Annotated in this window: 49 protein-coding genes, 1 pseudogene and 1 riboswitch (1 of these 51 running past the window's edge); of the genes and pseudogenes, 20 read left to right on the top strand and 30 right to left on the bottom strand. The window is 71.6% G+C overall.

From position 1 onward, the window contains the following. Positions 1-56, bottom strand: partial view of a DNA polymerase III subunit alpha gene (gene dnaE, locus ACF088_RS37995; protein ID WP_392380533.1) — the 5' end (the start) only. It extends 3,496 nt beyond the left edge of the window; the window shows 56 of its 3,552 coding nt (coding positions 1-56); the start codon lies at positions 54-56; the stop codon falls past the left edge of the window. Between the two features lie 233 nt (positions 57-289). Between dnaE and ACF088_RS37990 the strand changes: the two genes are divergently transcribed. The 6 genes from ACF088_RS37990 to ACF088_RS37965 all read left to right on the top strand — a co-directional run bounded on the left by ACF088_RS37990 (position 290) and on the right by ACF088_RS37965 (position 6,926). Further along, positions 290-1,648 carry a DUF2252 domain-containing protein gene (locus ACF088_RS37990; protein ID WP_392380532.1) on the top strand — a complete coding sequence of 453 codons (1,359 nt, stop codon included), beginning with the start codon at positions 290-292 and terminating at the stop codon, positions 1,646-1,648. Between the two features lie 114 nt (positions 1,649-1,762). Further along, on the top strand, positions 1,763-2,422 hold the full coding sequence (locus tag ACF088_RS37985) for a hypothetical protein (RefSeq protein ID WP_392380531.1): 660 nt from the start codon (positions 1,763-1,765) through the stop codon (positions 2,420-2,422). A 99-nt stretch (positions 2,423-2,521) separates the two neighbouring features. After that, positions 2,522-3,373, top strand: a complete 852-nt coding sequence (locus ACF088_RS37980) for a thioredoxin domain-containing protein (protein WP_392380530.1) — start codon at positions 2,522-2,524, stop codon at positions 3,371-3,373. Positions 3,374-3,494: 121 nt separating this feature from the next. Further along, complete coding sequence (locus ACF088_RS37975; RefSeq protein WP_392380529.1) at positions 3,495-4,208, top strand: hypothetical protein; 714 nt, start codon at positions 3,495-3,497, stop codon at positions 4,206-4,208. 46 nt (positions 4,209-4,254) lie between these two features. After that, positions 4,255-5,193: a thioredoxin domain-containing protein gene (locus ACF088_RS37970; RefSeq protein ID WP_392380528.1), complete on the top strand. Its 939-nt coding sequence runs from the start codon at positions 4,255-4,257 to the stop codon at positions 5,191-5,193. 89 nt (positions 5,194-5,282) lie between these two features. Continuing rightward, positions 5,283-6,926, top strand: coding sequence for an alkaline phosphatase D family protein (locus tag ACF088_RS37965; RefSeq protein WP_392380527.1), 1,644 nt, complete (start codon positions 5,283-5,285; stop codon positions 6,924-6,926). Between the two features lie 34 nt (positions 6,927-6,960). Here ACF088_RS37965 and ACF088_RS37960 read toward each other — a convergent pair whose 3' ends face one another. After that, complete coding sequence (locus tag ACF088_RS37960) at positions 6,961-7,572, bottom strand: dienelactone hydrolase family protein (protein ID WP_392380526.1); 612 nt, start codon at positions 7,570-7,572, stop codon at positions 6,961-6,963. A gap of 129 nt (positions 7,573-7,701) precedes the next feature. On the opposite strand from ACF088_RS37960, the gene ACF088_RS37955 reads away from it, so the two are divergent. Next, a complete protein-coding gene (locus ACF088_RS37955; protein ID WP_392380582.1) occupies positions 7,702-8,793 on the top strand; it encodes a mechanosensitive ion channel family protein in 1,092 nt (363 codons plus the stop codon). Between the two features lie 41 nt (positions 8,794-8,834). On the opposite strand, the gene ACF088_RS37950 is transcribed toward ACF088_RS37955, so the two are convergent. From ACF088_RS37950 to ACF088_RS37935, 4 genes are all read right to left on the bottom strand, one after another. Further along, the gene (locus tag ACF088_RS37950; protein ID WP_392380581.1) at positions 8,835-10,412 is read right to left on the bottom strand and encodes a Na+/H+ antiporter; all 1,578 of its coding nucleotides are present in this window, start codon (positions 10,410-10,412) and stop codon (positions 8,835-8,837) included. A 120-nt stretch (positions 10,413-10,532) separates the two neighbouring features. Continuing rightward, on the bottom strand, positions 10,533-11,474 hold the full coding sequence (locus ACF088_RS37945) for an RluA family pseudouridine synthase (RefSeq protein WP_392380525.1): 942 nt from the start codon (positions 11,472-11,474) through the stop codon (positions 10,533-10,535). A gap of 141 nt (positions 11,475-11,615) precedes the next feature. After that, a complete protein-coding gene (gene lspA, locus ACF088_RS37940) occupies positions 11,616-12,218 on the bottom strand; it encodes a signal peptidase II (RefSeq protein ID WP_392380524.1) in 603 nt (200 codons plus the stop codon). Positions 12,219-12,338: 120 nt separating this feature from the next. Further along, on the bottom strand, positions 12,339-13,112 hold the full coding sequence (locus ACF088_RS37935; RefSeq protein WP_392380523.1) for a TraR/DksA family transcriptional regulator: 774 nt from the start codon (positions 13,110-13,112) through the stop codon (positions 12,339-12,341). Between the two features lie 630 nt (positions 13,113-13,742). On the opposite strand from ACF088_RS37935, the gene ileS reads away from it, so the two are divergent. Then, the gene (gene ileS, locus ACF088_RS37930) at positions 13,743-16,880 is read left to right on the top strand and encodes an isoleucine--tRNA ligase (protein WP_392380522.1); all 3,138 of its coding nucleotides are present in this window, start codon (positions 13,743-13,745) and stop codon (positions 16,878-16,880) included. A gap of 179 nt (positions 16,881-17,059) precedes the next feature. Here the strand turns inward: ileS and ACF088_RS37925 are convergent, their stop codons facing one another. The 16 genes from ACF088_RS37925 to rsmH all read right to left on the bottom strand — a co-directional run bounded on the left by ACF088_RS37925 (position 17,060) and on the right by rsmH (position 35,158). Continuing rightward, entirely contained in the window at positions 17,060-18,178 is a 1,119-nt protein-coding gene (locus tag ACF088_RS37925) for a DivIVA domain-containing protein (protein ID WP_129296869.1), read from the bottom strand. A gap of 49 nt (positions 18,179-18,227) precedes the next feature. Then, positions 18,228-18,521, bottom strand: coding sequence for a YggT family protein (locus tag ACF088_RS37920; RefSeq protein ID WP_042162056.1), 294 nt, complete (start codon positions 18,519-18,521; stop codon positions 18,228-18,230). Between the two features lie 72 nt (positions 18,522-18,593). Continuing rightward, on the bottom strand, positions 18,594-19,214 hold the full coding sequence (locus ACF088_RS37915) for a cell division protein SepF (protein WP_392380521.1): 621 nt from the start codon (positions 19,212-19,214) through the stop codon (positions 18,594-18,596). 123 nt (positions 19,215-19,337) lie between these two features. Continuing rightward, a complete protein-coding gene (locus ACF088_RS37910) occupies positions 19,338-20,105 on the bottom strand; it encodes a YggS family pyridoxal phosphate-dependent enzyme (RefSeq protein ID WP_392380520.1) in 768 nt (255 codons plus the stop codon). Next, the gene (gene pgeF / locus ACF088_RS37905; protein ID WP_392380519.1) at positions 20,057-20,821 is read right to left on the bottom strand and encodes a peptidoglycan editing factor PgeF; all 765 of its coding nucleotides are present in this window, start codon (positions 20,819-20,821) and stop codon (positions 20,057-20,059) included. Before pgeF ends, ACF088_RS37910 begins: the two co-directional genes overlap by 49 nt. 14 nt (positions 20,822-20,835) lie before the next feature. Next, positions 20,836-22,065: a cell division protein FtsZ gene (gene ftsZ, locus ACF088_RS37900; protein ID WP_392380518.1), complete on the bottom strand. Its 1,230-nt coding sequence runs from the start codon at positions 22,063-22,065 to the stop codon at positions 20,836-20,838. Positions 22,066-22,347: 282 nt separating this feature from the next. Beyond that, complete coding sequence (locus tag ACF088_RS37895) at positions 22,348-23,163, bottom strand: cell division protein FtsQ/DivIB (RefSeq protein ID WP_392380517.1); 816 nt, start codon at positions 23,161-23,163, stop codon at positions 22,348-22,350. A gap of 22 nt (positions 23,164-23,185) precedes the next feature. After that, entirely contained in the window at positions 23,186-24,277 is a 1,092-nt protein-coding gene (gene murG / locus ACF088_RS37890) for an undecaprenyldiphospho-muramoylpentapeptide beta-N-acetylglucosaminyltransferase (protein WP_392380516.1), read from the bottom strand. A 6-nt stretch (positions 24,278-24,283) separates the two neighbouring features. Continuing rightward, positions 24,284-25,630, bottom strand: coding sequence for a putative lipid II flippase FtsW (gene ftsW / locus ACF088_RS37885; protein WP_392380515.1), 1,347 nt, complete (start codon positions 25,628-25,630; stop codon positions 24,284-24,286). Positions 25,631-25,690: 60 nt separating this feature from the next. Continuing rightward, on the bottom strand, positions 25,691-27,127 hold the full coding sequence (murD, locus tag ACF088_RS37880) for a UDP-N-acetylmuramoyl-L-alanine--D-glutamate ligase (protein ID WP_392380580.1): 1,437 nt from the start codon (positions 27,125-27,127) through the stop codon (positions 25,691-25,693). 2 nt (positions 27,128-27,129) lie between these two features. Next, on the bottom strand, positions 27,130-28,194 hold the full coding sequence (mraY, locus tag ACF088_RS37875; protein ID WP_030085860.1) for a phospho-N-acetylmuramoyl-pentapeptide-transferase: 1,065 nt from the start codon (positions 28,192-28,194) through the stop codon (positions 27,130-27,132). Between the two features lie 5 nt (positions 28,195-28,199). Then, positions 28,200-29,651 (bottom strand): UDP-N-acetylmuramoyl-tripeptide--D-alanyl-D-alanine ligase, encoded by a 1,452-nt coding sequence (gene murF, locus ACF088_RS37870; protein ID WP_392380514.1) that lies wholly within the window; start codon positions 29,649-29,651, stop codon positions 28,200-28,202. A 62-nt stretch (positions 29,652-29,713) separates the two neighbouring features. Beyond that, positions 29,714-31,477, bottom strand: a complete 1,764-nt coding sequence (locus tag ACF088_RS37865; protein WP_392380513.1) for a UDP-N-acetylmuramoyl-L-alanyl-D-glutamate--2,6-diaminopimelate ligase — start codon at positions 31,475-31,477, stop codon at positions 29,714-29,716. An 18-nt stretch (positions 31,478-31,495) separates the two neighbouring features. Further along, on the bottom strand, positions 31,496-33,514 hold the full coding sequence (locus tag ACF088_RS37860; RefSeq protein ID WP_392380512.1) for a peptidoglycan D,D-transpeptidase FtsI family protein: 2,019 nt from the start codon (positions 33,512-33,514) through the stop codon (positions 31,496-31,498). 7 nt (positions 33,515-33,521) lie between these two features. Continuing rightward, entirely contained in the window at positions 33,522-34,193 is a 672-nt protein-coding gene (locus ACF088_RS37855) for a septum formation initiator family protein (RefSeq protein WP_392380511.1), read from the bottom strand. Further along, positions 34,190-35,158 carry a 16S rRNA (cytosine(1402)-N(4))-methyltransferase RsmH gene (rsmH, locus tag ACF088_RS37850; RefSeq protein ID WP_392380510.1) on the bottom strand — a complete coding sequence of 323 codons (969 nt, stop codon included), beginning with the start codon at positions 35,156-35,158 and terminating at the stop codon, positions 34,190-34,192. The genes ACF088_RS37855 and rsmH overlap by 4 nt, the downstream gene beginning before the upstream one ends. Before the next feature lie 506 nt (positions 35,159-35,664). On the opposite strand from rsmH, the gene ACF088_RS37845 reads away from it, so the two are divergent. The 4 genes from ACF088_RS37845 (at position 35,665) to ACF088_RS37830 (ending at position 41,482) form a co-directional block, all read left to right on the top strand. Further along, positions 35,665-36,225: a beta-class carbonic anhydrase gene (locus tag ACF088_RS37845; protein WP_392380509.1), complete on the top strand. Its 561-nt coding sequence runs from the start codon at positions 35,665-35,667 to the stop codon at positions 36,223-36,225. A 232-nt stretch (positions 36,226-36,457) separates the two neighbouring features. After that, positions 36,458-37,513, top strand: coding sequence for an AAA family ATPase (locus ACF088_RS37840; RefSeq protein ID WP_392380508.1), 1,056 nt, complete (start codon positions 36,458-36,460; stop codon positions 37,511-37,513). Next, positions 37,513-38,895: a DUF58 domain-containing protein gene (locus ACF088_RS37835; protein ID WP_392380507.1), complete on the top strand. Its 1,383-nt coding sequence runs from the start codon at positions 37,513-37,515 to the stop codon at positions 38,893-38,895. The genes ACF088_RS37840 and ACF088_RS37835 overlap by 1 nt, the downstream gene beginning before the upstream one ends. A gap of 142 nt (positions 38,896-39,037) precedes the next feature. Next, a complete protein-coding gene (locus tag ACF088_RS37830) occupies positions 39,038-41,482 on the top strand; it encodes a transglutaminaseTgpA domain-containing protein (protein ID WP_392380506.1) in 2,445 nt (814 codons plus the stop codon). Between the two features lie 395 nt (positions 41,483-41,877). Here ACF088_RS37830 and ACF088_RS37825 read toward each other — a convergent pair whose 3' ends face one another. The 3 genes from ACF088_RS37825 to ACF088_RS37815 form a co-directional block, all read right to left on the bottom strand. After that, complete coding sequence (locus ACF088_RS37825; RefSeq protein WP_311623295.1) at positions 41,878-42,285, bottom strand: DUF3040 domain-containing protein; 408 nt, start codon at positions 42,283-42,285, stop codon at positions 41,878-41,880. A gap of 259 nt (positions 42,286-42,544) precedes the next feature. Then, positions 42,545-43,300 (bottom strand): methyltransferase, encoded by a 756-nt coding sequence (locus ACF088_RS37820; protein ID WP_392380505.1) that lies wholly within the window; start codon positions 43,298-43,300, stop codon positions 42,545-42,547. Between the two features lie 315 nt (positions 43,301-43,615). After that, entirely contained in the window at positions 43,616-44,101 is a 486-nt protein-coding gene (locus ACF088_RS37815) for an SAV_6107 family HEPN domain-containing protein (RefSeq protein WP_392380504.1), read from the bottom strand. Between the two features lie 250 nt (positions 44,102-44,351). Between ACF088_RS37815 and ACF088_RS37810 the strand changes: the two are divergent. From ACF088_RS37810 to ACF088_RS37790, 5 genes and pseudogenes are all read left to right on the top strand, one after another. Further along, positions 44,352-44,771 (top strand): annotated as a pseudogene (locus tag ACF088_RS37810) (ATP-binding cassette domain-containing protein); the annotation flags it as partial. Between the two features lie 16 nt (positions 44,772-44,787). Beyond that, positions 44,788-46,533, top strand: coding sequence for a YhgE/Pip family protein (locus tag ACF088_RS37805; RefSeq protein WP_392380503.1), 1,746 nt, complete (start codon positions 44,788-44,790; stop codon positions 46,531-46,533). Positions 46,534-46,694: 161 nt separating this feature from the next. Then, positions 46,695-47,309 (top strand): TetR/AcrR family transcriptional regulator, encoded by a 615-nt coding sequence (locus ACF088_RS37800; RefSeq protein WP_392380502.1) that lies wholly within the window; start codon positions 46,695-46,697, stop codon positions 47,307-47,309. A 371-nt stretch (positions 47,310-47,680) separates the two neighbouring features. After that, entirely contained in the window at positions 47,681-48,301 is a 621-nt protein-coding gene (locus ACF088_RS37795; RefSeq protein WP_392380501.1) for a DUF4126 domain-containing protein, read from the top strand. A gap of 91 nt (positions 48,302-48,392) precedes the next feature. Next, positions 48,393-49,910: a phytoene desaturase family protein gene (locus ACF088_RS37790; RefSeq protein WP_392380500.1), complete on the top strand. Its 1,518-nt coding sequence runs from the start codon at positions 48,393-48,395 to the stop codon at positions 49,908-49,910. A 72-nt stretch (positions 49,911-49,982) separates the two neighbouring features. Here the strand turns inward: ACF088_RS37790 and ACF088_RS37785 are convergent, their stop codons facing one another. From ACF088_RS37785 to ACF088_RS37765, 5 genes are all read right to left on the bottom strand, one after another. Then, on the bottom strand, positions 49,983-51,212 hold the full coding sequence (locus tag ACF088_RS37785) for a hypothetical protein (RefSeq protein WP_392380499.1): 1,230 nt from the start codon (positions 51,210-51,212) through the stop codon (positions 49,983-49,985). Positions 51,213-51,248: 36 nt separating this feature from the next. Further along, on the bottom strand, positions 51,249-52,166 hold the full coding sequence (gene metF / locus ACF088_RS37780; protein WP_392380498.1) for a methylenetetrahydrofolate reductase [NAD(P)H]: 918 nt from the start codon (positions 52,164-52,166) through the stop codon (positions 51,249-51,251). A gap of 150 nt (positions 52,167-52,316) precedes the next feature. Beyond that, positions 52,317-53,009 carry a thiamine phosphate synthase gene (gene thiE / locus ACF088_RS37775; RefSeq protein ID WP_392380497.1) on the bottom strand — a complete coding sequence of 231 codons (693 nt, stop codon included), beginning with the start codon at positions 53,007-53,009 and terminating at the stop codon, positions 52,317-52,319. 118 nt (positions 53,010-53,127) lie between these two features. Next, entirely contained in the window at positions 53,128-53,493 is a 366-nt protein-coding gene (locus ACF088_RS37770; protein ID WP_129296845.1) for an Rv2175c family DNA-binding protein, read from the bottom strand. A 156-nt stretch (positions 53,494-53,649) separates the two neighbouring features. Beyond that, positions 53,650-54,891: an NAD(P)/FAD-dependent oxidoreductase gene (locus tag ACF088_RS37765; RefSeq protein WP_392380496.1), complete on the bottom strand. Its 1,242-nt coding sequence runs from the start codon at positions 54,889-54,891 to the stop codon at positions 53,650-53,652. A gap of 156 nt (positions 54,892-55,047) precedes the next feature. Further along, positions 55,048-55,160: riboswitch (TPP riboswitch) on the top strand. Here ACF088_RS37765 and thiO point away from each other — a divergent pair. From thiO to ACF088_RS37750, 3 genes are all read left to right on the top strand, one after another. Continuing rightward, complete coding sequence (thiO, locus tag ACF088_RS37760) at positions 55,158-56,411, top strand: glycine oxidase ThiO (RefSeq protein ID WP_392380495.1); 1,254 nt, start codon at positions 55,158-55,160, stop codon at positions 56,409-56,411. It overlaps the preceding riboswitch by 3 nt. Further along, the gene (gene thiS, locus ACF088_RS37755; RefSeq protein ID WP_392380494.1) at positions 56,408-56,629 is read left to right on the top strand and encodes a sulfur carrier protein ThiS; all 222 of its coding nucleotides are present in this window, start codon (positions 56,408-56,410) and stop codon (positions 56,627-56,629) included. The genes thiO and thiS overlap by 4 nt, the downstream gene beginning before the upstream one ends. Before the next feature lie 9 nt (positions 56,630-56,638). Next, positions 56,639-57,487 (top strand): thiazole synthase, encoded by an 849-nt coding sequence (locus ACF088_RS37750; protein WP_392380493.1) that lies wholly within the window; start codon positions 56,639-56,641, stop codon positions 57,485-57,487. Positions 57,488-57,671 lie beyond the last annotated feature (184 nt).

Below are 57,671 nucleotides of genomic sequence, written 5' to 3'. Positions count from 1 at the left end.
GAGTACTGGGTGTGGACATGCAGATGCGTGAAGGGGGGCCTGGACGAGGCTGCCACGGCGGGGGACCTCCAAAAGTACGAAACGGCGCAGAGCGCCTCGGCGGGGGACGGCGGTCGGACGGCCGGTGCACGGTCGGCGACGGATGGGTGAGACGGTCTCGAAGTCTACGACTCCCCACTGACAATCGGCGGGCACCGACGAGTAGCCTCGCGCGTTGTCAGTGGCAGATCCGCGACGGGCTCCGCCACGGCTCTCCGTACCCCTTCCGCACCTCAGGAGGCACCCAGCGATGCCGTCCCAGCACGCCCCGGCGCAGGACGCCGAGCAGCGCGGCGAGGAAATCCTCGCCGTCTTCGACACCGCCTTCGGGGAGCTGCTCGCCGCCGACCCCGCGGCCTTCCGTGTGAAATTCCGGAAGATGGCCGCCTCCGCCTTCGCCTTCTACCGGGGCACGGCCTGCCTGTTCTACCGGGATCTGGAAGCCGCGCAGGACGACGGCGGCAAGGACAGCGGCCCGTATCTGGACGAGCAGACCGGCCGGGTGTGGGTCCACGGCGATCTGCACGCCGAGAACTTCGGCACGTACATGGACTCCACGGGCCGGCTGATCTTCAACGTCAACGACTTCGACGAGGCGTACGTCGGGCCGTTCACCTGGGACCTCAAGCGGTTCGCCGCCTCGGTCGCACTGATCGGCTACGCCAAGGCGCTCGGCGACAAGCAGATCACCGACCTGGTGCGCACCTACGCCGCCGCCTACCGGGAGCGCATCCACGCGCTGGCCTCGGGGACGAAGAGCTCCGACCGGGACGAACTGCCGCCCTTCACCCTGGACACCGCCGAGGGCCCGCTGCTGGACGCGCTGCGCGACGCCCGCTCGCTGACCCGCTTCGGACTGCTGGACTCGATGACGGAGATCCGCGACTTCGAGCGCCGCTTCGCGCCGGGCGGCGGCAGCGTCGAGCTGGACGCGGCCACCCGCTACAAGGTCCTTGCCGCCTTCGACGGCTATCTGGAGACGCTGCCGGAGTCGAGCCTGGACCGCCCGGACTCCTACCGCGTCAAAGACGTCGTGGGCCGGCGCGGCATCGGCATCGGCTCGGCCGGTCTGCCGTCGTACAACATCCTGCTCGAGGGCAACAGCGACGCCCTGGAGAACGATGTGGTGATCTACATGAAGCAGGCGCAGACCCCGGCCGTCTCCCGGCACATCACCGACCCCGCGGTCCGCGGCTACTTCCAGCACGAGGGCCACCGCACGGTGATCTCGCAGCGCGCCCTGCAGGACCACGCCGACCCGTGGCTGGGCTGGACCGAACTGGACGGCGCGGGCCAGCTGGTCGCCGAGATCTCGCCGTACGCGGTCGACCTGGACTGGTCGGACATCGACGATCCGGAGGAGATCGCGGCGGTGGTGGCCGACCTGGGCCGGGCCACCGCGACCATGCACGCCGCCGCGGACGACGAGAGCGGCCACTCGCTGGTGCCGTTCTCGACGGAGCGGGCCATCGACGCGGCCATCGCCGCCGACGAGGACGGCTTCGCGTCGCTGCTGGTCGACTTCGCGCACTCCTACGGCGCCCGCGCCCGCCGTGACCACCAGATCTTCGTGGACCTCTTCCGCAACGGGCAGATCCCGGGCCTGTAGGACCGGGAGGACCGGGAGGACCGGAGCATGCCGTCCGCACCGTATGCACCGGTGCGTACGGCTTCGGACCCCCTTAGCCGCCGCTTACCCCGGGCCATGGCACACTCGGCTGCCATGGACATCTCGGCGGCACACCTGCGGGCACTGCGCGCAGCGCTTTTCACGGCGCTGTGCGTGACGCTCTCCTCGGGGTCGCATGTCCTGCTGTCCCGTATGCCGCTGCCGCTGACCACCGTCGCCGCGCTCTGCGCCGCCGTGTTCGTCCTCGCCTATGCGCTGGCCGGCCGGGAGCGCGGCTTCTGGCGGATCGCGTCGCTGCTGGTCCCCCTGGAGCTGGCCGCCGATCTGGTCTTCAGCCTGGGGCAGCACACCTGTTACGGAGAGGCCGGCGGCCCGGTCGCCGGCCCGCTGCGCTCGCTGGGCGTGGATCTGCTGTGCGGTGGCGACCCCGTCGGTGGACCGCTGGCACGGCTGTCCCAGGAGGACGCCGCGCCGGTGGTCACCTGGCTCGTCCTGCTCGCGGCGCATGTGTGCACGGGGCTGCTGGCGGCGGGCTGGCTGCGCCGCGGCGAGAGCGCGCTGCACCAGCTGTTGGGCGCGGTGGCGGGCTTCGCCTTCCGCCCGCTGCTGATCGCCGTCGCGGTCGTCGTCTCCGGCGCCGCGCCGGGCCGCCCGCTGCCCGCCCCCGTACGGCCCGGGCGCCCCGCCCGCGCCGTCCCCCTGCTCGTGCACTGTGTCGTGCGCCGTGGACCGCCCTGCGCACTGGCTGCGTAGGCCTTTGGCCGCGCGGCCCGCGTACGCCCGCGCCGCGCGCGTACGCCTTTGACCGCACGTATCTCCCGTCTCACGGATCTCCACAGAGCAGGAACAGTCATGAGCAACCGCAACAACCAGGTCAACAAGCAGGCAGCCCGCGAGCGGCTGCGCGCCGAGCGTGAGCGGCAGGCGAAGAAGGACAAGATCCGCCGGCAACTGATCGTCGGCGGTGCGATCGTCGGCGTCCTGGCGATCGCCGGCGGTATCGGGGTGGCGGTCTCCTCCATAGGCGGCGGCGACAGCTCGGCCGGCAGCGGGGACAGCACCGACTGGGCGAAGGCCGCGAAGGCCCCGCTGACCAAGCCCGCCAACACCAGCGGCAAGAACGGCACCACGGTCGTCGTCGGCAAGAAGGACGCCAAGAACACCCTGAACCTCTTCGAGGACCCGCGCTGCCCCGGCTGCGCGGGGTTCGAGCAGACCGTCGGGGCCACCGTCGAGAAGGACGTCAAGGACGGCAAGTACAAGGCGTCCTACCACCTGGGCACCTTCCTCGACGCCAACCTCAAGGGCACCGGCTCCAAGAACGCGCTGAGCGCACTGGGCGCCGCCCTCGACGTCGGCCCGGACGCCTTCTTGAAGTACAAGTACGCGCTGTACTCGAAGGAGTTCCACCCGGACGAGACCGGCCCGGACAAGTTCGCCGACGACAGCTACCTGATCAAGGTCGCCGACACCGTCCCGGCGCTCAAGGGCGACGCGGCCTTCCAGAAGGCCGTCAAGTCGGGCACGTACGACCGGTGGGCGCTGGAGATGTCCGACGCCTTCAGCAAGGTCAAGGACGTCACCAGCACCCCGACGATCAAGCTCAACGACACGGTGCTGGGCACGGACAGCCCGCAGGGCAAGGTGGCACCGTCCAGTGTGGCCGCCTTCAACTCCATGGTGGACAAAGCACTGAAGAAGTGACGCGAGCGGCCCGCCCCCGGCCGGGCCGCGTCCCGCGCCTCTCGGCCGGCGTGCTCCGTGCGCGCCGGCCGATGCCAAATCTTGACCCGGGCTCGTGCCGTGCACATGGCAGACTCCCGTCATGCAGGCGACGGGAATACGCCCCGGGGCCCGGCCGGCGGCCGCGCCGGGAGTTCAGCTCAGGGCGCTGCGGGCGGCACTGTTCACCGCGCTGTGCACCGCCCTGTCCGCGGGCTCCCATGTGCTGCTCTCACAGCACCCGTTACCGCCCGCTCCGGTCGTTGCGATCTGCGCCGGTGTCTTCGCCGTGGCCTATGCGCTGACCGGCCGGGAGCGCGGATTCGGCGCCGTCGCCGCGCTCCTGGTGCCGCTGGAGCTGGCCGCCGACACCGTCTTCACCACCGGGCAGCACACCTGTTACGGGCCGGCCGGCGGCCCGGTCACCGGCCCGCTGCGCTCGGTCGGCGTCGAACTGCTCTGCCGGGGCGGCGAATGGGGCACACCGCTGGCCCGGGCGGCCGCCCATCCGGGCGCGCCGCTGCCGCCGGCCGTTCCGGCGGCGGCCCCCTGGCTGCTGCTCGCCGCCCATGTCGCGGTCGGCCTGCTCGCCGCGGCCTGGCTGCAGCGCGGTGATGCCGCCCTGGACGCCCTGCTGCGCGCCGCCGCGACCGGCGCCTTCCGCCCGCTGCGCACCGCGGTCGCGGTGCGCACCGCCGCCCCCGCCCCGCCCCGCCGGAGGATCCGGCCGCTGCACCCGCTGCCGCCGGCCCGCCCGCTCCCCCTCCTCGTGCACTGCGTACGGCGCCGCGGCCCACCCCGCCCGGCCACCGCCTGACCAGCACACAGAAACCGGCACGACCCTCGAGGGGACCACACCACCCATGAGCAACCGCAACAACCTGGCCAACAAGACCGCGGCCCGCGAACGCATCCGGGCCGAGCGGGACCGCCAGAAGAAGAAGGAGAAGCTGCGCCGCCAACTGACCGCGGCGGGCGCGGTGATCGGCGTCGTGGCCGTGGCCGGCGGCATCGGCTACGCCGTGATGAAGGCCAACGAGCCCACGGGCTGGGAGGCCGCCAAGGAGGCCAAGCTCGTCACGCCCGCGCACACCCAGGGCAAGAACGGCACCGAGATCCTGATAGGCGACAAGAACGCCAAGCAGACCCTGGAGGTCTTCGAGGACGTCCGCTGCCCGTCGTGTGCGTCCTTCGAGCAGAGCAGCGGCAAGGCCCTGGCCAAGGACATCGAGGACGGCCGGTACCGGGTCCGCTTCACCATGTACACCTTCATCGACGGTATGGGCGGCGGTGAGGGCTCGAAGAACGCGCTGAGCGCGCTCGGAGCGGCGCTGAACGTCGGCCCGGACGCCTTCTTGAAGTACAAGTCGGCGCTGTACTCGGCCAAGTACCACCCCGACGAGCGCGAGGACCTCTACGCCAAGGACTCCGAGCTGCTCAAGGTCGCCGGCGAGGTGCCGGAGCTGAAGAACGACAAGGCGTTCGCCACGGCGGTCGAGAAGGGCACGTACGACCGCTGGGCGATGGAGATGACCGCGCTGTTCGGCCGCAAGGGCGTCAAGGGCACGCCCACGTTCATGCACGGCGACAAAAAGCTGGTGATGCCGCAGGTCCCGCAGCAGCAGATGACGCAGGCGCAGTACAACCAGCTCGCAGAGACCAACTTCAAGAAGATGATCGACAAGGAGTTCGGCCCGGCGAAGGGGGCGTCAGGCGGGGACGGGGGCAAGGGCGGCAGCACGGGCGAAGGTGGCGCGAAGGGCATCCGCGAGGGCGAAAAGGACCCCTCGGGCGCGCACTGAGTGCCTTTCGGACAACGGGTGGGCGAATTCTCGGGGTTATCGGAATTCGCCCTCCCGGTGCCGCTTACCGGCCAGTAAGGTGATCGGCCGTGACCGATCATGACCAGATCTCGCGCCGCACTGCCGTCACGGCCGTAGCCGCCACCGCAGCCCTTCTGCCGTTCGCCGGCGCCGCCACCGCGCACGCCCAAGGAGCCCCGGAACAGGGCTCGTTCTTCCAGCACGGAGTCGCCTCCGGGGACCCGCTCCCCGACGGCGTCCTGCTGTGGACCCGGGTGACACCGACCCCGGCGGCGACCCCCGGCTCCGGCCGCGGACCGGCCACCAAGGTGAGCTGGCAGGTGGCGAGCGACAAGAACTTCGCGTCCGTTGTCGCACGGGGGACCCTGACCACCTCCACCGCCAGTGACCACACCGTCAAGGCGGACGTCCGCGGCCTGCACCCGGCCACCCACTACTACTACCGCTTCACCGTCGACGGACAGCACTCCCCCGTCGGCCGGACCCGTACCGCCCCCGCCCACGACACCGCGGCCGGCAACATCCGCTTCGGCGTGGTCTCCTGCGCCAACTGGGAGTCCGGCTACTTCTCCCCCTACCGGCACCTGGCCGCCCGCACCGAACTGGACGCGGTGCTCCATGTCGGCGACTACCTCTACGAGTACAAGTCCGGCGAGTACCCGGAGTTCAAGTACGTCGTCCGCCCGCACTCCCCCGCCCACGAGCTGCTGACGCTCGCCGACTACCGCATCCGGCACGGCGTCCACAAGACCGACCCGGACGCACTGGCCATGCACGCCACCCACCCGGTCATCGCCATCTGGGACGACCACGAGTTCGCCGACAACGCCTGGAAGGGCGGCGCGGTGAACCACACCCCGGACACCGAGGGCCCCTGGTCCGCGCGGATGGCCGCCGCGAAGCAGGCCTACTTCGAGTGGATGCCGGTGCGCCCCTCGATCGCCGGCACCACCTACCGCAGGCTGCGCTTCGGCACCCTCGCCGATCTGCACCTGCTGGATCTGCGGTCGTTCCGCGACGCCCAGGCCAAGCCGGGCAGCGGTGAGGTCGACGACCCGAGCCGTACGATCACCGGGCGGGCCCAACTGGACTGGCTCAAGTCCGGACTCGAACGCTCGGACACCGCCTGGCGACTCGTCGGCACCTCGGTGATGATCTCGCAGGTCGCCTTCGGCGCCGTCCCCGCGAAGCTGCTCGGCCCGCTCGCCGAAATCCTCGGGATACCCAAGGAGGGCCTGGCGATCAACACCGACCAGTGGGACGGCTACACCGACGACCGGCGCGAGCTGCTCGGCCACCTCAGCGACCGCGGCATCGACAACACCGTGTTCCTGACCGGCGACATCCACATGGCCTGGGCCAACGAGGTGCCGCGCCAGGCGGCGACCTACCCCGCCGACCGCGCGGTGGCGACGGAGTTCGTGGTCACCTCCGTCACCTCCGACAACGTGGACGACTTCCTGCACGTCGCCCCGCACACGGTCTCCCTGGCCGGGGTCGCCGCCATCAAGGCCGCCAACCGGCATGTGAAGTGGCTGGACATGGACTCGCACGGCTACGGGGTCCTGGACGTCAACGCCGAGCGGACACAGATGGACTACTTCGGCATCTCCGACAAAACCGATCCGAACGCCACCAGCACCCTGCTGCGCTCGTACCGGACCCGGTCCGGCACCCAGCAGGTGGAACGCGCCGACCAGCCGCTCGTCTAGGGCATACCCGCCCGTTCCCGGCCGGCCGCCCGGCTCACAGCTCGGCGAGGAAGCCCAGCGCCACCTTCCAGGCGCTCTCCGCGGCCTCCTCGTCGTAGTCGGGCAGATCGGGATCGGTGAAGAGATGGCCGGCGCCGGCGTAGCGGAAGACCTCTACGTCCGCGCCGGCCCGGCGCATCTGGAGATACCAGGCGTTCAGCCAGTCGTGCGGCTCGTACGGGTCCGGGTCGGCGACATGCAGCTGCACCGGCAGGTCGTCGGCGACGGTGCCCTCCGCGATGTCCGAGGTTCCGTGCAGCAGAAGCAGCCCGCGGGCCCGCTCGTCGCCGAGTGCGAGGTTCTGGGCGACCGAGCCGCCGAAGGAGAAGCCGGCGTAGACCAGTCCGCGGTCGGAGTAGGGCGCAACGGCCGTGATGGCGCGCTTGAGCAGCTCCTCCTTGCCGATCTCGTCCTTGATGAGGATGCCGTCCGGGACGGAGTCGGCGGTCCGGCCGTCGAACAGATCGGGGACGATCACCTCGTGCCCCGCGGCGCGCAGCCGGTCCGCCGCCGCGTGCACCGCGGGACGCAGCCCGCACACCGAATGAATCAGGACAATCGTCGACAGTTGGCTGGTCGAGGACTCGGTGGAGGCCGGCACTGACATCACTTCCCTGGGGTTGGATCGATCTCCCCCCATCGTGCCAGTTACGGTCACGGGGACCGGGTACCAGCACACCACAGCCCCTCGCACCTCCCAGCCCCTCGCACCCCCTGGAGGAGGAATCTCGTGTCCTTGGAGGACGTACTGCGACCGGTCGTCGTCATCGGCGGCGCGGTCCTGCTCGCGCTCATCCTGGTCTGGCTCGCCGACCGGGCACTGCGCCGGATCGATGCCGCCCGCCCGGAGACCCCCCTGTGGGGGCTGCTGCGCCGCTGCCGGATACCGCTGCAAGTGGCGCTCTGCGCAGCCCTGTTGCGCGGCTCGTTCGCCCATACGGGGCTGAAGCCCGCCAAAGAGCATGCGGCGGGCATCGGACAGGCGCTCGGCCTGGTCCTGATCGCGGCCACCGCCTGGCTGGCCGTCCGGGCCGCGGCGGCCATCGTCGAGTCGTCGTACTCGCGCTATGCGGCGGGCGCCCGGGACGCGGCGCGGGTGCGGCGGGTGCGGACCCAGGTGACGCTGATCCAGCGGGTGGTGACGGCCGTGGTGATCGTCGTCGCGGCCGCCTCGATGCTGCTGACGTTCCCGGCGATGCGGGCGGTCGGCACCTCCATGCTGGCGTCGGCCGGGCTGCTGGGCATCGTCGCCGGTATCGCCGCCCAGTCCACCCTCGGCAATCTCTTCGCGGGGCTGCAGATCGCGTTCGGCGACATGGTGCGGATCGGGGACACCGTCGTCGTGGACGGCGAGTGGGGCACCGTCGAGGAGATCACGCTGACCTTTCTGACCGTACGGACCTGGGACGAGCGCCGGATCACCATGCCGGTGTCGTATTTCACCGGCAAGCCGTTCGAGAACTGGTCGCGCGGCGGTGCGCAGATGACCGGCACGGTCCTCCTCCACCTCGACCACAGCGCGCCGGTGGAGAAGATGCGCCAGCGGCTGCTGGAAGTCCTCCAGGAGTGCCCGGAGTGGGACGGCAGGTCCTGGAGTCTGGTGGTCACCGACACCACCCCGTCCACGATCGTGGTGCGTGCGCTGGTGACCGCCCGGGACTCGGACACCCTGTGGACGGTGCGCTGCGAGGTCCGTGAGCGGCTGCTGGAGTGGCTGCAGGCCGAACACGCCTACGCGCTGCCGCGGATCACCACGGCGGCGGCGCCGCCGGACGACCCCGCGCTCGACCGGGGCGAGGAGCCGGGCGCGCGGTCCGCGCAGGGCTGAGCCCCGGCCCCGCCTGCCCGTCACGGCCTGCGTGTGGCGCCCTACGGCGCGCCCCGCAGGCTGCGCATGTCCAGATGCCGCAGCACCCGGTCGACGATCTCCGGGTCCGCGCCCGGTTCGCTGCGCGCCGCCAGTACCTCGTGCCGGGCGGCCGAGAGCATCTCGCCCTGGATGCGGTGCACCTTCTTCAGCCGGGTGATCCGCTTGTCGAAGAGCTCGCGCCGCTCGTCGTCGACGATGTCCGGCGCGATCCGGGCACCGATGTCGTGCGCGCGGCGTGCCAGTTGCTCGCTGACCTCGTCGGGCAGCTCCTCGACCTCCAGGATCTCCTTCAGCCGCCGCTTGGACGCCTTGATCACCCGGATCGCCAGCTCCCGCTCCAGCGCGTCGACGACATCGGTGTCGGCCCGCACCCGCAGCCGGCGCACCAGCCAGGGCAGGGTGAGGCCCTGGATGAGGAGAGTGCTGAGCACCACCGCGAAGGCGATGAAGAGGATGTCGTCGCGGACCGGGAAATCGCCGCCGCCGTCGACGCTGTACGGAATGGCCAGCGCCAGCGCCACCGAGGCCACCCCGCGCATCCCCGCCCACCACATGATGAGCGTCTCCCGCCAGCTCATCGGGATCTCCTCGTCGTAGTCGCGGCGCTTGTGCATCCGCTTGGCCAGCCAGCCGGCGGGCAGCAGCCACAACAGGCGGACGCCGACGACCACCCCGACGACGGCGGCACCGGCCCCGAGCAGCTGGCCCCACCGGTGGGAAGCCGCCCCGAAGATGTTGTGCAGCTCCAGGCCGATCAGCCCGAAGGCGACCCCGGTGACAAGGGTGTCCACGACCTCCCAGAAGGTGTAGCCGGCGAGCCGGCCCATCACATCGTCCGGGTCGACCGCGTACTCGGCCAGGAACAGCGCGCAGGTCAGCACCGCGAGCACACCGGATCCGCGGAAATTCTCGGCCAGGACGTACGCGACGAACGGCACCAGCAGCGTCAGACCGATCTGCAGCGTCGGGTCACCGAGCATCCCCATCAGCTTGTTGGTGACCCAGCCGAGCCCCAGGCCGACCGCTATGGCGACCACCGCGGAGAGCACCAGCGAGCCGACCGCGGCGGGCACCGAGAAGGTTCCGCTGACCGCCGCGGCGAGCGCGACGTGGTACAGCACGATGGCGGTGACATCGTTGAACAGCCCCTCGCCCTCCAGGATCGAGACCAGCCGGCGGGGCAGCCCCAGCTTGCCCGCGACGGCCGTCGCGGCCACCGGGTCGGGCGGGGCGACCAGCGCGCCGAGCACCACCGCGGCGGCCACCGGCATCCCGGGCACCACCGCCTGGGCGACGGCGGCGACCGCGGCGGTGGTGGCGAAGACCAGCGCCACGGCGAGCAGGAAGATCGGCCGGAGGTTGGCGGTGAACTGCCGCCAGGAGGTGCGCTGCACGGCCGCGTAGAGCAGCGGCGGCAGCACCACCGGCAGGATGAACTCGGGCGGTACCTCGACATTGGGCACGAACGGCAGCAGTGCCAGCACGGCGCCGACGAGGGTCATCAGCACCGGCGACGGGAGTCCCAGCCGGTCGCCGACGGGAACCATGACCACGGCTCCGAGCAGCAGGACGAACATCAGAGCCAGCTGGTCCACGGTGGCTACGCTCCGGGGTCGGATTCGATCATTTTCCGACCCCAGCGTGCCATGACACCGGCTCTTGCCCGCCGTGTCGGCGCCCGCCCGATGTCCTCCGTGTCAGCTGCTCTCGTCCCGGACGGTGTCCAGGGCGCGCTGCAGATCATCCGGGTAGGCGCTCTCGAACTCGACCCAGCGGCCGTCGGAGGGGTGCTCGAAGCCCAGCCGCATGGCGTGCAGCCACTGCCGGGTGACACCGAGGCGCTTGGCGAGGGTGGGGTCGGCGCCGTAGGTCAGGTCGCCGACGCAGGGGTGGCGGTGCGCGGACATGTGCACCCGGATCTGATGGGTGCGGCCGGTCTCCAGCTTGATGTCGAGCAGGCTGGCCGCGCGGAACGCCTCGATCAGGTCGTAGTGCGTGACGGACGCCTTGCCCTCGGCCGTCACCGCCCACTTGTAGTCGTGCTGCGGGTGCCGGCCGATGGGGGCGTCGATGGTGCCGCTCATCGGGTCCGGGTGGCCCTGGACCAGGGCGTGGTAGCGCTTGTCGACCGTGCGCTCACGGAACTGCTGCTTGAGCAGGGTGTAGGCGCGCTCGGACTTGGCGACCACCATCAGGCCGGAGGTGCCGACGTCGAGACGGTGCACGATGCCCTGGCGCTCGGCGGCACCGGAGGTGGAGATGCGGTAGCCGGCCGCGGCCAGACCGCCGATGACGGTCGTTCCCGTCCAGCCGGGGCTGGGGTGCGCGGCCACGCCGACCGGCTTGACGATCACGATGATGTCGTCGTCGTCGTGCACGATCTCCATGCCCTCGACGGGCTCGGCGACGATCTCCACGGGCGCCGCGGCCTGCGGCATCTCCACTTCCAGCCAGGCGCCGCCGCTCACCCGCTCGGACTTCATCACCTCGGAGCCGTCGACCCGGACCTTGCCGGCGGCGGCGAGTTCGGCCGCCTTCGTACGGGAGAAGCCGAACATCCGGGCCAGCGCGGCGTCGACGCGCTCGCCCTCCAGGCCGTCCGGTACGGGCAGGGTGCGGATCTCGGGAATGGTGCTCACCCCACGAGTATGGCAGTCCCGTCGTGGTGCCCTGCCCGGCGGCCGGGAGCCGGACGTCCGTCGGCTCCTGCGGGCCCGGGGCCGGGCCCGTCAACCGGCACCATCAACGGCTCCTGCCCCGGCCGGCCCCGCCGCGGGGTATCAGTCCTTGTGCACGGTCCCGTCGGGGTCCAGCCCGCGGAAGGACAGGATCACGATCAGGATGCCACCGCAGACGATCCCGGAGTCGGCGAGGTTGAAGACCGCGAAGTGCGCCGGGGCGATGAAGTCGACCACCGCACCCTCGAAGACCCCCGGCGAGCGGAACAGCCGGTCGGTGAGGTTGCCGAAGGCGCCGCCGAGCAGCAGCCCGAGCGCGATCGCCCAGGGCAGGCTGTAGAGCTTGCGGGCGATCCGGGCGATCACCACGATCACGACCGTCGCGATGATGGTGAGGAAGATCGTCAGCGCCTCGCCGATGCTGAACGCGGCGCCGCGGTTACGGATCACGGTGAACTGCAGCAGCGTCCCGATGACCTGGATGGGCTCGTGGTGCTCCAATTTCGCCACCACCAGGAGCTTGCTGCCCAGGTCGAGCAGGTAGACGAAGAGCGCGACCAGCAGCAGCGCGGTGATCCGCCGCTTGCGGTGGCCGGTGCCCTGCTCCGGCTCCACCGTCTCTCCCCCCTCGGATTCCGCCGTGGAATCCGCTCCGGTACCCGGCTCGGGTTCCGGCGTACCGGTGATGCGTTCGGCCTTAGCCACGTGTGAGTCCCTCAGCCCGTTGTGTCCACGGCCGGGCCACCCCGGCTGAACCACGAGAGTACGGCACACACGTACGGGCGCGGGCGGACCGGGTGCCGTCGGCGACACCTACCGGCCACCTCAACGGCGCTCCTCTTTCTGCTTGCACTCCACGCACAGCGTCGCGCGGGGGAAAGCCTGCATCCGCGCCTTGCCGATGGGGTTGCCGCAGTTCTCGCAGAGGCCGTAGGTGCCCGCGTCCAGCCGGGCCAGGGCCCGCTCGGTCTGGTGGAGCATCTCGCGGGCGTTGGAGGCGAGCGCCAGCTCGTGTTCGCGGGTGATGTTCTTGGTTCCGGTGTCGGCCTCGTCGTCGCCCGCTCCGTCACCGGAGTCGCGCATCAGCCCGGCGATGGCGTCCTCGGCCGAGACGATCTCCAGCCGCAGCCGCGCCGTCTCCTCCATCAGCTCGGTCCGCGCCTCCGTGACCTCCTCGGGCGTCCAGGGTTCCTCGCCGGGCCGTACGGCGAGCTCTCCCGGCGCCGCGGCCACCCTGGCCGTGGGCACCGCGGAGTCGTTGCCGTGAGCCTTGGCCGTTGCGGCCGCAGTCTTCTTCGCCACCACCGTCTTGGCTCCCGTCTTCTTAGCGGGCACCGCGGCCGTCTTGGCCGGAGCCTTCTTCGCGGTCTTCTTCGCCGCGGTCTTCTTGGCCGCCGGCTTCTTCGCGGCCGCCTTCTTCGGCGCCGCCCGTTCGGCCGTGGCCTTGCCCGGCGTGGTCGTACCGGCCGCCGTCTTCCTGGCCGCGGCCTTCTTCGGAGCTGCCTTCTTCGGGGCCGTCCTTTCCGGTGCAGGCTGCTTCGCGACGGCCTCGTCGGCAGGCGTCGTGCTCTTCTCCGCGGCGGTCTTTTTCGCCACCATGGCCGCGACCCCTTCACATATGTGACTTTGTTCGCGAATCGTGACGGGAACGATAAATCGCTGCACGCCACGCGGCAACGGGACGCACCGCCCTTCGGGACCCGCCACCCGGCCCGGACGTCCGGTCTGCCTCGTTTGTGCCCCGCTCCCCGGCCGGTAATCCGCACCGTCGGCGCGGTACCCGTCCGCTCGCCATTCGGGTCACGGCGTGCGCCCGGCCCCCGTCGCGGCGAGCGGCCGGGACGCCCTCCCGTACGGTGCCGGGGCCGGCCCGCCTCCCCCGGCTGCCGGAAATCCGGTCGGCCACTGTCGGTGCGGCCCCGTACACTGGGCCGAGCGAGAGGCATTGACGGGACGAGTAGCGCCGTACGCAGCCAGCAGCGACCCGGGGACGGTGGAAGCCCGGGGGCGTGCACGACGCGAAGATCACCCCGGAGCCGCCGGAAGAAAGCTTTGGACAGTGGGCTCCGCCCACGGGCCTCGGGCCACCCACGGCGAGTAGAACCGGCAGCGCGACCCCAATGAGGGGGCGGTGCAGCAGCACCGCCAAGGAGGGTGGTACCGCGGGAGCGCAGGCTCTCGTCCCTCCGGACGGAGAACGCAGCAGGTGTCCGCCGGAGGAAGCCCCCGATGAGTCCGCAGCCCCAGTATCACCAGGTACCCGCCCAGGTAGACCTCCCCGCCCTCGAGCACGCCGTGCTCGAGTTCTGGCAGGAACAGAAGATCTTCGCCCGCACCCTCCAGCAGTCCGAGGGACGGCCCGAGTGGGTCTTCTACGAGGGCCCCCCGACCGCCAACGGCATGCCCGGCGCGCACCACATCGAGGCGCGCGTCTTCAAGGACGTCTTCCCCCGGTTCCGCACGATGCAGGGCTACCACGTCGACCGCAAGGCCGGCTGGGACTGCCACGGCCTCCCGGTCGAGCTGGCCGTGGAGAAGGAGCTGGGCTTCAACGGCAAGAAGGACATCGAGGCGTACGGCATCGCCGAGTTCAACGCCAAGTGCCGCGAGTCGGTGACCCGCCACACCGACGCCTTCGCCGAGCTCACGACCCGGATGGGCTACTGGACCGATCTGGATGCCCCGTACCGCACGATGGACCCCGACTACATCGAGTCGGTGTGGTGGTCGCTGAAGGAGATCTTCGACAAGGGCCTGCTGGTCCAGGACCACCGCGTCGCCCCCTGGTGCCCGCGCTGCGGCACCGGCCTGTCGGACCACGAGCTGGCCCAGGGCTACGAGAACGTCGTCGACCCCTCGGTCTTCGTCCGCCTCCCGCTGACGTCCGGCCCGCTGGCCGGCCGGGCCGCGCTGCTGATCTGGACGACCACCCCCTGGACCCTGGTCTCCAACACCGCCGTCGCCGCGCACCCCGACGTCACCTATGTCGTCGCCACCGACGGCAGCGAGCAGCTGGTCGTCGCCGAGCCGCTGCTGGAGAAGGCCCTGGGCGAGGGCTGGACCGCCACCGGCGAGTCGTTCACCGGCCGCGAGATGGAGCGCTGGGCCTATGAGCGCCCCTTCGACCTCGTCGAGCTGGCGGGCGCCAATATCGTCGTCAACGCCGAGTACGTCACCACCGACGACGGCACCGGCCTCGTCCACCAGGCCCCGGCCTTCGGTGAGGACGACCTCAGGACCTGCAAGGCGTACGGCCTGCCGGTGATCAACCCGGTCCGCCCGGACGGCACGTTCGAGGAGGAACTGCGCCTGGTCGGCGGCCAGTTTTTCAAGAAGGCCGACGAGGCGCTGGTCGCCGACCTCGACGCCCGCGGCCTGCTCTTCCGCCACCTCGCCTACGAGCACAGCTACCCGCACTGCTGGCGCTGCCACACCGCGCTGCTCTACTACGCCCAGCCGTCGTGGTACATCCGCACCACCGCGGTCAAGGACGCCCTGCTGCGGGAGAACGAGAACACCAACTGGTTCCCGGAGTCGGTCAAGCACGGCCGCTTCGGCGACTGGCTCAACAACAACATCGACTGGGCGCTGTCCCGCAACCGCTACTGGGGCACCCCGCTTCCCATCTGGCGCTGCGAGGAGAACCACCTCACCTGCGTCGGCTCGCTCACCGAGCTGACCGAGCGGACCGGGACCGACCAGTCGGACCTGGACCCGCACCGCCCGTACATCGACGCGATCACCTTCGACTGCCCGACGTGCCAGGGCACCGCGACCCGCGTCCCCGAGGTCATCGACGCCTGGTACGACTCGGGCTCGATGCCGTTCGCGCAGTGGGGCTACCCGTACCGCAACAAGGAGCTGTTCGAGAAGCGCTACCCGGCGCAGTTCATCTCGGAGGCCATCGACCAGACCCGCGGCTGGTTCTACACCCTGATGGCCGTCGGCACGCTCGTCTTCGACAAGTCCTCGTACGAAAACGTGGTCTGCCTCGGCCACATCCTCGCCGAGGACGGCCGGAAGATGTCCAAGCACCTGGGCAACATCCTCCAGCCGATCCCGCTCATGGACCAGCACGGCGCCGACGCGGTCCGCTGGTTCATGGCCGCCGGCGGCTCCCCCTGGGCCGCCCGCCGGGTGGGCCACAGCACCATCCAGGAAGTCGTCCGCAAGACGCTGCTGACGTACTGGAACACCGTCGCCTTCCAGGCGCTGTACGCCCGTACGTCGAACTGGGCCCCCTCCGCCGCCGACCCGGCCCCGGCCGACCGGCCGCTGCTGGACCGCTGGCTGCTCGGTGAGCTGAACACCCTGGTCGAGCAGGTCACCGACTCCCTGGAAACCTTCGACACCCAGCGTGCCGGCAAGCTCCTCTCCTCCTTCGTCGACGACCTCTCCAACTGGTACGTCCGCCGCTCCCGCCGCCGCTTCTGGCAGGGCGACGCGGCCGCGCTGCGCACGCTGCACGAGGTCATCGAGACGGTCACCCGGCTGATGGCCCCGCTCACGCCGTTCATCACCGAGCGGGTCTGGCAGGACCTGGTCGTCCCGGTCGCCCCCGAGGCCCCGGAGTCCGTCCACCTCGCCGGCTGGCCGGTCGCCGACCGGACGCTCATCGACCCGGCGCTGTCCGGCCAGATGCAGCTGGTGCGCCGGCTGGTCGAGCTGGGCCGTGCGACCCGTGCCGAGTCGGGGGTGAAGACCCGCCAGCCGCTGTCCCGTGCGCTGGTGGCGGCCCACGGCTTCGCGGGCCTGCCCGAGGACCTGCGCGCACAGATCACCGAGGAGCTGAACGTCAGCTCGCTGGCCGCGCTGTCGGAGGTGGGGGGCTCCCTGGTCGACACCACCGCCAAGGCGAACTTCCGTGCCCTGGGCAAGCGGTTCGGCAAAGGCGTCCAGGCGGTCGCCAAGGCCGTCGCCGCGGCGGACGCCGCGGCCCTCTCGCTCGCCCTGCGCGACGGCACGGCAAGTGTCGAGGTCGACGGGGAGACCGTCTCGCTCGCCCCCGACGAGGTCATCATCACCGAGACCCCCCGCGAGGGCTGGTCGGTGGCCTCCGACGCGGGTGCCACGGTCGCCCTCGACCTGGAGATCACCCCGGAGCTGCGCCGGGCGGGCCTGGCCCGCGACGCGATCCGGCTGATCCAGGAGGCCCGTAAGAACAGCGGCCTGGATGTCGCCGACCGGATCGCGCTGCGCTGGCGGTCCACCGACGAGGAGGTGCGAACGGCACTGTCCGACCACGCCGGCCTGATCTCCGACGAGGTACTCGCCGAGGACTTCACTCCCGGCGAGGCGGACGGTTCCTACGGCCCCGCGTTCACCGACGAGAGCCTGGCCCTCACGTTCCAGCTGCGCAAGGCGTAACCGCACCCGCGGCCACCACGGCCTGACGAGCCCCCCGAGTGCAGCCGGCACCGGGGGGCTTCGCCGTCCCCGCGGACGCCCCGGCCTCCGCGCGCAAGTACACACAAAAGGGCCGGGCCCCGAAGGAGTGTTCCCTCGGGGCCCGGCCCTGATTGCCGACGGTGCGCGCTACGCGGACGTCAGTTGTCGTCCTCGTCGATGAGGAAGCCGCGCATCGGCGACGGCGTCTGCTGCATCGGCTGCGGGCTCTGCGGCCGCACCGGAGCCATCGGCTGGGTCATCGCCGGCGACATCTGCTGCTGACCGCCGTAGGACGGACCACCGTTGGACTGACCGGCCATGGAGTGGTTGCCGCCCATCTGCTGGCCGCCCCCCATGGTGTGGTTGCCGCCGCCCATGCTGCCGGCACCGGCCGACGCCATCGACGGGGACGGCGGCAGCGAAGCGGCCGCCGGGGTCCGGGGCGGAGCCAGCGAGTCGTCGGCCTGGTTCTCCAGCTGACGCAGCTGGCTCTCCAGGTAGGACTTCAGCCGCGTGCGGTACTCGCGCTCGAAGCCGCGCAGGTCCTCGACCTTGCGCTCCAGCGTCGCGCGGGCCGACTCCAGCGAGCCCATCGCCACGCGGTGCTTCTCCTGCGCGTCCCGCTCCAGCGCATCGGCCTTGGCGCGGGCGTCCCGCTCCAGGCCCTCGGCACGGCTGCGCGCTTCGCCGACGATCTTGTTGGCCTCGGAACGGGCCTCCGCGATCGCCTGGTCGGCGGTCTGCTGTGCCAGCGACAGCACGCGCGCCGCGCTGTCACCACCCGGGCCGCCCTGCTGGCCACCGGGGCCGGGCAGCTGCGGTCCGCCGGGACCACCCATCGGGCCGCCCATGGGACCGCCGGGACCCATCGGACCGGGGCCGTGCGGGCCCTGCGGGCCGGGGCCGTGGCCACCGGGACCAGGAGGCAGCTGCGGTGCACCACCAGGCAGTTGGGGAGGGCCACCCATCCCCTGCTGCTGCTGCGGCGGGACCGGCTGCGGACCGGATATGGCGGCGGGCACCGGAGACCCGGGCCGCTGCTGCTGCTCCTGCTGCTGGTCCGGTCCCTTGCGCAGCCCCTGCTGCTGCTGGTTCTGTGCGGCGGCGCGGGTGGCAGCGGCCAGCTTGGCGCGAAGGTCCTCGTTCTCCCGCAGGAGCCGGGTCAGTTCGGCTTCGACCTCATCGAGGAAGGCATCGACCTCGTCCTCGTCATAGCCTTCTCGGAGGCGGACGGTCGTGAACTGCTTGTTCCGCACGTCCTCGGGGGTCAACGGCATCTCTACTTCACCTCAACGTAGTCGTCGGCAATCGGCAAGACCGTATCGTTCACACCAACAACACCGACCTCACGACGGTGATCAGGATGTACACGATGATCATCAATACGAAGAAGGACAGATCGAGCGCCACGCCCCCGAGACGCAGCGGCGGGATTACCCGCCGCAGAAGCTTGAGTGGCGGATCAGTGACAGTGTAGGCGGCCTCAAGAATGACCACCATCGCCTTGCCGGGTTGCCATGAACGGGCGAACTGGAAGACATAGTCCATCACCAGCCGGAAGATCAACACAATCAGGAAGCAGTACAGCGCGATGTAGATCACCTGACCAAAGACACTCATCTCGCGCGGTCCCTCTCCCCTTGCCTTGCTCCTGTGTTGGCCTCACGGCCTCGGTGTGCCCGGTGTTGCGTCTCAGCTCTGGTTGAAGAACCCGCCCTCTGCGATGCGGGCCTTGTCCTCCGCCGTGACATCGACGTTAGCAGGCGACAACAGGAACACCTTCTGCGTCACCCGCTCGATGCTGCCGTGAAGACCAAACACCAAACCGGCCGCAAAGTCGACAAGTCGCTTCGCGTCGGTGTCGTCCATCTCCGTGAGATTCATGATCACCGGAGTGCCCTCACGGAAGTGTTCCCCGATGGTACGGGCTTCGTTGTAGGTCCGGGGGTGGAGTGTGGTGATGCGGTAAGGCTCCCGCTCGGACACAACCTTGGGCATGATCACCGGTGCGTTCTTCTCCAGATTTGGACGTTCGGGTGTGATGGATGCCACGGGGGCGATTCGCGCGGGTCGTCCGTTTTCCGTGGTGAGCGGGGCCGGTTCACGTTGCGCCGGAGGTGTCACGGCACGGACGGGCCCCTCCCTTTCGGGGGGAATTTCGGCCTGCACTGGGTGCTGTTGACGCCGCCCCCGGTCGGGCTCCGGGTCAAGCTCGGGCTCGAACTCGTCATCGGGGTCGAACCCCCGGCCGTCGTACCCATCGTCCTCCACGAGGCCGAGGTAGACCGCCATCTTGCGCATCGCGCCGGCCATTCTCTGCGTCCTCCGCTCTGTGGTGGATCGGCTCCGTCACCAGGGGCCTTGGATCCACGCGGCCTGCCCGCTTTTTGCGGGAATGACCATATTTTGTGCTGTGGTCCGACTTGCTTGGCGACGTTACCGGAGCCGTGGTCGGACTCCGAGTACCGCAGTGCCGACGCGCACATGTGTCGCCCCGGCCGCCACGGCTTCTTCGAGGTCCGCGCTCATACCTGCGGACACCATGGTGGCAGCAGGATGACCCGCGCGCAGGTCGGATGAGATTTCCATGAGCCGCTCGAAAGCGGCGAGTTCACGTCCGGCGTACGGCCCGGCCAGCGGGGCGACGGTCATCACACCGTCCAGTCGCAGACCCTCGGCCGAGGCGATCGCCTCGGCCAGCGCCCCGACTCCGTCGGGCGCCACCCCGCCGCGCTCACCCCGCTCCCCCGACTCCGCATCGAGCGCCACCTGGACCAGGCAACCCAGTTCACGCCCGGCACGCACCGCCTCCTTGGAGAGGGCGGTGACGAGCCGGACCCGGTCGATCGATTGCACAATTCCGGTATAACCGGCCACGGATCGCACCTTGTTGGTCTGCAGCTGACCAACAAAATGCCAAGTAAGGGGCAAATCAGCGCATTCAGCGGCCTTGGGCGCCGCCTCCTGATCGCGGTTCTCCGCGACCTGCCGCACCCCCAGCTCCGCGAGCAACCGGACATCGCTCGCGGGGTAGGTCTTGGTGACCACGATCAGGGTCACCTCGTCACGCGGCCGGCCGGCCCTGGCACATGCGGCGGAGATACGTTCCTCCACCCGGGCCAGGTTCTCGGCCAGTTCCGTCTTGCGGTCGTCCGTCACAGCTCGGCCTCCCCCAGCCGTGCGTCGGGGGTGTCCCCGAGCCATACATAGCTCGCGAGCCGTCCCGTCGTACGGTCGCGCCGGTAAGAGAAATGGTCGGCGGATTCGCGGGTGCAGATGTGGGAATCCTCACGCACCCGTACGCCCGCCGCGGCGAGTTGGGCCCGTACCCCTGCGGTGACGTCCACCGCGGGAGTGCCCCAGCTGGTCACCGCACGGGCCTCGGGCACCACCCCGGCGACATCGCAGCGCATCGCCTCGGGCACCTCGTAACACCGCCCGCAGATCGCCGGTCCGGTGTACGCGACGATCCGGGCCGGCACCGCCCCCTGCTTCACCATGGCCTCGACGACCGCCGGGACCACCCCGGCGACCAGACCCGGCCGTCCGGCATGGGCGGCCCCCGCGATCCCGGCGACCGGATCGGCCAGCAGGACCGGGGTGCAGTCGGCGGTCAGCACGGCGAGCGCAAGGCCCCGGCGGTCCGTGACCACCGCGTCGACACCGGGGATGTCGTCGCCGTGCCACGGCCCGTCGACCACCGCGACGTCCCGGCCGTGCACCTGGTGCATCCAGACCACCGCGGCCGGGTCGAGGCCGAGTTCCGCGGCGGCCCGTGCGCGGTTGGCGCGGACCGCCTGCGGGTCGTCGCCGACCGCGCCGCCCAGGTTGAGCTGATCGTACGGAGCGGCGCTCACCCCGCCCCACCTGTCGGTGAAGGCGAAGTGCGCGCCGCTCTCGTGGTGCTGTTGCCCTATCACTTCGGTGCTTTACGTCACTTCAGGAAGTCGGGGACGTCCAGTTCCTCGGCCGCGGAGTCCGAGTACGGACGGGCCGGGGGAACCTGCGGGGCGCTCGCCGGGGGCGACGGGACCTCGCCCAGCGAGGAGGAGGACTCGGCCGGGGCCGGCTCCTCGTCGCGTACCGGCACCGAACCCAGTCCGCCGAAGGACGACGAACGCGGCTCCGGCGGGGTGGCCGGACGGCTCGGGGCCGGGGCGGGCTCTTCGCGCTTCTGGGACGACAGCGCCGATTGTGTATCGCGGCGGGCCGGCGGCTGACCACCGTCGAAGCCCGCGGCGATGACCGTCACCCGGACCTCGTCGCCCAGCGCATCGTCGATGACCGCACCGAAGATGATGTTGGCTTCCGGGTGTGCGGCCTCGCTGACCAGCTGCGCGGCCTCGTTGATCTCGAAGAGACCGAGGTCGGATCCGCCGGAGATGGAGAGCAGCACCCCTCGGGCGCCGTCGATGGAGGCCTCCAGGAGCGGCGAGGAGATCGCCATCTCCGCGGCGGCCACCGCACGGTCGTCGCCCCGTGCCGAGCCGATGCCCATGAGCGCGGAACCGGCTTCCGACATCACGGACTTGACGTCGGCGAAGTCGAGGTTGATCAGACCCGGGGTGGTGATCAGATCGGTGATGCCCTGCACACCCGACAGCAGCACCTGGTCCGCGGACTTGAACGCGTCGAGCACGCTCACCTGACGGTCCGAGATGGACAGCAGCCGGTCGTTGGGGATCACGATGAGGGTGTCGACCTCTTCGCGCAGCTGGGCGATGCCGTCCTCGGCCTGGTTGGCACGACGGCGGCCCTCGAAGGTGAACGGCCGGGTGACCACACCGATCGTCAGGGCGCCCAGCGAGCGCGCGATGTTGGCGACGACGGGTGCGCCGCCGGTGCCGGTGCCGCCGCCCTCACCCGCGGTCACGAAGACCATGTCGGCCCCCTTGAGGACCTCCTCGATCTCCTCGCGGTGGTCCTCGGCCGCCTTGCGACCCACATCCGGGTTGGCGCCGGCGCCGAGTCCGCGCGTCATTTCGCGCCCGACGTCGAGCTTGACGTCGGCGTCGCTCATCAGCAGCGCCTGCGCATCGGTATTGATCGCGATGAACTCGACGCCCTTGAGCCCGACCTCGATCATCCGGTTGATGGCGTTCACGCCACCGCCGCCGATGCCGACGACCTTGATGACTGCGAGGTAGTTCTGCGGTGCTGCCACGTCGAAGGCCTCTCGCCTCGAGTTACGTGTCGTCGCCGCACGTGCGTGTGGACGCCGACTGATGCCGATGGGACGGTTCGTATCGCCGACCCGAACCCTAACGTTGAAGTTTAGGGTTACCTGTGCCTGTGTTCCTTGGTTCCATAGTCCCTTTGGAACGAGACACTAAGTCGACAAGGCGCGCGCGTTCAACGAACACGCCGAACCTCCCGTTTTTCTTTTCACCCTATGTGATCACCCATAGTCGTAGCCATCCAGGGTGCTGGCCTGCGGCTCCACACGTCAACTCCCCGATACCGCAGGGGCACTGGGGACCGAGACGTCGAAGTGGCGCCCGCCGTGTGCCGCTTTCAGCAGCGCGGTCAGCACCTTTGCCTTTTCGGCGCCCTCTTCGCGGCTGCCCCACGCCACCGTGCGGCCGCCGGTCAGTTCGAGGGTGACGGCGTCGTAGGACCGTACACGGACCTTGCGTACGTCCTTGCGCACGGCCGGGGGCAGATCCCGGGCGACCTCGACCGCGGCCCGTCGCAACCGGTCGATTCCGAACTGGTGCAGACTCAGGGAGTCGGATACGGCCATTTCCAGAAGCGGAACGCCCCGGGGGGCCGTGCGGACAGTGGCGAACCGGACGCCCTCGGCGTCCACTTCGACAAACTTTCCGCCCGCTCGCATCAACAGTTCCGGCCTTCTTTCGGTCACCTTCAGACCGATCGTGTGCGGCCAGGACCGTTCGACGTCCACGGTCTTGATGCGCGGCAGCCGCGCGCGCAGCCGCCGGGCGAGCGCGTCCGTGTCCACGGAGACCAGCGGCTCGTTCATCGGGGCGCGTGCCGCGGCGACGACCTCTTGCGGCGTCAGGACGCGGGTGCCGGTGGCCCTGACGCGTTCCACCCGGAGCCAGTTCGAGGCGTAGAGCGCCCAGACGCCGAACGCGCCGAGCAGCACCGCGACGATCGTGATGATGATCAGACTGCGGCGGCTCGGCGCGCGAAGGGGAATGCGCACCCGCCGGAATCCCGTCGCGCGGGGTGGCGCGGCGGAGGGCGGGCCGGACGGTGACTTCTTCTCGCCGCGTCGGGCGGTTGCCGGTCCGGCCACGCTCCCTGCCTTCTCTCGTGCGCTACTTGTTGCGCTGCGCGATCGCCTCGTACACCATGCCGACCAGCAGCTCGTCGGCGTCCCGTCGGCCGAACTCGGAGGCCGCGCGGGACATCTCGTACAGCCGGTGCGGATCGGCCAGGACCGGGAGCACACTGTTCTGCACCCAGTCCGGGGTCAACTGGGCGTCATCGACCAGCAGGCCCCCGCCGGCGTTGACCAGCGGCTGGGCGTTGAGCCGCTGCTCGCCGTTGCCGATGGGCAGCGGAACGAATGCGGCCGGCAGCCCGACGGCGGACAACTCGGCGACGGTCATCGCGCCCGCGCGGCAGAGCATCATGTCGGCCGCGGCGTACGCGAGATCCATCCGGTCCACGTACGGTACCGGGATATAGGGGGGCATCCCGGGCATGTTGTCCGCGTGCGGCAGTTCGTTCTTCGGACCGACGGCGTGCAGCACCTGGATCCCGGCACGCTGGAGGGCCGGGACGGCGGCCTGGGTGACCTCGTTCAGCCGGCGGGCACCCTGCGAACCACCGGACACCAGCAGGGTCGGGAGGTTGGGGTCGAGCCCGAAGGCGGCCCGCGCCTCCGGGCGGACCGCGGCACGGTCCAGGGTGGCGATGGTGCGGCGCAGCGGAATGCCGACGTAGCGGGCACCGCGCAGCTTGCTGTCGGGGGTACTGACGGCGACGAACTTGGCGTACCGCGAGCCGATCTTGTTGGCCAGGCCGGGGCGGGCGTTGGCCTCGTGGACGATGATCGGCACCCCGAGGCGCTTGGCGGCGAGGTAGCCGGGCAGCGCCACATAGCCGCCGAAGCCGACGACACAGTCCGCCTTGGTGCGCTCCAGGATCTGCTCGGCGGCCTTGATCGTGCCGCGCAGCCGCCCGGGGACGGTGATCAGCTCGGGGGTGGGCTTGCGCGGCAGCGGCACGGCCGGGATCAGCCCCAGCTCATAGCCGCGTTCCGGGACGAGGCGGGTCTCCAGGCCCTTCTCCGTACCGAGTGCCGTGATCCCCACGGTGGGGTCCTGCCTCCGCAGTGCGTCCGCGAGGGCGAGCGCGGGCTCGATGTGGCCGGCGGTCCCCCCACCGGCGAGTACGACATGCACCGAAATTCACCGCTCTCCGGACGGCCGCTTCTTGACGCGCCGTCTCATCGTCTTCCATCTCACCCCAGCCTGCCTTCTTCCGAAGACCGGCTTCCGCGCCGACCGGGCCGACAACGCCGCCCGTGCAGCGGGCTCGTCACGCGCGAAGGCGATCAGCAGCCCGATGGCGAACATCGTCGGCAGCAGGGCCGAGCCTCCGTAGGAGAACAGCGGGAGCGGGACACCGGCGATCGGCAACAGACCGAGCACCGCACCGATGTTGATCACGGCCTGAGCCGTGATCCAGGTGGTCACACCTCCCGCGGCGTACCGTACGAAGGGGTCCTCCGTGCGTCCGGCCACGCGGATACCCGCATAGCCTAGAGCCGCGAAGAGGGCGAGCACCGACAGCGTCCCCGCCAGACCCAGTTCCTCCCCGGTGATGGCGAAGATGAAGTCGGTGTGCGGTTCGGGGAGTTCTCCCCATTTTTCCATACTGGCGCCGAGGCCGGAACCGAAGAATCCGCCGGAGGCCAGTGCGTAGATGCCGTGCACGGCCTGCCAGCACTGGTCACCGGGGCCCGGATCGGTCGCGCCGATGCAGGCCAGCCGGGACATCCGGTTCGCGCTGGTCTTGATCAGCAGTGCCCCGATCAGCGCGGCGCTGCCCAGCACCCCCACGAACAGCCGGGTCGGCGCACCGGCCAGCCACAGCAGCCCGAAGAGGATCGCCGTGAGAATGATCGCGGTGCCCATGTCGCCGCCGAGCATGATCAGCCCGAGCAGCAGGAACGCCACCGGGATCAGCGGCACCAGCAGGTGCTTCCACTGCGCCAGCAGCCGCTTGTCCTGTTTGCGGGCCAGCAGATCGGCGCCCCACAGCACCAGCGCGAGCTTGCCGAACTCGCTCGGTTGCATCTGGAAAGGGCCGCCGAGGTTGATCCAGTTCTGGTTGCCGTTGACCGCGACCCCTATGCCCGGAATCTGCACCAGGCACATCAGGAACACGGAGACGGCGAGCAGCGGATAGGCCAGCGTGCGGTGCAGCCGTACCGTCATCCGGGAGGCGGCCAGCAGCATCCCGCCGCCGAGGACGGCGGCGAGCAGCTGCTTGCGGAAGAAGTACGTCGGGGCGAGGCCGGACTGCAGCGCCTTGATCTGGGACGCCGAGTAGACCATCACCAGCCCCAGGACGGTGATCAGCAGGCTGCCGCCGAGGATCAGGTAGTACGCGGTCAGCGGGCGGTCCCAGGCCCGTTTGAGGCGGGTGTGGAGCCCCCGGGGGCCGTCCGGTGTGCGGCCGGCGCGCGGCGCTCGCACCGCGGAGGGCCGGCGCGGACGCGACGGGGCCGGCTTCGCCGATCGGGCCGTCATCCTCGTCCCCTCCACAGGTGCGCTCGCCGCCGGCTGACGACGACAGCGGGGAGAAACGGTCTAGTGATCCCGTGCGGTCAGCTCACCGACCGCGTCGGCGAAGGCCTCGCCCCGCTTGTTGTAATTGACGAACATGTCCATCGAGGCACAGGCCGGAGCCAGCAGGACGGTGTCGCCGGGCTCGGCCAGGCGGCTCGCTTCCCGTACCGCCTCGGACATCGCCCCAGTGTCGGTCCGGTCGAGGTCGACCACCGGGACATCGGGGGCGTGTCGCGCCAGGGCTTCGCGAATCAGCGCCCGATCGGCACCGATCAGCACCACACCGCGCAGCCGGGCCGCCGACGTCTGCACCAGCTCGTCGAAGGTCGCGCCCTTGGCGAGGCCGCCGGCGATCCACACGATGTGCTCGTACGCCGCCAACGACGCCTCGGCGGCATGGGTGTTGGTGGCCTTGGAGTCATCGATATAGCTGACGCCGTCGAGGTCCGCGATGTGCTGGATGCGGTGGGCGTCCGGGTGGAAGGCGCGCAGTCCGTCGCGTACGGCGGCGGGGGCCACCCCGAAGGCACGGGCCAGCGCCGCGGCCGCGAGGGCGTTGGCGATGTTGTGCGGGGCCGCGGGCGTGACGTCCGAGACCTCCGCGAGCTCCTGGGCCTGCTGCTGGCGGTTCGCCACGAAGGCGCGGTCGACGAGGATGCCCTCGACGACGCCCAACTGGGAAGGTCCCGGGGTGCCGAGGGTGAACCCGATCGCACGGCAGCCTTCCTCGACGTCGGCCGCCCGGACCAGTTCCTCGGTCAGCGGGTCGGCGGCGTTGTAGACGCAGGCGACGGTGTTGCCCTCGTAGATACGGCCCTTGTCGGCGGCGTAGGCCGCCATGGAACCGTGCCAGTCCAGGTGATCGGGGGCGAGGTTGAGGACGGCCGCGGAGTGCGCCCGTACGGAGGGCGCCCAGTGCAGCTGGTAACTGGAGAGCTCGACGGCGAGGACGTCGTACGACGCACCGTCCGGCTGCCCCTCGCCGAGCACCACATCGACGAGCGGGACGCCGATGTTGCCGACGGCGGCGGTCCGCAGACCCGCCGCCTGCAGGATCGAGGCCAGCATCCGGACGGTGGTGGTCTTGCCGTTGGTGCCGGTGACCGCCAGCCAGGGAGCGGAGTCGGGGCCGCGCAGCCGCCAGGCCAGTTCGACATCGCCCCACACCTCGACGCCCGCCTTCTCGGCCGCGGCGAAGAGCGGACTGGCCGGCTTCCAGCCCGGGGTGGTGACGACCAGTTCCGTGCCCTCGGGGAGGGTGTCGCCGTCGCCCAGGCGGACGGTGGCCCCCAGCTCCTCCAGCTCGGCGGCCTGCGCACGCTCGCGTTCACCGTCGCTGCTGTTGACGACGGTGACGTGGGCGCCGAGGCCGGCCAGGGCGCGGGCGGCGGGAACGCCGCTCACGCCGAGGCCGGCAACGGTGATGCGCCGGCCGGCGAAGTCCGCCGGGCTCTGCATGGTCACTTTGCCGCCTGCCAGCCGCCGTAGAAGATGCCGAGTCCCACGATGACGCACATGCCCTGGATGATCCAGAACCGGACCACCACAAGGACTTCGGACCACCCCTTGAGTTCGAAGTGGTGCTGGAGTGGCGCCATCCGGAAGACCCGCTTACCGGTGAGCCGGAACGAGCCGACCTGGATGACCACGGACATGGTGATCAGGACGAAGAGACCGCCGAGGATGGCCAGCAGCAGCTCCGTACGGGAGCAGATCGCCAGACCGGCCAGCGCGCCGCCCAGGGCCAGCGAACCGGTGTCCCCCATGAAGATCTTGGCGGGCGAGGTGTTCCACCACAGGAAGCCGAAGCAGGCGCCCATCAGTGCCGAGGCGACGACCGCGAGGTCAAGTGGGTCGCGGACCTCGTAACAGCCCGGTCCGGCGGTGATCTGGTTGGCGCACGACTCCTGGTGCTGCCAGATGCCGATGAACGTGTACGCGCCGAAGACCATCACCGAGGCGCCGGTGGCGAGGCCGTCGAGGCCGTCGGTGAGGTTCACGCCGTTGGACATCGCCAGGATCATGAACAGTGCCCAGATCACGAAGATCACCGGGCCGATCTGCCAGCCGAAGTCCTGGGTGAAGGAGAGCCGGTCGGACGCCGGGGTCTGCCCGCGCAGGTCGGCGAACTGCAGTGAGAGCACGGCGAAGGCGATGCCGACGATCAGCTGACCGGCCATCTTGGCCTTGGCCCGCAGGCCCAGCGAACGCTGCTTGACGATCTTGATGTAGTCGTCGAGGAAGCCGACCAGGCCCATGCCCGCCATCAGGAACAGCACCAGCACACCGGAGAAGGTGGGGTCACTGCTCGTGATGACCTTGGTCAGCACATAGGCGATGATCGTCGCCAGGATGAAGGCGATACCACCCATGGTGGGCGTACCGCGTTTGCTGTGGTGATCGCGCGGGCCGTCATCGCGGATGAACTGCCCGTATCCCTTTTTGGCCAGCAACTTGATCAGCACCGGGGTGCCGATCAGGGTCAGGAAGAGCCCGATCATTCCGGAGAAGAGGATCTGCTTCATCGAGTTCATCGGGACGCGACTCCGCCCTCGGCGCCCGCAGCGCCCTCGAGGCCTGCGTCGTCCAGCAATGCTGCGGCAACCCGCTCCAGCCCCACCGACCTGGACGCCTTCACCAGCACGACGTCTCCCGGTCGCAGCTCGCTGCGCAACAGGTCGACCGCCGCCCGCGCGTCGGACACGTGCACCGACTCCTCACCCCACGAACCCTCGTTCTTGGCGCCCATGTCGAGCCAGGCCGCTTCCCTGCCGCCGACTGCCACGAGCTTGCTGACGTTGAGTCGGACGACCAGCCGCCCGACCGCGTCGTGTTCGGCAAGCGACTCCTCGCCGAGCTCGGCCATCTCACCGAGCACCGCCCACGTACGTCCGCCCTTCGCCTTGGCGGCTGCGCCCATGGCGACCAGCGCTCGCAGCGCCGCTCGCATGGACTCGGGGTTCGCGTTGTAGGCGTCGTTGACGACCGTCACACCGTCCGCGCGCTCGGTGACCTCCATACGCCAGCGGGAGAGCGTGCCGGCTTCGGAGAGCGCGATGGCGATCTCGTCCACGGACATGCCCAACTCATGGGCGACGGCGGCCGCGGCGAGCGCGTTCGACACGTGGTGCTCACCGTACAGCCGCATGGTCACATCACTGCACCCGGAGGGTGTGTGAAGCGTGAAGGCAGGCTGTCCGGCCTCCGTGATCCGGACATTCTCCGCACGTACGGCGGCGTCCCGGGCCTCGCCGAAAAGGATCGTGCGGGCCCTGGTGCGGGGGCCCATGGCGCGCACGTACGGGTCGTCGGCGTTGAGCACCGCGACCCCGCCGTCCTCGGCCGCGGGCAGCTCCTCGACGAGTTCGCCCTTTGCCAGGGCGATCTGCTCCCGGCCGCCGAACTCGCCGATGTGCGCGCTGCCGACGTTGAGCACCACACCGATCCTCGGCGGGGTCAGCCCGGCGAGGTAGCGGATGTGGCCGACGCCGCGGGCACCCATCTCCAGGACGAGGTGGCGGGTGGTCTCATCGGCGCGCAGCGCGGTCAGCGGCAGCCCGATCTCGTTGTTGAGGTTGCCCTCCGGCCAGACCGTCGGGCCGGAGCGCTGCAGCAGCTGGGCGATCAGGTCCTTGGTGCTGGTCTTGCCGGCCGAGCCGGTGAGGCCGACGACGGTGGTGCCCAGGCGCTCGACGACGGCGCGGGCGAGCGCACCGAGGGCGGCGACCACGTCGTCGACGACGATCGCGGGGACACCGACGGGGCGGGCGGCCAGTACGGCCACCGCGCCCGCCTCGACGGCACCCGCCGCGAAGTCGTGGCCGTCGGCACGGTCACCGGCGAACGCCACGAAGAGTGCGCCGGGGCGTACCGCGCGGGAGTCGGCCACGACCGGTCCGGTCACCCGGCGGCCGTCGTCCGGTATGTCGTACTGCCGGCCGCCGACGATGCTCGCGATCTCGGCGAGCGACAGGGAGATCACAGGTCACCCCCGGCGAGGGGCGGGCAGTGACGGTAAAGGGGTTGTGCGCGCATGGCGGTGTGTCATCCCTGGTGGTTCGGGGGCGGTGACTGCGGCGACTGCTGTGACTTCTGCGAGTCCTCGATGGCATCGCGCAGCACCTGGCGGTCGTCGAAGGGGCGTACCACTCCGGCGATGTCCTGGCCCTGCTCGTGGCCCTTGCCCGCGACGATCACGGTGTCGCCGGGCTCGGCGCGGGCGACGGCGGCGGCGATGGCGGTGGCCCGCTCTTCCTCGACCAGCACCGTGCCGCGTTCATGGATGGGGACTTCCGCGGCACCCGCGAGCATGGTGGCGAGGATCGAGAGCGGGTCCTCGCCACGCGGGTTGTCGGAGGTCAGGATGGCCGTGTCGGCGAGCCGGGCCACTGCGGCACCCATCGGGCCGCGCTTGTGCGGGTCGCGGTCGCCGCCGCAGCCGAGGACGGCGTGCAGCTTGCCGTCGGTGACCTTGCGCAGCGCGCGCAGAACCGATTCGACGGCGTCGGTCTTGTGGGCGTAGTCGACGACCGCCAGGTACGCCTGGCCGGCGTCGATGCGCTCCAGGCGGCCGGGGACGCCGGGCACCGCGGCGACGCCGTCGGCCGCGGTCTGCGGGTCGATGCCGGCGACGACCAGCGAGACGATCGCGGCGAGCGCATTGGCGACGTTGAACGGGCCGGCGATCGGGGAGGCGGCGCGCAGGGCCTGGCCGTCCGGGCCGTGCACGGTGAAGGTCGAGCCGAGCGTGCCGATCTCGACGTCCGACGCCCGCCAGTCCGCGTCCGGGTGGCCCTCGGCGGAGAAGGTGGTGACCGGTACCTCGGACTCGCCCTCGGCCAGCCGCTTGCCGTACTCGTCGTCGAGGTTGACGACGCCGGCCCGGCTGCGGGCCTTGGTGAACAGCTGGGCCTTGGCCTGGAAGTAGTCCTCCATCCCGGAGTGGAACTCCATGTGCTCCGGGCTGAGGTTGTTGAAGATCGCGACGTCGAAGACGCAGCCGTCGACCCGGCCGAGGACCAGTGCGTGGCTGGAGACCTCCATGGCGACGGCGCGGACGCCGCGCTCGCGCATCACGGCGAACAGCGCCTGCAGGTCGGTGGCCTCGGGGGTGGTGCGCTCGGACTTGATCCGCTCGTCGCCGATACGGGTCTCGACGGTGCCGATCAGGCCGGTGAGTCCCCCGTCGGCGCGCTTCGCGGCAGCCGCCCGCAGCCCGCCCTCGATGAGGTAGGCGGTGGTGGTCTTGCCGGAGGTGCCGGTGATGCCGATCTGGAGGAGGTCCTCGCCCGGCGCGTCGTAGATCGAAACGGCCAGGGAGCCCATCCGGGCGCGCGGGTTCTCGACGACGAGGACCGGCAGGCCGGTCGCCGCGGCACGCTCGGCGCCCGACGGGTCGGTCAGGATCGCCGCGGCGCCGAGGTCGGCCGCCTGGGCGACGAAGTCGGCGCCGTGCAGACGGGCACCGGGCAGCGCGGCATAGACATCGCCGGGGCGGACCGCCCGGGAGTCATGGGTGATGCCGGTGACCGTGGCAGCGGCATGGCCGGGATCCGGGGCGGGGCATCCCAGCTGCTCGGCGAGGTCCGCCAGGGGGGTGGGGCGGACCGTTTCAGGGCGCGGCGCTCCCGGATAGGTGCCGGGCCCGCCCTTCTCGGCGTGCTGGGCTTTCGGGGACTGATCAGCGTGTGACACGGCGGTGAGCGTACCGGGCACCACCGGCCCGGGGCGAAGTGAGGGCCGTGGGGAGGAGCAGTTTCCCGCGACGGGGGTGCCGTCGGGGGTGCCGTCGGGGGTGATGGTCGTCACGGCGGAATTGCCTCGATTTCATTGGCCTGGCGAGAAGGTGACCGGCAGCCGCGGGGGCCCCGCGCCGGTCGGCGGGACCTGGAGGGTTTTCAGCGCGAAGGCCATGACCTGCTGGTAGATCGGGCCACAGACCTGGCCGCCGAAATAACTGCCGGCAGTGGGGTTCTGAACGGCGCAGTAGACCGTGATGCGGGGCTTGTCGGCGGGTGCGAACCCGGCGAAGGACGCGGTGTATCCGTGGTAGCGGCCGGTTTTGGGGTCCACCCGGTTGGACGTTCCGGTTTTGCCGCCGACCCGGTAGCCGTCGATCTTCGCCTTCGCTCCGGTGCCTTCCTCGTCGTCGACCACCGATTCGAGCATGGTGGCGAGGGTGCGCGCGGTCTTCGGGCCGACCACGCGGTTCCTGTCGGGCTTGGGCGCCGGTACGTAGTGACCGTCGGGTCCGGTGCTGCCGCGGACCAGTGAGGGGGCGATGCGCTCGCCGCCGTTGGCGATCGTGGAGTAGACGGAGGCGGCCTGTACGGCGTTGAGGGACAGTCCCTGGCCGAACGGGATGGTGAACTGCTGTGAGGTGTTCCAGTCCTGCGGCTTGGCCAGGATGCCGTCGGTCTCCCCGGGGAAGCCGAGCCCGGTCGGCTTCCCGATACCGAACTTCCGCAGGTACGAGTAGAGGACCTGGTTGGCCCGGGGCTGGGTCCTGCCGAGCTGGCCGGCGGCGAGGATCGTGCCGATGTTGCTGGACTTGGCGAGCACGCCGTTGAGCGTCAGATGCCAGGTGGCGTGGTCGACGTCGTCCGCGAACAGCCGGTCGCCGCGGTGCAGCCGGTTGGGCACGGTGACGTGGGTGGAGGACGTGGCGACGCCCTCCTCCAGGACGGCGGCCATGGACATCAGCTTGCTGGTGGACCCCGGCTCGAAGGCGTCGGACAACGCGGCATTGCCCAGCGCCTCCGGATCGGCCTTCGACACCTCGTTGGGGTCGAACCCGGGCGCGTTGGCGAGCGCCAGGATCTCCCCCGTGCGGGTGTCCTGGACGACGACATAGCCGCGGTCGGCGTTCGACTTGGCGACCTGCTCGGTGATGGCCTGCTGGGCGGCCCACTGGATGTCGCGGTCGAGGGTGAGCTCGACGTCGCTGCCGGGGACGGCGGGGTGTTCCTGGGTGTCGGCGGTGGGCACCCGGCGGCCGCCGGACTGGGCGTAGACGAGCTTGCCGTCCTTGCCCGCCAGCTGCTTGTTCAGCAGCGCCTCCAGGCCGCCGCCACCCTTGCCGGCACCGTTGACGAAGCCGAGGACGCCGGAGGCGAGGTCCTTGTTCGGGTAGAGGCGCTTGCTGTGCTTGTCGGCGAAGATCCCGACCAGGACGTCGGGGCGGGGCGCGCTCTTGGGGGCGGCGGCCGCCTTGGCGTCGAGGCTCGTACGCAGGTCCTTGATCCGCTTCCAGACCTGCGGGGTGCGCTGCCGGGCGAGCAGGACGTAGCGCGCCGTGGGCCGGTCGAGCTTCGCGGCGAGGGTGGCCTTGTCCTCGCCGAGGATCGGTGCGAGCAGCGCGGCGGCCCGCTGCGGAGCGTCGTGGATCTTGGTCTTGGCGGGCGCCAGCAGGCTCGGGTCGGCGGTGATGTCGTACGCGTCGACGGTGGTGGCGAGGTCCACGCCGTTCCGGTCGGTGATCGCACCGCGCTCGGCGGCCAGCTTGACCGGTACATAGCGGTTCTCGTTGGCCTTGGCGGCGAACGCCCCGGCGTCCACGGCCTGTACCTGGAAGAGCCGTACGACGAAGACCAGCATCACCAGCGTCAGCGCGAGGGAGACCAGCCGCAGCCGGGGGCGCGGGCTGCCGAGGCGGAGCACCGGGGACCCGGCCCCGGAGCGGGGGCGTACGGGGCGCCGGGCGGGGGGCCGGGGGCCCGGCCGGGGCGCGGGGCGTTTGGCGGGCGGGCGGCCGCCGCGGCCACCGGCCTGGCCGCCGCGACCGCCCGCCTGGCCGCCGCGCTGGGCGGGGCGCGGCACCCGGCGGGGGTCCCTGGGCTCGGTCATGCCGCGATCACCTGCCGGAGGTCGTCGGGGAGAGGGCGGCCGGGGCGCCGGGCGCGGGTGCGGGTGCGGGTGCGGTGGTGGCGGCGGTACCGGTGAACGGGACGCGCAGGACGGCGGAAACCAGGGATACCCGGGCGGCGGAGGGTGCCGGTGCGGCGGGGGCGCCGGGTGTCAGCACGGCACTGTCCGGGACCTGACCGCCGGCGAGGGCCGGCACCGGCGGGAGGGGCGGGGCGGACGGGGCCCGGTGGGCGGTCGCGCCCGGCGCCGACGGCTCGGCGGAGGTGCTCAGCGGCGCCCCGTCCGACGTGGCCGCGCCCGTCCTGCCGCGGATGGTGCCGTCCGGGAGCAGGAAGGCGGGGCTGCCGCCCGGCACCATGCCGAGCCGGCGGGCCCGCCGCTCCAGGGCGGCCGGGGCGGAGTACGCGTCCACGTCCTGCTGCAGCGCCTGCTGCTCGTCCGTCAGCTCGTCGGTCTTCTTCTCCAGCTTGCTGAGCTCGAACGATCCCTGGTTGAGGGCGGAGTTGAGCAGCAGCAGGGTGATCAGGCCGGAGCCGAGCAGGACGACGATGAGGACGACGAAGGGCGTGCGGGCCGCGGTGCCGGCGGATCCGGCACCGGAGGGGAACAGCGCGGCCAGGCGTTTCTGCCTGCCGCGCGGTCGCCCCTGGCCTCTCACGCGGTGTCCTCGACGTTCTCGCGGATACGCTCCGCGCCGCGCAGCCGGGCGGGGGCGGCCCGGCGGTTCTCGGCGACCTCCTCCTCCGTGGGGAGTTCGGCGCCGCGGGTCAGCAGCTTGAGCCGGGGCTGGTAGCGCTCGGGGACGACCGGCAGCCCGGCGGGCGCCGTATTGGCCGCTCCCGCCGCGAAGACCTGCTTGACCAGCCGGTCCTCCAGCGAGTGGTAGGAGAGCACGGCGATCCGGCCGCCCACGGCGAGCGCCTTCACGGCGGCCGGAACGGCGCGCTCGACACTCGCCAGCTCACCGTTGACCTCGATGCGCAGCGCCTGGAACGTGCGCTTGGCGGGATTGCCGCCGGTGCGCTTGGCGGCCTGCGGCAGCGCGTCCCGGATCAGCTCGACCAGCCGCGCGCTGTTGGTGAACGGCTCCTTGGCACGCTCCCGGACGACGGCCTCGACGATCCGCTTGGCCTGCTTCTCCTCCCCGTAGGCGCGCAGGATCCGGACCAGCTCACCGGGCGCATAGGTGTTGAGGACATCCGCGGCGCTGATGCCGGTCGTCTGGTCCATCCGCATGTCCAGCGGGGCGTCCTGCGCATACGCGAAGCCGCGGTCGGCCTCGTCGAGCTGCATGGAGGACACCCCGAGGTCGAACAGGACACCCTGGACGCGCGGGGTCTTGAGCCGGTCGAGGACCTCGGGGAGCTCGTCGTAGACCGCGTGCACCAAGGTGGCACGCTCCCCGTACGGGGCGAGCCGCTCACCCGCGAGCTTCAGGGCCGAGGGGTCACGGTCCAGGGCGATCAGCCGGGCCGCCGGGAAGGTGGCGAGCAGCGCCTCGCTGTGCCCTCCGAGGCCGAGCGTGCAGTCGACGACGACCGCGCCGGGCTCGGCGAGGGCGGGGGCGAGCATGTCCAGACAGCGCTGGAGCATGACGGGGACGTGGCGAGTGCTGTTGGTCATGCGACGGCTCCGCTGCGCTCGGCCCGCCTGCAGGCGCCACGTGCGCACCGCTTCCTGAATCGCTCGCTACGCTCGCTCATGTGCCTTCCGATGGGCTGGGCGGCAGGTGGGGCCCCGGCCGCTGGCTGGGGGATGCCGCACGTACCGCTTGGTCCCCGCCCGCTCTGAAGGGGAAGTGGCCCTCCGGCGACGGGGAAGTGACGTCGGAAGACCAAGGGAGCGGGAGGAGGCCGAGCCGTACGTACGACGCGCGCACGCGAGGAATCCGGTATCCAAGGAGAGCGTCACGCCTCCCACTTCGCGCCACTTTAGTCCACCGGTCGCCCCGGTCAATCAACCGGTTCCGCGCGTCCTGCGACGGCTTTTGCACCGCCTTTCCCGCGGGCTTCTCACCCGGACGGCGGCGACACGGACGGCCCTGTGGATTACCTCACATGGAGTGATGTTGCCCCCTATGCCCGGCCTCTCATGCGGCCGAAGCGGCAGGCGGCGACTACCGTGAATCCATGCCCATACCTGCATCGCAGCCGCGCCCCTCGTCCGCCGACAGCGCCGGCACCCGTGCCGGTGGCACCGTCACGGACGGTCTCGTCGAAGCGAACCGGCGTTACGCCGAGGCCTTCACCGACCCCGGGATGGACGCCCGGCCCGTCCAGAAAGTCGCCATCGTGGCCTGTATGGACGCCCGGCTCGACCTGCACAAGGCGCTCGGCCTGGAGCTCGGCGACTGCCACACCATCCGCAATGCCGGCGGGGTCGTCACCGACGACATCATCCGGTCCCTGACCATCAGCCAGCGCGCCCTGGGCACCCGCTCGGTCGTCCTCATCCACCACACCGGCTGCGGTCTGCTCAGCCTGACCGAGGACTTCCGCCACGACCTGGCGGCCGAGGTCGGACAGCGTCCCACCTGGGCGGTCGAGGCGTTCAAGGACCTCGACGAGGACGTACGGCAGTCCATGCAGCGGGTACGCACCTCGCCCTTCCTCCCGCACACCGACGATGTCCGCGGCTTTGTCTTCGACGTGACCACCGGCCTGCTGCGGGAGATCGATCCGCAGCACTGAGGTACCCCGGCCCCGGCCCCCTGACGTGCGAACCAGCCCGGAAAGTCGCATTCGTCACGAAGGCCGGGGCCTATCCTTGTGAGTTATCCACAGGTCATGACGCGAGGCCGCGCGGGCGGCAAGAATGCGTGGGTGACGTCGTCCCGGCAGTGGCCGGGTGTGGCGCCACGTTCGGGGTGGGCCGGTCCGCAAAGGGGGCATCGGCCCGTAGTGCGGGGCCGAGGAGGGCCGAGTGACGGCGTATGACGAACGAGCGAGCCTTGGGGGTCCCCCCGTGCGAGCAGAGCCGAGCGCAGGGGGAGATCTGACCACCACCGCGGAGCGTGTTCACCGCTCGGTGGAGGGCGTGATCGAGGGCAAGCCGGAGGTCGTACGGCTCGCGCTGACCGTGCTGCTGGCCGAGGGGCACCTGCTGATCGAGGATGTGCCCGGCGTCGGCAAGACCATGCTCGCCAAGGCGCTCGCCCGCTCCATCGACTGCTCGGTGCGGCGCATCCAGTTCACGCCCGACCTGCTGCCCTCCGACATCACGGGCGTCAGCATCTTCGACCAGCAGCAGCGGGACTTCGAGTTCAAGCCCGGCGCGATCTTCTCCCAGATCGTGATCGGCGACGAGATCAACCGCGCCTCGCCCAAGACCCAGTCGGCGCTCCTGGAGTCCATGGAGGAGCGCCAGGTCACGATGGACGGGCAGACCTACGAGCTGCCCAGCCCGTTCATGGTGGTCGCCACCCAGAACCCGGTCGAGATGGAGGGCACCTACCCCCTCCCCGAGGCACAGCGGGACCGTTTCATGGCGCGGGTGTCCATCGGCTACCCCAGCCCGTCGGCCGAGCTGCAGATGCTGGATGTGCACGGCGGCGCCTCACCGCTCGACGACCTCCAGCCGGTGGCGCACGCCCACGAGATCCTGAAGCTGATCGAGGCGGTGCGTACGGTCCATGTCGCCGAAACCGTGCGCAGGTACACCGTGGACCTGGTGGCGGCCACCCGCAGCCATCCCGAACTGCGACTCGGCGCCTCACCGCGGGCGACCCTCCACCTACTGCGCGCCGCCAAGGCCTCGGCCGCGCTCCTGGGGCGGGAGTACGCCCTTCCGGACGATGTCCAGGCGCTGGCGACGGCGGTGCTCGCGCACCGGCTGCTGCCCACCGCCCAGGCCCAGTTGAACCGCCGGACGGCCGAACAGATCGTGCTGGAGATCCTGCGGCGCGTCCCGGTCCCCGACCCGTCCGCGCAGGCATGGCGGACGCCCGCTCAGCAGCCGCCCGGCGTACGGGGGTTGTGATGTCCGAGGGGGGCGGTGAGGGGACGGCGGAGCACGGCGGACTGCGGGCGGCCCTCGGGGGGCTGACGACGCGGGGCAGATCGTTCCTGGCGGCCGGGGTGGCGGCCGTGGCGTGCTCCTACCTCCTGGGGCAGGCGGATCTGCTGCGGGTCGGTCTGCTGCTCGCCGCCCTCCCGCTGGTGTGCGTCCTGGTGCTGCACCGCACCCGCTACCGGGTCGCGGGCAGCCGTACGCTCTCCCCCGACCGGGTGCCCGCAACCGCCGAGTCCCGGGTCCGGCTGCGGATGGAGAACGTCTCCCGGCTGCCGACCGGCGTGCTGATGCTCCAGGACCGGGTGCCGTACGTCCTCGGCCCCCGGCCGCGCTTCGTCCTGGACCGGGTCGAGGCCGGCGGCCGCCGCGAGGTCTCCTACCGCGTCCGCTCCGACCTGCGCGGACGCTATCCGCTGGGACCGCTGCAACTGCGGCTCTCCGATCCCTTCGGGATGTGCGAGCTGACCCGTTCGTTCAGCACCGTCGACACCCTGACGGTGGTGCCGCGGGTCGAACCGCTGCCGCCGGTGCGGCTGGCGGGCGAGGCCGCCGGATACGGCGACGGACGCCAGCGCTCCCTGGCGCTGGCCGGCGAGGACGACCTCATTCCGCGCGACTACCGCCACGGCGACGATCTGCGCCGGGTCCACTGGCGGTCCACCGCGCGCCACGGCGAGCTGATGGTCCGCAGGGAGGAGCAGCCGCAGAAGGCGCGCTGCACGGTCCTGCTCGACACCCGCGCCGTCGCCCACCCGGGAGCGGGCCCCGACTCGGCCTTCGAGTGGGCGGTGGCGGGCGCCGCTTCGGCCGCGGTGCACCTGCTGGAGCGCGGCTTCTCGGTACGGCTGCTGACCGACACCGGCACCTCGGTGCCCGGCCCCGACGGCACCGGCGGCTTCGCGGGCGGCGCCGTATCCGCCGACGCCGCGGGCCTGCTGCTGGACACCCTCGCGGTCGTGGACCACTCCGAGGCAGAGGGGCTGTCGGCGGCGTACGACGCCGTGCGCGGCGGCGACGAAGGAGTGCTGATCGCCTTCTTCGGCGATCTGGACGAGGAACAGGCGGCGGTCGCCGGACGGATACGGCAGCGTTGCGGCGCGGCCGTCGCCTTCGTCCTGGACGGCGACGCCTGGACACGGGGCCCCGCCGGGATCAGATTCTCCGCCGGCCAGGTCCCGGTGGCCGAACGGCTGCGGCTGCTGCGCCGGGCGGGCTGGACGGCACTGCCGGTGACTCCCGGCGCCGCACTCGCCGACCTGTGGCGTGCGGCCGCGGACCGTGCCGGGGCGGAGCCTCAGCGACCGGCGGACGCGAGCGCGCCGGAGACGGTGGCCGGGGGCCGGTCGTGAACGGGGGCATGGAGATCGGACGGGTGACGGACGGGCGGCTGCGCGGGGACGGCTGGCCGGGTGCGCCCCGCCCCCGCGCCCGCGGCCGGGTCGGCGGACGGCACGGGCGGTGCCCGGGTCCCGAGGGACAGGAGGCACGGGCATGAGCGGCCGGGCGCGCCTGGCGCTGTGCGCGGCGGTGGCCACCCTGTGTGCCGCCGGCGCGCTGCTGCCGCTGGTGGATCCGATCACCTGGATGTTCGAGGCCGCGATCCTGCTGGCCCTCATGAGCGGCGTGGGCGCGGCCGCCCGCCGGGTGCCCCTCGCCGGACCGCTGACCATCGGCGCACAGGCCCTGGCCGCCGTGCTGCTGCTGACCCTGCTGTTCGCCAGGAACGAGGCGATCCTCGGACTGCTGCCGGGCCCGGACGCCTTCGCGGAATTCGGCCGGCTGCTGCAGGACGGCGTACGGGACGTCGGCCGGTACGCCATCCCCGCACCCGTCACCCCCGGCATCCGGCTGCTGCTGGTCCTGGGCGTGCTGGTGATCGGCCTGGCCGTGGACGCGCTGGCGGTCACCTACCGCAGCGCCGCGCCCGCCGGGCTGCCGCTGCTCGCGCTGTATTCGGTGGCGGCGGGGCTGTCCCAAGGCGGGGCGGGCTGGCTGCTGTTCCTGATGGCGGCGGCCGGCTATCTGCTGCTTCTGCTGGCCGAAGGCCGCGACCGGCTCTCCCAGTGGGGCCGGGTGTTCGGCGGGCCGAGCGCCGGAGCGCAGCGGCCGGGCGGCGGACGGGGGTTCGCGGCCGGCACCGACGCTCCGGCGTCCGCCCCGGTCCGCACGGGCCGCAGGATCGGCGCGATGGCGCTCGGGCTCGCCGTGGTGGTGCCCGCCGTGCTGCCCTCCCTCGGCGGCGGGTTGCTGGGCACCTCCGGCAACGGCACGGGACCGGGCGGCGGGGGCACGATCTCCGCGGTGAACCCGCTGGTGTCGCTGCAGGACAGCCTCAACCAGCCCGAGGACAAGGAAGTCCTCAACTACCGCACGACCGCCTCCGACACCCGCGATCTGTATCTGCGGATCGTCGCCCTCGACCAGTTCGACGGCACGACCTGGAAGCCGTCCGAGCGCACGGTCACGGACGTCCCCGAGCGGCTTCCGCGACCGCCCGGCCTCAGCTCCGCGGTCGGCTTCAACCGGATCAACACCTCCATCTCGACTGCCGAGTGGTACGCCCAGAACTGGCTGCCGCTCCCCTATCCGGCGTCCAAGGTGGACATCTCCGGGCGTTGGCGCTTCGAGCCCCGGGGCCGCACGCTCGTCGGGGACCGCGGGCAGAACACCCACGGCCTGCAATACCAGGTCGAGAGCCTGCAGGTGCGGCCCACCTCCGGGCAGCTGGCTGCCGCGCCGGCGCCGCCCGCCGACCTGCTGCGCGAGTACACCAAGGTCCCGGACTCGCTGCCCTCCGTCGTACGCAACACCGCACGCCGGGTCACCCGCGGCGCACCGACCACCTACGCCAAGGCCGTCAAGCTGCAGGACTGGTTCGCGCTCAACGGCGGCTTCAGCTACAACACGGACGTCCGGGCGGGCAGCGGTTCCGAGGCCATAGCACGGTTCCTGAGGCAGAAGGAGGGCTTCTGCGTCCACTTCTCCTTCTCGATGGCGGCGATGGCCCGGACGCTGGGCATCCCGGCCCGGGTCGCGGTCGGTTTCACCCCGGGCACCAGGCAGCCCGACGGCACGACCTCGGTCGGCCTGAAGGACGCGCATGCCTGGCCCGAGCTGTACTTCCAGGGCATCGGCTGGACCCGCTTCGAGCCGACCCCGAGCCGCGGCAGTATCCCCGACTACGCCTACCCCGACACCCCGGGCACGACCGACCCCGGCAGCCCGGACCCGGCACCCTCCCGGTCCGCGGCCCCCTCCGAGGGCCCCTCCGCGGACCCGTCGTGCGGCCCCGGCGGACAGCGGTCCGGCTCCGGCTCCGGCTCGGGATGCCTCACGCTGCCGGCTCAGAACGGCACCCGCCCGCCGGACAACGGCTCGTCCCCCTGGGCGGCCACGGGTATCGCACTGACAGCCCTGCTCGTCCTGCTGCTGCCCGTGGCCCCGCTGCTGTGGCGACTGCGGACGCGGTCCGGACGGCTGGCGGAGGCCGGCCCGGACGGGGACTTCGCGGCGGGCACCCTCGCCGCCTGGCGGGAGGTGCAGGACACGGCCTGGGACTTCGGCATCCTGCCGGACGAGTCACTGACTCCGCGTAAGGCGGCCGCGCGGATCATTCGTCTCGGAGAACTGCCACCGGAGCCCGCCGCGGCCGCCCAGCGCGTTGCGGCGGCGGTGGAGCAGGTTCTGTACGCACCGCAACCGCAGCCGGTTTCCGGACTCTCCGCGGAGGTGCAACAGGTGCGGGCCGGGTTGCGGAGCGGCGCGACCCGTGGTCTGCGGCTGCGCGCCCAGCTCGCCCCGCGCTCGGTGGCCCGCCTCCGTTGGGCCTGGTCCGCCCGCTGGACGGCATGGCTGCTCCGGTGGCGCGGCAGCCGACCGGTGGCCTCGGTACGGCGTGCGGCGGCCGCCCTCCGGCCGGGCCGGCAGCGGGCATAGCCACGAGGCCCGAGGCATCCGGCACAAGGCAGTCGGCACAAGGCAGCCGGCCCGGAAAACGTGCTGTGGCCGCCCGACAGGATCAGGCGGCCACAGCACGGAGAATCCCGGTGTCACGGTGCCCACGGCCAAGGCCGGTGCCTCCCGAAGCCCCGGAAACGCAAGCTCAGCGCAGAAGCAAACAGCTCGGCCTTCGGCGAGTGGAGAAGACTCGGCGGGAAAGGGCGGCACGGAGAGCAATGAGAAACAGCGGCAAGAAATGCCGAAAAAGCAGCAGGAGAAATGGATTCGGAAAAGAAATACCGGAGTAACTGCTGAAGCCCCATGAGCTAGCTGGAGCGAAGGCCCTTCGGACCCCGTTCAAGCAGTCCCGCAGGCTCCCCCGCCCCGTCGGCTCAGTGGCCCTGCTGTTCGTCCCTGCGCCGCTGCCAGCGGTCCTCGATGCGGTTCATCATCGAGCGCCGCTGCCTGGCCTGTCGTCGCGCCGGTGCACCACCTCCGGAACCCGCGCCGGACTGCTGCTCACCGGGCTTGGGGGCCTTGCGCCAGCCCGTGACCGCCAGCACTGCGCAGCCGAGCATGACGAGAAAACCCACCACGCTGATCCAGATCTGCTGCGCGACCATGCCGGCCATGAGCAGGGCGATACCCACCAGGAAGCCCGCGACCGCTTGGTAGACCCGTCGCCGGGTATACGTACGCAGTCCGCTTCCCTCAAGCGCTGTCGCGAACTTGGGATCTTCGGCGTACAGCGCTCGCTCCATTTGCTCGAGCATGCGCTGCTCGTGCTCCGAGAGCGGCACGGAGTCCTCCTACTCGTCGGTCGCGGGGGGCGACCGGGGTGCGACCCTTTCAGGATAGGCAGGGAATCGTCCCCGTGAAACCCGCCCCTCGACGCCAATTCACTGTCCGGGCCGCCGCGGCGACCGGTGGTGATGCTGCCTGCATTCCCCACCCGCCTGTCCGCCATGCCGGAACGTCGTACCCCGATCATACGGGGCGAAGGGGCTGATCGGGTGGTCTGTGGCCGACTGCACGCGGTAGCCGGGTGTGCCGCGTGGGTCAGTCGCGCTCGGCGAGGACGTGCAACTGAGTGGCCACGGAGTGGAAGGCGGGCTGTTCGGCCGCGGCCGCTTCGAGCTTCAGCAGGGCGTCCATGGCGCCCGGCTCGGTGTCGACCAGCACCCCGGGGACGAGGTCGGCGAAGATCCGCACGCCGTGCACCGCACCGACCTGCAGACCGGTGGCGGACACCAGCTCGGTGAGCTGGTCGGCGGTGAACCGGCGCGGCATCGGATCGCCCTCGCCCCAGCGTCCGGCCGGGTCGGTGAGGGCCTGGTGGGCCTCGGTGAAGTGGCCCGCGAGGGCGCGTGCGAGGACCGCGCCGCCCAGACCGGCCGCAAGCAGGCTGAGGGTGCCGGCCGGGCGCAGCGCGTCGACGGCGTTGCGGACGCCCTCGGCCGGGTCGTCGACGTACTCCAGCACGCCGTGGCAGAGCACGACGTCATGGCCGCTGCGCTCGACGACGTCGAACAGACCGTGGGCGTCCCCCTGCACCGCGCGCACCCGGTCGGCGACGCCCGCCTCCGCGGCGCGGCGCTCCAGGGCGAAGAGGGCGTTGGGGCTGGGGTCGACGACCGTGACGCGGTGGCCGAGGCGGGCGACCGGCACGGCGAAGTTGCCGGTGCCGCCGCCGGTGTCGAGGACGTCCAGGGCGTCGCGCCCGGCGGCCTTGACCCGGCGCTCCAGGGCGTCCTTGAGGACGTCCCAGACCACGGCGGTACGAAGGGAGGCGCGGGGGCGCAGCGGGTCAGACACGGCGGGTGGCTCCTCGGCGGGGGCATGAACGTCTAGGCGTCCACCACCCTATTCCGTCCCGCGCCGTCCAGCGTCCGCCGTCCGCGGAGCCAGCCGGGCACCGCGGGCGCAGGAGGGACGGCGGACGGCAGACGGCAGACGGCAGACGCTGGACGGCGCGGGAGGATGGGGCGACGGGGCGACGGACCGTCGCTTCTTCGCCTTCCTCCTCCCCTCCCCCCCGGGCCCCCGCCCCACCCCCACCCCCACCCCCACCCCACTCCCCTATCGCCGGCCCACCGCCGCCTCCGGGCCGCCGCCGCGATGACGCCGTTCCTACCCCGCCCGCTGTGGCGGCAGCGACGGCTGGAGGAGCAGCATCCGCTCCACCAGGCGCAGGAACATGGCGGCGTCGCGCAGAAGATCGTCGGCGTCCCGGCGGCAGGCCGCGCCGGCTATACCGGCCTCGGCCTTCGCCCGGCGGGCGGCGCCGGCGGCGAAGAGGGCGCTCCACTCGGAGAGTTCGGGCGCGACCTCGGGAAGAACCTCCCAGGCACTGCGGATACGCTGCCTGCGTCGCACGGTGGTCTCCGGTCGGCCGCGGACGGCGAGGACGGCGGCGGCGGTGCGCAGCGCGGCCAGATGGGCCGTGGCGAACCGCTCGTTGGGAGTTTCCAGGCACTGTGCTTCGTCGAGGCCTTGCTGGGCCTGGGCGAGCAAGGTGAGGGCGGCGGGTGGCGCGGCCGCCCGCCGCAGGACGGGGTGGACATCGCTCGGGGGACCGTACGCAGCGGAGCTGCCCCCACCGGGACGAGCTGCCATGACGAACCTCCTGTCGTCGCATACCGGTTCGGGACCGAATGCCGGTTCGGGACCGTATGAAGCCATCGTGACGTACACCACTGACAATCGGCACTGACCTGCACTTTCATCGGAAAGGGGACACGCGCCGGGACGAATGGGGACATGTGGCGGGGCGAAATTCCGGGCCGGTTCCCCACACCCCCTTGCGGAACAGGGGGTGGCATGACGCATACTTTTTGAACTGACCAGTCAGTTCAAGGAGGGGCTCGTGGACAGCACCCCGCACGGGGCGGCGGTCACCGCCACGGGATTCGGGGTCAAGGGCCCCCGTGGATGGGCGTTCCGGGACATCGGCATCACCGCCGGCCCCGGCTCACTGATCGCCGTACAGGGCCCTTCGGGCTCGGGCCGTACGTGTCTGCTGCTCGCGCTCACCGGCCGGATGAAGTCCGCCGCCGGCACCGCCGAGGTCGGCGGACTGCCGCTGCCGAGGAAAATGGCCGCTGTCCGGTCCGTCACCGCACTCGCTCATGTGCCGGGGGTCGCCGAGCTCGATCCCGCGCTCACGGTGGGCGAGCATCTGCGGGAACGCGCCCTCCTGCAGGGCCGGTTCGGCGGTTCGCTGCGGGCACTGCTGCAGCCGCGGCACGAGCGCCGGACCGAAGCCCGCGCCCTGGTGGACACCGCCGACGGTGTTCTCCGAGGTGCGTTCCGCGGCCTCCACGAAGTCGGCGCGTACCTTCCTCGACAAGATCTTCGTCTCGTTCTCGACGCTGCACGGCAAGACCGAGCAGGCCGCGGACGGTGCCGACCGGCTCAACGACGGCATCGGGCAGGCCCGGCACGGCGCGGGCGAACTGGCCGACGGCCTGGGCAGGGCGAAGGACGGCAGCGGCAAGCTGGTCACGGGCCTGGGCGACCTCGACGCGGGCGCGGGGCGGCTCTCCCGGGGCAGCTCCGACCTCGCCCGGGGAGCCGGCAGCGCTGCCCACGGCTCGCGCCAACTGGCCGACGGTTCCGGGCAGGTGGCGCAGGGAACCCAGCAGCTGGCCGACACCGTCAACGGAGTCGTCGGCAAGGTGGGGCCCTTCATCCGGGCGCACGGCAAGGAGATCGGCGAGGCGGCGCAGCTCGTCGCCGACGGTTCACAGGCGGTGCATGACCACCTCGGCAAGCTCCCCGCCGCGGCGTCCACCGGGGCGAAGCTCTCCCGAGGGATCTCCGACCATCTGGCCGCCTACTACCGGCTGCGCTGTGAGAGCGCGGTGCGGCTCGACACGTCCTGCACGGAGCTGAAGCAGCTCAAGGAGGAGGCGGCCGCCGCGGCGGACCGGGCCGAGGAGGTCAGCGGATACGTCCACGACCAGAAGAACCTCGACCAACTGGGCCGTGACCTGGACACGCTGCACTCCCTGGCGGGCGAGCTGGCGCGGCACGGGCCGACCCTGGGCGCCGACATGGACGCCGCCGTCAAGAAGATCAACGATCTCAACGACGGGGCGCACAAGGTGTCCGCGGGGGCGCGCAAGCTGGCCGCGGGCAACGCCCGGCTGGCCGCCGGTGCGGACCGGCTCGACGACGGCGCGCACCAGCTGCACGACGGTACGGGCCGCGCCGCGGCCGGTATGGGCGACCTCGACTCCGGTGTGGGCAGGCTCAAGGACGGCGCCCACACACTGGACGGCGGCATGTTCAAGCTCTCCGACGGCTCACAGGAGCTGGCCGGCGGGCTGCACGACGGGGCGAAGCGGATCCCCGACTACGGCAAGAAGGACCGCGACGCACGCACCCGGGTCATGTCCGACCCCGTACAGCTGGCCTCGGACGCCGCCCACAAGGCGCCGAACTACGGCACCGGGTTCGCGCCCTATTTCATCCCGCTGTCCCTGTGGGTCGGCGCGATGGTGGCGTACATGCTGATCCGGCCGCTGAACCGGCGGGCGCTGGTGATGGGCGCGCCCTCCTGGCGGGTGGCGGTGTCCGGATGGCTCCCGGTGTTCGGTGTGGGGGTGCTGCAGACCGCCGCCCTGATGGCCGTATTGCACTTCGCGATCGGCCTGGAGATGGTGCGGGCGGCCGGCACGATCGGCTTCCTCGTGCTGGTCACGGCCTGTTTCTCGGCGATCGTGCAATGGCTGAACGCACAGTTCGGCCCGGCCGGCCGGATCCTGGTGCTGGCGCTGCTGATGCTCCAGCTGACCTCGGCGGGCGGGACCTACCCCGTGCAGACCAGTCCGGGCTTCTTCGGCGCCATCCACCCGTATCTGCCGATGAGTTACGTCGTGGAGGGGCTGCGCCGGCTGATCACCGGCGGGGAGCTCGCGCCCGTGTGGCAGGGCAGTGTGGTGCTGGCGGCGTTCACCGCGGGGGCGCTCGTGCTGACGTCCCTGACGGCGCGCGGGCGCCAGGTGGTGCGGATGAAGGACCTGCACCCGGAGTTGAGCCTGTGAGCACCCGCCCTCCCCCAGCTGCCGCCGGGAGGTACCCCCGGCCCGCCGCCGTCCACCCGTAGCCCGCCGCCGCCCGGCAGGCGGCTCGCCCGGAGCCACACGCCTGCGGGTCCCCTCGCCGCGCCGCGCACCGATCCGCGGGGACCGGCACAATCGCCCTCATGGACAGCTCCAATACACGCCGCGACGCCACCCGGCGCAAGCTCTTCGAGGCCGCGGTCACCCTCATCGCCGAACAGGGCTTCTCGTCCACCACGGTGGACGAGATCGCCGAGCGGGCGGGCGTTGCGAAGGGCACGGTCTACTACAACTTCGCGAGCAAGAACGTGCTCTTCGAAGAGCTGCTGCGGCACGGCATCGAAATGCTGGCGACCTCCCTGCAGGCGGCGGCCGAGGAGGTCACCGGCCGGGGCGGCAGCCGGATCGACGCGCTGGACGCGATGATCCGGGCCGGACTGGACTTCATCTCCCGTTACCCGGCGCTCACCCAGCTCTACGTGGCCGAGCTGTGGCGCACCAACCGGGCCTGGCAGTCGACACTGATGGTGGTGCGCGAGCGGGCCATCACGGTGGTGGAGGACGTGCTGCGCGAAGCGGTGGCGGGCGGGGAGCTGAGCGAGGAGATCGACATCCCGCTGACCGCGTCGGCGCTGTTCGGGATGGTGCTGGTGGCCGCCCTGGACTGGCAGTCCTACCAGCCGGACCGGTCGATCGACGAGGTGCACGCGGCGCTGTCGCGACTCCTCCAGGGGCGGGTCAGCGGCCGTCCCTCGTAGCTCCGGGCGGTTCTCCCGGGGGAGGGCGGCGGGTGCGCGCCGTAGTGGTCAGGTACGACGCGCACCCGCCTTTCCCCCGGGGCCCGCACAAAAGAGTGCGCTGCCCTGGCGCGGATCGTTCCCCCATCGATCCGACCAGGACAGCGCTTCCCCCGTACTCCCCCGTGCTTCCCCCGTGTTCCCCCGTCACGTCCGGGAGCCGCGCCGCTCCGCCGCCCCGTGTCGGCGGTGCGGCGCCGCTTCCCTTCCGTGATCCCCACTCTTCCTTCCGGGCGGGTCCCGGCCCATCCGCGTACCTACTCATCTCGGCGTCTGAGTACGGATACTCAATCCTGAGCACCGGCCCTCAGCCGGGGCCTACGCTTTGCCGCGTGTCCGTACTTCCCTTGGTGTTCACCAGTGGCTGGGCGAGCGGGATCAACGCCTATGCCGTCGTCCTGCTCTTCGGCCTGCTCGGCGCGACCGGCGTCACCGATGAGGTGCCCGCGGCGTTGCAGCGCCCCGATGTGCTGATCGTGGCCGGGGTGCTCTTCCTGTGCGAGGCCGTCGCCGACAAGATCCCGTACGTCGACTCGGTCTGGGACTCGGTGCACACGGTGATCCGGCCGGTGGCCGGCGCGGTCGTGGCGGCACTGCTGGCCGGCCACAACGGTTCGCTGCCCGAGCTCGCGGCGGGCGCGGTGGGCGGTTCCACGGCGCTGCTGAGCCATCTGGTCAAGGCCGGTACCCGGATCGCGGTGAACACCTCGCCGGAACCGGCCAGCAACATCGTGCTGAGCCTCGCCGAGGATCTGGGCGTCGCCGGGATCATCGCCTTCGCGGTGTTCCATCCGGTGGCCGCGGCGGTCATCGCGGCGGCGCTGCTGGCCGCGGGTATCGCGCTGGTGGTGTTCCTGTGGTCGCGGATCCGCCGGTACCTGCGGCGCCGTCGGCAGCGGCGCGAGGAGAAGCGACTGGCCGCGGCGGGCCAGGCGCTGCCACCGGCGGTCTAACGGCATGCCGCCCGGGCGGCGGCACTGCCGCTGCCGGGCCGGGTCCCCGGCCGTGCGGGCGTTGTCAGTGGCTGCGGATAAAGTCGCAGGCATGGCACGGATTGCAGTGATCGGCGCCGGGATGGGCGCGATGGCAGCCGCTGCCCGGCTGGCCGTCGCGGGCCACCGGGTGGCGGTGTTCGAGCGCGGCGCGACCCATGGCGGCGCGCTGCAGCGGCGGCAGCGGGACGGCTTCGCCTTCGATACGGGCCCCGGCCTGCTGCATCTGCCGGCCGTCTACCGCGATCTGTTCCTCAAGACCGGCCGCGAGCCGCTGGAGAGCTGCGTCGAGCTGTCCCAGGTCGACCCGGCGAGCCGGCATGTCTTCGCCGACGGAGCGGCCGTCGCGCTGCCGAACGCCTCGCGGGCCGGCGTGCTGGCGGCCCTCGACGAGGCGCTGGGCGCGGGCTGCGGTGAACGCTGGAGCGCACTGATGAGCCGCGCTCGCGAGGCCTGGGACGCCACCCGCCGGCCGCTCCTGGAGGAGCCGCTGTGGCAGGACTGGCGGGTGCTGGGGCGCGACCCGTATCCGGCGGTGCGCAGGCGCGGGCTGTTCGGCCGGGGCAAGGGCCCCACCACCGCCACCCTCGCCGAGGTGGCCCGCCGCGAGCTGGCCGAACCCCGGCTGACCGCGCTGCTGGAGAGCCATGCGCTGGCGTACGGCTTCGACCCGCGCAGCGCCCCGGCGAGCGCCGTCGTGCTGCCGTACATGGAGCAGACCTTCGGGAGTTGGTATCCGCGCGGCGGTATGCGGGCGCTGGCCGATGCGCTGTACGAGCGGTGCCTGGCGCGCAAGGTGGAGTTCGGCTTCGGCACGGCGGTGACCGGAATCGTGGAGAAGGACGGCCGGGTGGCGGGCGTCGAGCTCGCCGACGGCCGGGTGGACGAGGCCGAGTTCGTGGTCGCGGGCATCGACCCGGCACGGCTGGTGGAGCTCTGCGGGGAGAGGGAGCCGTGGGGGGCCGAGGAGGTGCGGCCCGACCTGGGCCCGGGTGACCGGGCCACCGGGCGGCTCACCGTCTGTCTGGCGCTGCGCGGCGCGCGCCCCGCGGATGCCGTGCACCGGACGGTGGTCCATGCCCCGGACCGCGAGGCCGAGTTGGCGGGCGTGTTCGGCGACGGCTTCGGGCCGCGGACCCCCTGCGACCGGCCCACGGTGACGGTGCTGCGCCCGGACGATCCGGCCTCCCGGCCGGACGAGGCCCATGAGGCGGTGACCCTGACCGCGACGGTGGCCCCGCCCGGCCCGGTCGACTGGCCGGGTGGGGAGGCCGCGGCGGCCGGCGCGGAGCGGATGACCGAGATCGCCGAAGCCGCGGTTCCCGGTCTGCGGGAGCGGGTGCTCTGGCGGGAGGTGCTGCCTCCGGCGCCGGACGCACTGGCGCCGGGACCGGCGCTGGCCGGCCGGGAAGGCCGCTTTCTGCGGCCCGGCAACCGCACCCGGATACCGGGGCTCTACACGGTCGGCGGCTGGTCGCACCCGGGCGGCGGACCGGCGCATGCCGGGATGTCCGGCGCGATCGTCGCGGGTCTGATCGTGAACGGCGACGACTGGCACGGCTCCAGCTGAGTGGCGGGGCGGGCTGCCCCGGCGCCCCGGGGACCGCCGCGGCGCAGCGCCGCCGGCCGTGCGTCCGTCTGCTCAGTAGCGGTATTGCTGCCCGTCGTACCCCGGCGGCTGGTAGGGCGGGTAGGGCTGCTCGGGCGGGAGTTCGCCGTCGCGCTGCTGGGGGACCCAGACGCCACCGGGCGGGGTCTCGCCGTAGCCCTGGCCGAGCGGCTGTCCCTGGGCGTCATACTGCTGCGCCGCGTAGGGAGACGAGGCGTAGGGGTCCGCCTGCTGGTAGGGGTCGTAGGACGCGGCGTACTGCTGGCCGCCGAGGTACGGGTCGGTGTAGGGCGCCTGCTGGCCCTGGCCGTCGCCGTAGGCCGCATAGGGGTCGGCGTAGGGGTCCTGACCGGCTCCGGTCTGGTCGTAACCGCCGCCGTACGCATAGCCGTTGCCGTTGCCGTCGCTGTTGCCGGCGGCGCCGTTGTAGGCGTCGTAGCCGCCGTAACCGCCGTAACCGGGCTGCTGGGCACGGGCGTCGGGGCTGTAGACGCCGTACTGGCCGGTCTCCTCGGGCATCGGCTGCGGGGCGTAGACGGCGGTGGTGTCGGCCCGTGCAAAGTCGTCCGGCACGGCGAAGGCCTGCGTGGCGTAAGCGCCTTGGTCCTGCTGCTGCCCCTGATAGGGATCCTGGTACGGGTCCTGGCCGCGGTAGCCGTCGCCGGCGTTGTAGTCGTAGAAGCCCTGCCCGACCACGGTCTCCTGCGCGGCAAAGGCTTCCTGCCCCGCAACAAAGGTGTCCTGCGCGGCGAAGCCGTCCTGCCCCGCAGGGGAACCGGGCCCGCCGTAGGAGCCCTGCCCGGCAAAGGTGTCCTGCCCGGCGTAGGGGTCCACCCTCTGGAAGCCGCCGGTGCTCTCGAAGGTGTCCGGGCCCCCGTCGTCGACCCGGCCGGGGCCCTCGGTGGGCGCCACCGCCTCCAGCCCGGAGACCTCCAGGGTCGGTTCGGCGGGGGGCGGTCCGGACGGGCGGGCCCGGCGGCGCCGGCCGCTCTCGCCCGATGCCCCTGGCTTGCTGCCCAGCGCCCAGCCGTTGGTGAAACCGCGACGGAAGGAGAGCGTCACATTCGTCTGCCCGATGGCGAAGGCGACAAGTCCCAGCCCGATCACGAGTATTGACGGGATGACAACACCGACGACCACACCGAGAAATCCGGCGAAGGCCAGCAGCCGCCAGCGCAGCCGCGCCTTGTTCTGGAGCAGGACCTCACCCAACAGCCACAGCGCCACCAGGCCGAACGCGATGTAGAGGACCGTCCAGCCCATATACGCCCCTCTTCCGCCGCTCGCCGGCCACCGTGATCAGGACTGCTGGTGCAGCCCCAGATTCTCGTAGATTTCCAGGGTCGCCGTGGAGTGGTTCAGGGTAATGAAGTGCAACCCGGGAACATCCTCGGCCATCAAGCGTGCGCACAGGTCCGTTGCGTACTCGATACCAATGGAGCGTACCGCCGCCGGGTCGTCCTTGACGGCGAGGATGCGCTCGGCCAGCTCGGGCGGGAAAGCCGCGTTGCTGAGCTGAGCGAACCGCTCGATCTGGCGCACGTTCGTGACCGGCATGATCTCCGGAATGATCGGCGTCGAGCAACCCGCCGCCGAAACGCGGTCCCGCAGCCGGAAGTAGTCCTCGGGGTAGAAGAACATCTGGGTGATGGCGAAGTCCGCACCGGCCCGGCACTTGGCGACGAAGTGCGCCACGTCCGAGTCCCAGTCCGTCGAGCGCGGATGCATCTCGGGGAAGGCCGCGACGCCGACACAGAAGTCACCGGACTCCTTGATCAGCCGGACCAGGTCGGCGGCGTAACCGATGCCGTCGGGGTGCTTGACCCACTCGCCCATCGGGTCGCCGGGCGGGTCGCCGCGCAGCGCGAGCATATTGCGGATCCCGGCGTCGGCGTACTGGCCGATGATGTTGCGCAGGTCGGCCGTGGAGTGGTTGACCGCGGTCAGATGGGCGACCGGGGTCAGGGTGGTGTCGGTGGCGATGCGCTCGGTGGCGCGCACCGTGCCGTCACGAGAGGTGCCGCCGGCGCCGTACGTCACGGAGACGAACGTCGGCGCGACGGCCTCGATGCGGCGGATGGCGTTCCACAGGGTCCTCTCGCCCTTCTCCGTCTTGGGGGCGGCGAACTCGAACGAATACGACTGCTTACCGGAAGCAAGCAGGTCGCGCACCGTGCGTGCGCGATCAGTCCTGGTGGAAGCTGTGCCTAGGGCCATACCGGCAGGTTAACCACCGGCCCGGCACACACCAACCGCGTCGGGCGTAATGCCTGGTTGGCCGGGCTGATGTCCACTGGGTGGACATTTTCCGGTCGCCCGGGCGTCAGGGAACCGCCCGACTCCCGGCACCGTGCGACGTGACAAGGGTCACCCGGTCCCGTGGGCCGGGCGGGACGGTGCGGAGGCGTCCGGGGCGTCCCAGGTCCGGATGCGCCGGGCCAGTGCGGCGGCCGCCGCTCCCGGATCGTCCGCCTCCGTGAGGGCGCGGACCACCACGATCCGGCGGGCGCCCGCCTGCAGCACCTCGTCCAGATTCCCGGCGTCGATCCCGCCGATCGCGAACCAGGGGCGCTCGGGGGCGCGGGCCGCGGCGTAGCGGACCAGGTCGAGGCCGGGGGCGTGACGGCCCGGCTTGGTGGGTGTCGGCCAGCACGGGCCCGTGCAGAAGTAGTCCACACCGGGTTCGGTGAGCGCGGCGTCCACCTCGGCCTCGGCATGGGTGGAGCGGCCTATGAGGACGTCCGGGCCCAGCAGGGCGCGGGCGGCCGGGACCGGCAGATCGCCCTGTCCGAGATGCAAGACCTCGCTGCCCGCCGCATGGGCGACATCCGCGCGGTCGTTGACCGCGAGCAGCTTCCCGTGCCGTCGGCAGGCGTCCGCGAAGACCTCCAGATGGCGGAGCTCCTCGCCGGCTTCCATGCCCTTGTCCCGCAGCTGGACGATGTCCACACCCGAGGCGAGCACCGCGTCCAGGAACTGCGGGAGATCGCCCTGGCGCCGGCGGGCGTCCGTGCAGAGATAGAGCCGGGCGTCGGCCAGAGCCGGGCGTGCGGTGGTCATCGGGCGGCTTCCCCCCAGGTCGGGGGCGTACGGCCGGGCCTTCCGGTCCGTACGCCCCGCGGATGCGGTTACGGATGCTGGTGCGGCCGCCGGCACAGGGCGGGCCGCGCCTTCGGCGTCAGACGGCGAGCGCCTGGGCCCGGCGCTTCACCTCCGTGCCGCGATTCTCGCGCAGCGCCTGGGCGGGCGTGCCGGGCAGGGTCTCATCCGGGGTGAACAGCCACTCCAGCATCTCCTCGTCGGTGAAGCCGTCGTCCTTGAGGAGGGTGAGGGTGCCGACGAGGCCCTTGACCACCTTGTCGTCCTGGATGAAATCGGCGGGCACGTGCAGCGCCCGGTTTTCGCCGCGGCGCACCGCGATCAGCTGGCCCTCCTTGACCAGCTGCCGGACCCGCGTCACCTCGACGCCGAGCTGTTCGGCGATGTCGGGGAGGGTGAGCCAGGCGGGGACGAGTCCATCGATGTTTGCGTCAATCTCGGTCACGGGACAAGCCTGCCACCTCCCACTGACAGCCGGTAGCCGGGCATCGCCATCAGGGGCCTGCTGCACACCGGAGGGTGACAGCCGGCACCCGGGGGCATCCGCCGGTCACGGCTCTCCCCCCCCACCCGCCGCCCGGCACCGGCAGCCGGCGCCCGGCTACAGCGCCGCGGCCTTCAGCGGCACCGACGCATTCGCGGCCCGCTCCCGGTCCAGGGCCACACCCCGCTCGATCAGCTTCCGCCCCTGGGCGAGGTCCCGGGGCCGCCCCACGGCCAGCAGCGCGACGAGCCGTCCTTCCCGCAGCCAGATCACCGACCAGGCGGCCCCGGCCGGGTCGCCGCGCCAGACCAGCTCATCGGCGTCCCCGTGGTGGCCCACGTACTGCACGAACCGGCCGAACTGCTCCGACCAGAAGTACGGGACGGGGTCGTAGGCCACCCCTTCCGCCTCGCCGCGGGCGATGTTCTCGGCGACCGTGCGCGGGCCCTGGAGCGCGTTGTCCCAGTGGTGGATCAGCAGCCGGGTGCCGTAGCGGGCCGACGGGAAGGAGGCACAGTCGCCGACCGCGTAGACATCGGCCACGGAGGTGCGCAGTTGCTCGTCGGCCAGTACGGAGCCGTCCCGCGGCGAGACCTCGACGCCCGAGCCGGCCAGCCAGCCGGTCGCGGGGCGGGCACCGATCCCGATGACCACCGCGTCGGCGGGCAGCACCGTGCCGTCCTCGAGGGTGACCGCGCCCGCCGTGACGGAGGCGACCCGGGCGCCGGTGCGCAGCTCAGCGCCCGCATCCGCGTACCAGCCGGTCATATGGGCGGCGACCTCGGCGGGCAGCGCACCGGCCAGCGGGCGGTCGGCGGCTTCGACGACGGTGACCGCGCACCCCGCCTCGCGTGCCGCGGTCGCGAACTCGGCACCGATCCAGCCCGCCCCGACGACCACGATCTCGTGCTGGGCGGCGAGCACCGGCCGCAGCCGCTCGGCGTCGTCCAGGGTGCGCAGCAGATGGACGCCGGGCAGCCCCTCGCTGCCGGGCAGCACGATCGGGTCGGCACCGGTCGCCAGGACCGCATAGTCGTAGGGGACCGGGCCGTCGGCCGTCTCGATCACATGGGCGTCCGGCACCAGGGCGGTGACCGGGCGGCTGAGGTGGAGTGCCACGCCGAGCGCTTCGAAGTCGACGTCGAAGGCGGAGCCCTCGGCCTTGCCCAGCAGCACCGCCTTGGACAGCGGCGGACGGTCGTAGGGCTGGTGGGGCTCGTCACCGAGGAGCGTGATCGCGCCGGGCCAGCCCTGTTCGCGCAGGGCGACCGCGGTCTGCACACCTGCGATTCCGGCGCCGGCGATCACGACGTGCGGCGTGCGGTCAGGGGCCTGGGAGGACTTGCTCTGCTCGCTCACCCGATCACTCTAGGACGGGGTGTGAGGCGGCTCGCAGCAGCGCGCAAGGAGATCTCTGACACAGCGTCACCGTCCGGGCGGCCCGGGACGCGGGCCCCCGGGAGACCGGGGGCGCTGCCTTACGGTGCGTCGCGGCCCCGTATTAGGGTGATGGATACACGCACTCGCGGGAGCCCGGACGCACCGGGCTGAGAGGGAGGCTGACCGGCCTCCGACCGTACGAACCTGATCCGGGTCATGCCGGCGAAGGGAGGGGCTGGACGCCCATGCACGCAGCGGCCACACGATCACAACCCACCCCGCCAAGCCCTGATGTACTGGTCATCGGCGGCGGCATCATCGGCCTGGTCACCGCCTGGCGGGCGGCCGTCCGCGGGCTGAGCGCCGCGGTGGCCGACCCCGCGCCCGGTGGCGGGGCGGCCCGGGTCGCGGCCGGGATGCTGGCAGCGGTCACCGAGCTCCACTACGGCGAGCAGACCCTGCTGGGCCTCAATCTCGCCTCCGCCCGGCGCTACCCCCGGTTCGTCGAAGAGCTGGAGGAGGCCGCGGGCCGGCCCGTCGGCTATCGGCGGTGCGGCACCCTGGCCGTCGCGCTGGACGCCGACGACCGTGCCCATCTGCGCGAACTGCACACCCTGCAGATCCGCTCGGGACTGGAGTCACAGTGGCTGACGGGGCGCGAGTGCCGGCGGCTGGAGCCGATGCTCGCCCCCGGGGTGCGCGGCGGTCTGCGGGTGGACGGCGACCATCAGGTCGATCCGCGCCGGCTGGCGAGCGCGCTGCTGACCGCCTGTGAACGCTCCGGGGTGGCCTTCCACCGGAGCCCGGCCGCGCGGCTGACGGTCGACGGCGGCCGTGCCACCGGCGCGGAACTCGCCGACGGGACACGGGTGCCGGCCGGTCAGGTCGTCCTGGCCGCGGGCAGCCACAGCGGCCGGCTCGCCGGCGTGCCCGACGAGGTGCTGCCCCGGGTGCGCCCGGTCAAGGGCCAGGTGCTGCGGCTGCGGCTCCCGGACATGCCCGCGGGCAGCCCCGCCTTCCTCTCCCGCACCGTACGGGCGGTCGTCCGCGGCGGCCCCCTCTATCTGGTCCCGCGCGAGAACGGCGAACTGGTCGTCGGCGCCACCAGCGAGGAGCTGGGCTGGGACACCACCGTGACCGCGGGCGGGGTCTACGAGCTGCTGCGGGACGCGCACGAGCTGGTCCCCGGCATCACCGAGCTGCCGCTCGTCGAGACCTGCGCCGGACTGCGCCCCGGCTCCCCCGACAACGCCCCGATGCTCGGGCCGACCGCACTGCCCGGCCTGCACCTCGCCACCGGCCACTTCCGCAACGGAGTGCTGCTCACCCCGGTCACCGGTGACGCGATGGCCGAAGTACTGGCCACCGGGCTCCTTCCCGAGGAGGCCCGACCGTTCTCCCCCGCGCGCTTCTCCCCCACCCCTGAACGGCGCGGGGGGACCCCCATCACCGCCCCGGGACCCGAGCACACCCGTGCCCCACAGGAGCAACCCGTATGAACGCCGCCCCACCCACCGTCTCGGTGTCCGTCAACGGCGAGACCCGCGAGATCCCCGGCGGGCTGACCCTCGACCGGCTCGTCGCCACACTGTCCCAGGCGCCCGCCGGGGTGGCCGCGGCGGTCAATGAGACCGTGGTGCCCCGTACCCAGTGGCCCACCACTCCGCTCGCCGACGGCGACCGCGTCGAGGTGCTCACCGCGGTCCAGGGAGGCTGATCCGCAGACATGACCGACACCGCAACGCTCCGGGGGACGCCCCCCACCGCATCCGACAGCGGCTTCGCCGCGGGCTGTGACCCCCTCACCCTCGCCGGCACCGCTTTCGCGTCCCGCCTGATCATGGGGACCGGTGGCGCGCCCAGCCTCGACGTCCTGGAGCGGGCGCTGCTCGCCTCCGGTACGGAGCTGACCACGGTCGCCATGCGGCGGCTGGATCCGACCGTGCAGGGCTCGGTGCTGTCCGTACTGGAGCGGCACAAGATCAAGGTGCTGCCGAATACCGCGGGCTGCTTCACCGCGGGCGAAGCGGTGCTCACCGCCCGGCTCGCCCGGGAAGCGCTCGGCACGGACTGGGTCAAGCTGGAAGTGGTCGCCGACGAGCGCACCCTGCTGCCCGACCCGATCGAGCTGCTGGATGCCGCCGAGACCCTGGTGGACGACGGTTTCACCGTGCTGCCCTACACGAACGACGATCCGGTGCTGGCCCGCAAACTGGAGGACGTGGGCTGCGCCGCGATCATGCCACTGGGCTCGCCGATCGGCTCCGGCCTGGGCATCCGCAACCCGCACAACTTCCAGCTGATCACCGAGCGGGCCGGCGTCCCGGTCATCCTCGACGCGGGCGCAGGAACGGCGTCGGACGTCTCACTGGCCATGGAGCTGGGCTGCGCGGCGGTGATGCTGGCGTCCGCGGTGACCCGTGCGCAGGAGCCGGAGCTGATGGCGTCCGCCATGCGCCACGCCGTCACGGCGGGCCGCCTCGCGTATCGCGCGGGGCGCATCCCACGGCGTCACTTCGCGTTGGCGTCGTCCCCCACGGACGGGATGCTTGACCTTGAGCGGCCGGCGTTCTGAGTTTTCGGCCGTGGGGGCTTCTCGCCGTTGCCGGTCCGCTGCGCTTTGCCTCGGCGCGTTTTTGGCTTTCCCTCCGTGGAGGCTGCTCGCCGCTGCGCTTTGCCTCGGCACGTTTTTGGCTTTCCCGCCATTGCGCCTGGCGGCGGGCCGGTCCGCTGCGCTTTGCCTCGGCCCGTTCTTGGCT

Origin of the sequence: Streptomyces sp. NPDC015125 (assembly GCF_043080045.1) — a bacterium.
Lineage (GTDB): Bacteria > Actinomycetota > Actinomycetes > Streptomycetales > Streptomycetaceae > Streptomyces.
The sequence above is the reverse complement of the archived record's forward strand: the minus strand, read 5'-3'. Positions and strand labels throughout refer to the sequence as shown.

What these genes read in the sequence shown, in the direction of transcription:
- ACF088_RS37990 (WP_392380532.1), top strand. Translation starts at nt 290, where the DNA reads ATGCCGTCCCAGCACGCCCCGGCGCAGGACGCCGAGCAGCGCGGCGAG.
- ACF088_RS37985 (WP_392380531.1), top strand. Translation starts at nt 1,763, where the DNA reads ATGGACATCTCGGCGGCACACCTGCGGGCACTGCGCGCAGCGCTTTTC.
- ACF088_RS37980 (WP_392380530.1), top strand. Translation starts at nt 2,522, where the DNA reads ATGAGCAACCGCAACAACCAGGTCAACAAGCAGGCAGCCCGCGAGCGG.
- ACF088_RS37975 (WP_392380529.1), top strand. Translation starts at nt 3,495, where the DNA reads ATGCAGGCGACGGGAATACGCCCCGGGGCCCGGCCGGCGGCCGCGCCG.
- ACF088_RS37970 (WP_392380528.1), top strand. Translation starts at nt 4,255, where the DNA reads ATGAGCAACCGCAACAACCTGGCCAACAAGACCGCGGCCCGCGAACGC.
- ACF088_RS37960 (WP_392380526.1), bottom strand. Translation starts at nt 7,572, where the DNA reads ATGTCAGTGCCGGCCTCCACCGAGTCCTCGACCAGCCAACTGTCGACG.
- ACF088_RS37950 (WP_392380581.1), bottom strand. Translation starts at nt 10,412, where the DNA reads ATGTTCGTCCTGCTGCTCGGAGCCGTGGTCATGGTTCCCGTCGGCGAC.
- ACF088_RS37935 (WP_392380523.1), bottom strand. Translation starts at nt 13,112, where the DNA reads ATGGTGGCGAAAAAGACCGCCGCGGAGAAGAGCACGACGCCTGCCGAC.
- ileS (WP_392380522.1), top strand. Translation starts at nt 13,743, where the DNA reads ATGAGTCCGCAGCCCCAGTATCACCAGGTACCCGCCCAGGTAGACCTC.
- ACF088_RS37925 (WP_129296869.1), bottom strand. Translation starts at nt 18,178, where the DNA reads ATGCCGTTGACCCCCGAGGACGTGCGGAACAAGCAGTTCACGACCGTC.
- ACF088_RS37920 (WP_042162056.1), bottom strand. Translation starts at nt 18,521, where the DNA reads ATGAGTGTCTTTGGTCAGGTGATCTACATCGCGCTGTACTGCTTCCTG.
- ACF088_RS37915 (WP_392380521.1), bottom strand. Translation starts at nt 19,214, where the DNA reads ATGGCCGGCGCGATGCGCAAGATGGCGGTCTACCTCGGCCTCGTGGAG.
- ACF088_RS37910 (WP_392380520.1), bottom strand. Translation starts at nt 20,105, where the DNA reads ATGGCTCGGGGACACCCCCGACGCACGGCTGGGGGAGGCCGAGCTGTG.
- ftsW (WP_392380515.1), bottom strand. Translation starts at nt 25,630, where the DNA reads ATGACGGCCCGATCGGCGAAGCCGGCCCCGTCGCGTCCGCGCCGGCCC.
- murD (WP_392380580.1), bottom strand. Translation starts at nt 27,127, where the DNA reads ATGCAGAGCCCGGCGGACTTCGCCGGCCGGCGCATCACCGTTGCCGGC.
- mraY (WP_030085860.1), bottom strand. Translation starts at nt 28,194, where the DNA reads ATGAAGCAGATCCTCTTCTCCGGAATGATCGGGCTCTTCCTGACCCTG.
- ACF088_RS37860 (WP_392380512.1), bottom strand. Translation starts at nt 33,514, where the DNA reads ATGACCGAGCCCAGGGACCCCCGCCGGGTGCCGCGCCCCGCCCAGCGC.
- rsmH (WP_392380510.1), bottom strand. Translation starts at nt 35,158, where the DNA reads ATGACCAACAGCACTCGCCACGTCCCCGTCATGCTCCAGCGCTGTCTG.
- ACF088_RS37845 (WP_392380509.1), top strand. Translation starts at nt 35,665, where the DNA reads ATGCCCATACCTGCATCGCAGCCGCGCCCCTCGTCCGCCGACAGCGCC.
- ACF088_RS37835 (WP_392380507.1), top strand. Translation starts at nt 37,513, where the DNA reads ATGTCCGAGGGGGGCGGTGAGGGGACGGCGGAGCACGGCGGACTGCGG.
- ACF088_RS37830 (WP_392380506.1), top strand. Translation starts at nt 39,038, where the DNA reads ATGAGCGGCCGGGCGCGCCTGGCGCTGTGCGCGGCGGTGGCCACCCTG.
- ACF088_RS37815 (WP_392380504.1), bottom strand. Translation starts at nt 44,101, where the DNA reads ATGGCAGCTCGTCCCGGTGGGGGCAGCTCCGCTGCGTACGGTCCCCCG.
- ACF088_RS37800 (WP_392380502.1), top strand. Translation starts at nt 46,695, where the DNA reads ATGGACAGCTCCAATACACGCCGCGACGCCACCCGGCGCAAGCTCTTC.
- ACF088_RS37790 (WP_392380500.1), top strand. Translation starts at nt 48,393, where the DNA reads ATGGCACGGATTGCAGTGATCGGCGCCGGGATGGGCGCGATGGCAGCC.
- ACF088_RS37785 (WP_392380499.1), bottom strand. Translation starts at nt 51,212, where the DNA reads ATGGGCTGGACGGTCCTCTACATCGCGTTCGGCCTGGTGGCGCTGTGG.
- metF (WP_392380498.1), bottom strand. Translation starts at nt 52,166, where the DNA reads ATGGCCCTAGGCACAGCTTCCACCAGGACTGATCGCGCACGCACGGTG.
- thiE (WP_392380497.1), bottom strand. Translation starts at nt 53,009, where the DNA reads ATGACCACCGCACGCCCGGCTCTGGCCGACGCCCGGCTCTATCTCTGC.
- thiO (WP_392380495.1), top strand. Translation starts at nt 55,158, where the DNA reads ATGCACGCAGCGGCCACACGATCACAACCCACCCCGCCAAGCCCTGAT.
- thiS (WP_392380494.1), top strand. Translation starts at nt 56,408, where the DNA reads ATGAACGCCGCCCCACCCACCGTCTCGGTGTCCGTCAACGGCGAGACC.
- ACF088_RS37750 (WP_392380493.1), top strand. Translation starts at nt 56,639, where the DNA reads ATGACCGACACCGCAACGCTCCGGGGGACGCCCCCCACCGCATCCGAC.